General features: G+C 69.9%; 42 protein-coding genes and 3 pseudogenes (1 of these 45 only partly in view). 26 read left to right on the top strand and 19 right to left on the bottom strand.

Going from position 1 to position 57,671, the window contains the following annotated elements; translation table 11 throughout:
* Window positions 1-830: 830 nt before the first annotated feature.
* The 7 genes and pseudogenes from ACFC1X_RS16240 to ACFC1X_RS16210 all read left to right on the top strand — a co-directional run.
* Complete coding sequence (locus ACFC1X_RS16240; protein ID WP_376353760.1) at window positions 831-1,526, top strand: hypothetical protein; 696 nt, start codon at window positions 831-833, stop codon at window positions 1,524-1,526.
* Window positions 1,527-1,854: 328 nt separating this feature from the next.
* A pseudogene (locus tag ACFC1X_RS16235) lies at window positions 1,855-4,182 on the top strand (AbfB domain-containing protein); the annotation flags it as partial.
* A gap of 18 nt (window positions 4,183-4,200) precedes the next feature.
* Window positions 4,201-4,680, top strand: coding sequence for an AbfB domain-containing protein (locus ACFC1X_RS16230; RefSeq protein ID WP_376353817.1), 480 nt, complete (start codon window positions 4,201-4,203; stop codon window positions 4,678-4,680).
* A 120-nt stretch (window positions 4,681-4,800) separates the two neighbouring features.
* Window positions 4,801-5,373: pseudogene (locus ACFC1X_RS16225) on the top strand (transcriptional regulator); the annotation flags it as partial.
* Window positions 5,374-5,915: 542 nt separating this feature from the next.
* Window positions 5,916-10,151 carry a glycoside hydrolase family 6 protein gene (locus ACFC1X_RS16220; RefSeq protein WP_376353757.1) on the top strand — a complete coding sequence of 1,412 codons (4,236 nt, stop codon included), beginning with the start codon at window positions 5,916-5,918 and terminating at the stop codon, window positions 10,149-10,151.
* Window positions 10,152-10,304: 153 nt separating this feature from the next.
* Window positions 10,305-12,539 (top strand): CBM35 domain-containing protein, encoded by a 2,235-nt coding sequence (locus ACFC1X_RS16215; RefSeq protein ID WP_376353754.1) that lies wholly within the window; start codon window positions 10,305-10,307, stop codon window positions 12,537-12,539.
* A gap of 101 nt (window positions 12,540-12,640) precedes the next feature.
* Window positions 12,641-13,258, top strand: a pseudogene (locus tag ACFC1X_RS16210) (leucine zipper domain-containing protein); the annotation flags it as partial.
* Window positions 13,259-13,385: 127 nt separating this feature from the next.
* On the opposite strand, the gene ACFC1X_RS16205 reads toward ACFC1X_RS16210, so the two are convergent.
* The 5 genes from ACFC1X_RS16205 to ACFC1X_RS16185 all read right to left on the bottom strand — a co-directional run bounded on the left by ACFC1X_RS16205 (window position 13,386) and on the right by ACFC1X_RS16185 (window position 19,618).
* Window positions 13,386-14,441: a LacI family DNA-binding transcriptional regulator gene (locus ACFC1X_RS16205; RefSeq protein WP_376353814.1), complete on the bottom strand. Its 1,056-nt coding sequence runs from the start codon at window positions 14,439-14,441 to the stop codon at window positions 13,386-13,388.
* Between the two features lie 86 nt (window positions 14,442-14,527).
* A complete protein-coding gene (locus tag ACFC1X_RS16200; protein ID WP_376353751.1) occupies window positions 14,528-16,264 on the bottom strand; it encodes a glycoside hydrolase family 43 protein in 1,737 nt (578 codons plus the stop codon).
* A 23-nt stretch (window positions 16,265-16,287) separates the two neighbouring features.
* A complete protein-coding gene (locus tag ACFC1X_RS16195) occupies window positions 16,288-17,199 on the bottom strand; it encodes a carbohydrate ABC transporter permease (RefSeq protein WP_376353749.1) in 912 nt (303 codons plus the stop codon).
* A gap of 40 nt (window positions 17,200-17,239) precedes the next feature.
* On the bottom strand, window positions 17,240-18,190 hold the full coding sequence (locus ACFC1X_RS16190) for a carbohydrate ABC transporter permease (protein WP_376353746.1): 951 nt from the start codon (window positions 18,188-18,190) through the stop codon (window positions 17,240-17,242).
* Between the two features lie 147 nt (window positions 18,191-18,337).
* The gene (locus tag ACFC1X_RS16185; protein ID WP_376353744.1) at window positions 18,338-19,618 is read right to left on the bottom strand and encodes an ABC transporter substrate-binding protein; all 1,281 of its coding nucleotides are present in this window, start codon (window positions 19,616-19,618) and stop codon (window positions 18,338-18,340) included.
* Between the two features lie 371 nt (window positions 19,619-19,989).
* Here ACFC1X_RS16185 and ACFC1X_RS16180 point away from each other — a divergent pair, with 371 nt between their 5' ends.
* Together ACFC1X_RS16180 and ACFC1X_RS16175 are read left to right on the top strand one after the other, a co-directional pair.
* On the top strand, window positions 19,990-21,600 hold the full coding sequence (locus ACFC1X_RS16180; protein WP_376353741.1) for an endo-1,3-beta-xylanase: 1,611 nt from the start codon (window positions 19,990-19,992) through the stop codon (window positions 21,598-21,600).
* Window positions 21,601-21,673: 73 nt separating this feature from the next.
* The gene (locus ACFC1X_RS16175) at window positions 21,674-22,942 is read left to right on the top strand and encodes a hypothetical protein (RefSeq protein WP_376353739.1); all 1,269 of its coding nucleotides are present in this window, start codon (window positions 21,674-21,676) and stop codon (window positions 22,940-22,942) included.
* Between the two features lie 54 nt (window positions 22,943-22,996).
* Here ACFC1X_RS16175 and ACFC1X_RS16170 read toward each other — a convergent pair whose 3' ends face one another.
* From ACFC1X_RS16170 to ACFC1X_RS16140, 7 genes are all read right to left on the bottom strand, one after another.
* Window positions 22,997-23,992, bottom strand: a complete 996-nt coding sequence (locus ACFC1X_RS16170; protein ID WP_376353738.1) for an amidohydrolase family protein — start codon at window positions 23,990-23,992, stop codon at window positions 22,997-22,999.
* Window positions 23,993-24,012: 20 nt separating this feature from the next.
* Window positions 24,013-25,128 carry an amidohydrolase family protein gene (locus ACFC1X_RS16165; RefSeq protein ID WP_376353735.1) on the bottom strand — a complete coding sequence of 372 codons (1,116 nt, stop codon included), beginning with the start codon at window positions 25,126-25,128 and terminating at the stop codon, window positions 24,013-24,015.
* A gap of 193 nt (window positions 25,129-25,321) precedes the next feature.
* On the bottom strand, window positions 25,322-25,975 hold the full coding sequence (locus tag ACFC1X_RS16160; RefSeq protein WP_376353732.1) for a CoA transferase subunit B: 654 nt from the start codon (window positions 25,973-25,975) through the stop codon (window positions 25,322-25,324).
* Complete coding sequence (locus ACFC1X_RS16155; protein ID WP_376353730.1) at window positions 25,975-26,730, bottom strand: CoA transferase subunit A; 756 nt, start codon at window positions 26,728-26,730, stop codon at window positions 25,975-25,977. Before ACFC1X_RS16155 ends, ACFC1X_RS16160 begins: the two co-directional genes overlap by 1 nt.
* Window positions 26,731-26,913: 183 nt before the next feature.
* On the bottom strand, window positions 26,914-28,548 hold the full coding sequence (locus ACFC1X_RS16150; protein WP_376353727.1) for a bifunctional 3-(3-hydroxy-phenyl)propionate/3-hydroxycinnamic acid hydroxylase: 1,635 nt from the start codon (window positions 28,546-28,548) through the stop codon (window positions 26,914-26,916).
* A gap of 4 nt (window positions 28,549-28,552) precedes the next feature.
* Window positions 28,553-29,479 (bottom strand): VOC family protein, encoded by a 927-nt coding sequence (locus ACFC1X_RS16145; protein WP_376353724.1) that lies wholly within the window; start codon window positions 29,477-29,479, stop codon window positions 28,553-28,555.
* A 40-nt stretch (window positions 29,480-29,519) separates the two neighbouring features.
* The gene (locus ACFC1X_RS16140) at window positions 29,520-30,362 is read right to left on the bottom strand and encodes a fumarylacetoacetate hydrolase family protein (RefSeq protein WP_376353722.1); all 843 of its coding nucleotides are present in this window, start codon (window positions 30,360-30,362) and stop codon (window positions 29,520-29,522) included.
* A 240-nt stretch (window positions 30,363-30,602) separates the two neighbouring features.
* Between ACFC1X_RS16140 and ACFC1X_RS16135 the strand changes: the two genes are divergently transcribed.
* From ACFC1X_RS16135 to ACFC1X_RS16125, 3 genes are all read left to right on the top strand, one after another.
* A complete protein-coding gene (locus ACFC1X_RS16135; RefSeq protein ID WP_376353720.1) occupies window positions 30,603-31,451 on the top strand; it encodes a FadR/GntR family transcriptional regulator in 849 nt (282 codons plus the stop codon).
* Window positions 31,452-31,881: 430 nt separating this feature from the next.
* Entirely contained in the window at window positions 31,882-33,171 is a 1,290-nt protein-coding gene (locus ACFC1X_RS16130; RefSeq protein WP_376353718.1) for an MFS transporter, read from the top strand.
* 46 nt (window positions 33,172-33,217) lie between these two features.
* A complete protein-coding gene (locus ACFC1X_RS16125) occupies window positions 33,218-33,802 on the top strand; it encodes a hypothetical protein (RefSeq protein ID WP_376353715.1) in 585 nt (194 codons plus the stop codon).
* A 28-nt stretch (window positions 33,803-33,830) separates the two neighbouring features.
* Here the strand turns inward: ACFC1X_RS16125 and ACFC1X_RS16120 are convergent, their stop codons facing one another.
* Window positions 33,831-33,998 carry a hypothetical protein gene (locus ACFC1X_RS16120; RefSeq protein WP_376353713.1) on the bottom strand — a complete coding sequence of 56 codons (168 nt, stop codon included), beginning with the start codon at window positions 33,996-33,998 and terminating at the stop codon, window positions 33,831-33,833.
* 117 nt (window positions 33,999-34,115) lie between these two features.
* Between ACFC1X_RS16120 and ACFC1X_RS16115 the strand changes: the two genes are divergently transcribed.
* Both ACFC1X_RS16115 and ACFC1X_RS16110 read left to right on the top strand, forming a co-directional pair.
* On the top strand, window positions 34,116-34,784 hold the full coding sequence (locus ACFC1X_RS16115) for a TetR family transcriptional regulator (protein ID WP_376353710.1): 669 nt from the start codon (window positions 34,116-34,118) through the stop codon (window positions 34,782-34,784).
* Window positions 34,785-34,942: 158 nt separating this feature from the next.
* Window positions 34,943-35,467, top strand: a complete 525-nt coding sequence (locus ACFC1X_RS16110) for a copper chaperone PCu(A)C (protein ID WP_376353708.1) — start codon at window positions 34,943-34,945, stop codon at window positions 35,465-35,467.
* A 3-nt stretch (window positions 35,468-35,470) separates the two neighbouring features.
* On the opposite strand, the gene ACFC1X_RS16105 is transcribed toward ACFC1X_RS16110, so the two are convergent.
* Window positions 35,471-36,481 (bottom strand): SDR family oxidoreductase, encoded by a 1,011-nt coding sequence (locus ACFC1X_RS16105; RefSeq protein WP_376353706.1) that lies wholly within the window; start codon window positions 36,479-36,481, stop codon window positions 35,471-35,473.
* A 257-nt stretch (window positions 36,482-36,738) separates the two neighbouring features.
* Here ACFC1X_RS16105 and ACFC1X_RS16100 point away from each other — a divergent pair, with 257 nt between their 5' ends.
* Window positions 36,739-38,316: a Re/Si-specific NAD(P)(+) transhydrogenase subunit alpha gene (locus ACFC1X_RS16100; RefSeq protein ID WP_376353703.1), complete on the top strand. Its 1,578-nt coding sequence runs from the start codon at window positions 36,739-36,741 to the stop codon at window positions 38,314-38,316.
* Complete coding sequence (gene pntB / locus ACFC1X_RS16095) at window positions 38,313-39,758, top strand: Re/Si-specific NAD(P)(+) transhydrogenase subunit beta (protein ID WP_376353700.1); 1,446 nt, start codon at window positions 38,313-38,315, stop codon at window positions 39,756-39,758. Before ACFC1X_RS16100 ends, pntB begins: the two co-directional genes overlap by 4 nt.
* A gap of 101 nt (window positions 39,759-39,859) precedes the next feature.
* Here pntB and ACFC1X_RS16090 read toward each other — a convergent pair whose 3' ends face one another.
* Both ACFC1X_RS16090 and ACFC1X_RS16085 read right to left on the bottom strand, forming a co-directional pair.
* On the bottom strand, window positions 39,860-40,249 hold the full coding sequence (locus ACFC1X_RS16090) for a hypothetical protein (RefSeq protein ID WP_376353697.1): 390 nt from the start codon (window positions 40,247-40,249) through the stop codon (window positions 39,860-39,862).
* A 40-nt stretch (window positions 40,250-40,289) separates the two neighbouring features.
* Window positions 40,290-40,703: a winged helix-turn-helix transcriptional regulator gene (locus tag ACFC1X_RS16085; protein WP_376353694.1), complete on the bottom strand. Its 414-nt coding sequence runs from the start codon at window positions 40,701-40,703 to the stop codon at window positions 40,290-40,292.
* A 103-nt stretch (window positions 40,704-40,806) separates the two neighbouring features.
* Here ACFC1X_RS16085 and ACFC1X_RS16080 point away from each other — a divergent pair, with 103 nt between their 5' ends.
* Entirely contained in the window at window positions 40,807-41,640 is an 834-nt protein-coding gene (locus ACFC1X_RS16080) for an alpha/beta fold hydrolase (protein ID WP_376353691.1), read from the top strand.
* A 50-nt stretch (window positions 41,641-41,690) separates the two neighbouring features.
* Here ACFC1X_RS16080 and ACFC1X_RS16075 read toward each other — a convergent pair whose 3' ends face one another.
* A complete protein-coding gene (locus ACFC1X_RS16075) occupies window positions 41,691-42,113 on the bottom strand; it encodes a MarR family winged helix-turn-helix transcriptional regulator (RefSeq protein WP_376353689.1) in 423 nt (140 codons plus the stop codon).
* Between the two features lie 200 nt (window positions 42,114-42,313).
* On the opposite strand from ACFC1X_RS16075, the gene eno reads away from it, so the two are divergent.
* A complete protein-coding gene (eno, locus tag ACFC1X_RS16070) occupies window positions 42,314-43,621 on the top strand; it encodes a phosphopyruvate hydratase (RefSeq protein WP_376353687.1) in 1,308 nt (435 codons plus the stop codon).
* A 6-nt stretch (window positions 43,622-43,627) separates the two neighbouring features.
* Here eno and ACFC1X_RS16065 read toward each other — a convergent pair whose 3' ends face one another.
* Both ACFC1X_RS16065 and ACFC1X_RS16060 read right to left on the bottom strand, forming a co-directional pair.
* Window positions 43,628-44,212 carry a dihydrofolate reductase family protein gene (locus ACFC1X_RS16065; RefSeq protein ID WP_376353684.1) on the bottom strand — a complete coding sequence of 195 codons (585 nt, stop codon included), beginning with the start codon at window positions 44,210-44,212 and terminating at the stop codon, window positions 43,628-43,630.
* 48 nt (window positions 44,213-44,260) lie between these two features.
* Window positions 44,261-45,280 (bottom strand): hypothetical protein, encoded by a 1,020-nt coding sequence (locus ACFC1X_RS16060; RefSeq protein WP_376353811.1) that lies wholly within the window; start codon window positions 45,278-45,280, stop codon window positions 44,261-44,263.
* A gap of 117 nt (window positions 45,281-45,397) precedes the next feature.
* Here ACFC1X_RS16060 and ACFC1X_RS16055 point away from each other — a divergent pair, with 117 nt between their 5' ends.
* The 8 genes from ACFC1X_RS16055 to ACFC1X_RS16020 form a co-directional block, all read left to right on the top strand.
* Window positions 45,398-46,042: a TetR/AcrR family transcriptional regulator gene (locus ACFC1X_RS16055; protein ID WP_376353682.1), complete on the top strand. Its 645-nt coding sequence runs from the start codon at window positions 45,398-45,400 to the stop codon at window positions 46,040-46,042.
* A gap of 686 nt (window positions 46,043-46,728) precedes the next feature.
* Complete coding sequence (locus ACFC1X_RS16050) at window positions 46,729-48,222, top strand: sugar transferase (protein ID WP_376353679.1); 1,494 nt, start codon at window positions 46,729-46,731, stop codon at window positions 48,220-48,222.
* Between the two features lie 73 nt (window positions 48,223-48,295).
* Complete coding sequence (locus ACFC1X_RS16045; RefSeq protein WP_376353676.1) at window positions 48,296-49,615, top strand: nucleotide sugar dehydrogenase; 1,320 nt, start codon at window positions 48,296-48,298, stop codon at window positions 49,613-49,615.
* On the top strand, window positions 49,605-50,891 hold the full coding sequence (locus tag ACFC1X_RS16040) for a glycosyltransferase family 4 protein (RefSeq protein WP_376353673.1): 1,287 nt from the start codon (window positions 49,605-49,607) through the stop codon (window positions 50,889-50,891). Before ACFC1X_RS16045 ends, ACFC1X_RS16040 begins: the two co-directional genes overlap by 11 nt.
* Entirely contained in the window at window positions 50,881-52,248 is a 1,368-nt protein-coding gene (locus ACFC1X_RS16035) for a Wzz/FepE/Etk N-terminal domain-containing protein (RefSeq protein ID WP_376353670.1), read from the top strand. Before ACFC1X_RS16040 ends, ACFC1X_RS16035 begins: the two co-directional genes overlap by 11 nt.
* The gene (locus ACFC1X_RS16030) at window positions 52,245-53,795 is read left to right on the top strand and encodes a Wzz/FepE/Etk N-terminal domain-containing protein (protein ID WP_376353667.1); all 1,551 of its coding nucleotides are present in this window, start codon (window positions 52,245-52,247) and stop codon (window positions 53,793-53,795) included. The genes ACFC1X_RS16035 and ACFC1X_RS16030 overlap by 4 nt, the downstream gene beginning before the upstream one ends.
* Window positions 53,796-53,798: 3 nt before the next feature.
* Window positions 53,799-55,733 carry an asparagine synthase (glutamine-hydrolyzing) gene (asnB, locus tag ACFC1X_RS16025; protein ID WP_376353664.1) on the top strand — a complete coding sequence of 645 codons (1,935 nt, stop codon included), beginning with the start codon at window positions 53,799-53,801 and terminating at the stop codon, window positions 55,731-55,733.
* A gap of 16 nt (window positions 55,734-55,749) precedes the next feature.
* Window positions 55,750-57,671, top strand: partial view of a bi-domain-containing oxidoreductase gene (locus tag ACFC1X_RS16020; protein WP_376353661.1) — the 5' portion only. 265 nt of this gene lie beyond the right edge of the window; 1,922 of the gene's 2,187 nt are visible here — the first part of the coding sequence; its start codon is at window positions 55,750-55,752; the stop codon falls past the right edge of the window.

Below are 57,671 nucleotides of genomic sequence, written 5' to 3'. Positions count from 1 at the left end.
CGATTCACCCCCGCCCAGGTCAGCCTGGCGATCAGGAACCTCCGTCTGAATTTGCCCTGCCCAACCGGTGTACCCGAACCCAGCCGACCCGGCACCGGCAAGCCGCCCGGCTCGAAGAACCGTCACCCGCCACCTGTTACGACGTCGGCAGCTCCACAGACGACCCGGAACGATCACCGAGTGGAACAACTGCATCCAGCAGCGTTACCAGTGCCCTCGCCCACAGCCACAAGCTGCGAATGGTCGTGCCAGGCGTTTACTCGGCCCCTGGCACGCTCATCCAGCCTGGAAGGAGGGGCGGGCAGTAGACTCCTGGCCCGCTGCCGTCACGGCGCGCTGCGGCCCACAATGATGGACGATCACAGGCATCTCGGAGAGCAGGTGCAGGCCTGCGATGTCCATGAGGTAGCGCCAGGCGCGTCGGGCTGTACGCGCGCGGCACGGCTCGAAACCACTCCCCACGCCTACCGGTAATTCACTCGGGAATCGGCTCTTCGGCGCATGGGGCTTCCAGCTTGGCGCCGGACGTGCGAGGTTCCCCATCAGGAGCGCTCCACTTCAGGTCTCAGGAGCAGCGGAAGCTGCTCGCGACGAAGAAGTGAGGGCATGAGATGGTCCCCGCAGCGGAACTGGACGTACACCGATCTAAGCAGGGAAGAGGTGCGTCCGTCCGACGCAACTGCCTGTGCCATTCTCTGGCCGTCGCGGCAGCAGCTCTCGTGTTGACCGCTCCGCGGGAAGCCGGTCACGCATCGGAGGGTCCCGTACTCACCTCGGCCGCCGTCCACGAACGAGTCGCCGGTGTCACCGTACAGAGCCCCGTGCCTCAGATGATCGTGGACCACTACCAGCTGGACACACGCTGGTATGCGAAGTACGTGCAGGGGCCCACAGACCAAGCAAGCGGCCTGTCCATCGCCGTGCTGGGCTCCGCCTCGGTCGATGACACGACCTTGCTCAAAGCAGCACGTCAGCTGGAGACGCTTACTCGCACCTACCCCTACTTTCCGGTGAACGAGCTCCGCAGACGGAACGTTCGGGTCGTACTGACCGCGCGCCCCGAGAGGATGAGTTCGATCCCTGAGGTCAGGGCCAGGTACGGGACCGCACTCGACGATCGGTACTGGGCCGGTATGGGGGCCACGGACAGCCTGCCACTGTCAGTGGGCACGGAGGCGAACCTCATGGACAACCAGGGTCGGGAGAACAACTTCGTGCACGAGGTCGGCCATTCGGTGGCGGACATGGCTCTGCGCCACATCGACAGTGCTTTCGTCGGCGACCTTCAGCGGGCCTACGACCAGGCAAGGGCATCGGGCCGCTGGGACAAGACCTATGCGATCACCAACATCTCGGAATACTGGGCTGAAGGCGTACAGAGCTACTTCGGCGTCAACTACGAGGGACGACCGGGCGGAGACGGCGTTCACAACAACATCAACACCCGGCCGGAACTACGGCAATACGACGCCCCGCTGTTCAGTCTCCTGGACCGCGTGTATCGCGGGGCAGTCCTTCCTTCGTGAGAGACAGCTTCGATACCAACGCTGTGCGTGCACGACCCGTGCACACCCGCCCCTGCTCCAGACGCGGACCTGAAGCATGGCTGGCGACCAAGTCGGGGAATCATGACGGTTGTTGATTGTTCCTGAGTGATTCCGTTGAACTCTGTTTCATGCTACGTTCCCCGCACCTCGGCCCTGGCCCCTTGGCCAGGGCCACGGCGTGGGGCTCTCTCACCCGCGTCTGCACCACTCGCTCGCTCGCCACGCACGGATTCCCGCACACGCTGCACCAGCCGTCGGCCCTGCGGCGCGCGGGACTCCTCGCACCGTCCTGCCCTGGAGGAGTTTGATGCGTCGCATCATCGCCTGTCTGGCGGTCCTGTTGGCGATGGCCGGAGGCCTACTCGTCACCGGTGCCGCCTCCGCCGCCGTCACACCCAAGACACCACCACTGACCACTCCGTGGACCGACCAGGTGTCCACCACCAACCCCCTGCCCGAGTACCCAAGACCGCAGATGAAGCGGGGTGACTGGCAGTCGCTCAACGGCGAGTGGCAGTTCCTCAACCCGCCGGCCGACGGCTCGGGCAACGTCAACCGCAACGCGGCACCGCCGATCGGCCAGACCCTGCCCGAGCGCATCCTCGTGCCGTACCCGGTGGAGTCGGCGCTGTCCGGCATCATGCGCAACGACGACCGGGACCTGATGTTCTACAAGCGCACCTTCACCGTGCCACAGAGCTGGAACGGCCAGCGGGTGCAACTGCACTTCGGCGCCGTGGACTACGAGGCCACGGTCTGGGTCAACGGCACCCAGGTCACCACGCACAAGGGCGGCTACGACCGCTTCGAGGTCGACATCACACCGCAGCTCAACGGCGGTACGAACGAGCTGATCGTGCGTGTCTACGACCCGACCGACGGGCGAGGCGAGAAGCAGCCGGTCGGCAAGCAGGTGAACAACCCCAGCGGCATCTTCTACACACCATCGTCCGGCATCTGGCAGACCGTGTGGATGGAGCCCACCCCCGCGTCCTCGATCTACTCCGTCGACATCAGGCCGGACCTGTCGACCAACACCGCCCGGGTCCGCGTCTTCACCCGGGGCAACGTCAGCGGCCACACCGTACTGGCCGAGGCGATGTCCGGCAGCCAGGTGGTAGGCCGCGCCAGCGGCGGCTTCACCGAATTCTCCGTCCCGGTGCCCGACGCCCGCCGCTGGTCGCCCGACGACCCGTTCCTGTACGACATGAGGGTCACCCTCCGCAACGCTTCCGGCGCCGCCGTCGACGGCGTCACGAGCTACTTCGGCATGCGCGAGGTCGGCAAGAAGATGCTCAACGGGGTCATGCGCCCCACCCTGAACGGAGAGTTCGTCTTCCAGATCGGCACCCTCGACCAGGGCTTCTGGCCGGACGGCCTCTACACCGCACCCACCGACGCGGCCCTCGCCTTCGACCTGCAGAAGCACAAGGACCTCGGCTTCAACATGGTGCGCAAGCACATCAAGGTCGAACCGGCACGCTGGTACTACCACGCCGACCGGCTCGGACTGCTGGTCTGGCAGGACATACCTTCCACCCCGGCGTTCGACCACAACCGCACCCCTCAGCAGATCGCGCAGCTGGAGACCGAGGCCCGAGAGATCATCGACGAACACCGGTTCTCCCCGGCCGTCGTCACCTACGTACCGTTCAACGAGGGCTGGGGCGAGTGGGACCTCGCCGCCACCCGGCGCATCACAACGGAGCTCGAGAACTACGACCCGGCCCGCCTGATGAACCCGCACAGCGGATACAACTGCTGCGACTCCCGAGGTGACCCGGGCACCGGCGACATGATCGACTGGCACGTCTACACCGGCCCCGACGCCCCACGCCCCTCGGACACCCGCATCTCCGTCCTGGGCGAGTTCGGCGGCATCGGCCTGCGCACACCCGGTCACGAGTACAGCCCGAGCGGCCAGTTCTTCGCCTACGAGCAGGTGAACAGCCGCGAGCAGCTCAACGACCGCTACACCGGCATGGTCCGGGACGTGCAACAGCTCATGACCACCAAGGGCCTGTCCGCCTACGTCTACACCGAGATCACCGATGTGGAGGGCGAGTACAACGGGCTTCTCACCTACGACCGGCGGGTACAGAAGGTCGACACCGGCCAGCTGCGCAGGGCACACGGCGGGCTCATCGCCGCGTCGCGCAATCTCAACACCGCCTCGGGCCTCAGCCTCGGGCACGTCCGGTCGTTCAAGGTGACCTCCGCCGGCCACACCGACCGCTATCTTCGGCACGCCGACTCGATGGCCCGCACCGACGTGCTGAGCAGCGCCTCCGGCGACGGCGCCCGTCAGGACGCCTCGTTCCGCACCGTGACCGGGCTGGCCGACCCTCGCTGCTACTCGTTCGAGTCGGTCAACTCCCCCGGCCGCTATCTTCGCCACGCCGACAGCCGGGTGCGCATCGACGCGGACACCGGCGGCTCGTTCGCTGCGGACGCCACCTGGTGCAGCCGCCCGGGCCTCGCCGCCGGCGGCACATCATTCGAATCGCTCAACTATCCAGGCAACTACCTGCGTCACTACGCGGACAGCGTGTACCTGGCCCGTAGCGGCGGCCCGAACGCGTGGGACACAGCCACTTCCTTCGCCGCGGACGCCACCTGGAACACCGGCGAGCCGGCTCTGTGGCGCAGTTCCGTGCTGCTGCCCACCGATGTGCGGCGGTCGTTGCGGGTGACCACCTGGGGTCACACCAACCGGTACCTGCGGCACGCCGACAGCCTCGCCCGCACCGAGATCGTCGACGCGGGGAGCAGCGCGTTGCTCAAGCAGGACGCGACGTACACCGTGCGGCGCGGGCTCGCCGACTCGTCCTGCTACTCGTTCGAGTCGGTGAACTACCCGGGGCAGTTCCTGCGGCACGCCGACAGCCGGGTGCGCAACTCACCCGACGACGGCTCGGCGCTCTTCCGCCAGGACGCCACGTTCTGCGCCCGCCCGGGAGTCGGCGGCACGGGTGTCACCTTCGAGTCGATCAACGTCCCCGGCTCGTTCCTGCGGCATCACGCCTCACAGGTGTACATCGCCTCCGGCAGCGGCAGCGGTGACGTCTTCGACCGTCCGCAGACCCTCACCGCCGACAGCAGTTGGGTCCTGGAGGCACCCTGGGCGCCCTGATTCCTCAAGGAGTCGGCCGTGCCTGTCCCCGGCCAGGGCAGGCACGGCGGCCTGTTGTCAGGAGCCCCGTTCGTCCGTCGACAGCGATGTGACCAGCTCACGCAGGGTGTCGATGACCAGCTCGGGATCTTGCAAAGGCACCACATGGCCGCTGCGCGATGCCTCCAGCATGCGACCGTTCGGCACGGTGGGCAGCCAGGTCTCACCCTGCTCGGGAAGTCACCGGCACACCGCGGCCCGGCGGCGAGCTTCGTGTATCGCTGGTTCACCGACCCGCAGGCTCGCGAGATCTACCCGCCCGAGGACCACCCGCACCACTCCCGGGTGTTCGCGGCCGACCTCCAAGCAGTGGCCGCCCGGCGCGGCCAGGACGCGGAGGTCACGAAGATGGTCGCCGTGCTACGCCACCGCAGCCAGGAGTTCGCAGCCCTCTGGGACACCCACGACGTCGCGGTGCCCCGCATGGACCACAAGAGGATCGTCCACCCCATGCTCGGCGTCATCGAACTCGACTGCTACAACCTCCTCAGCGAGGACGGACGGCAACACCTGCTGTGGTTCACCGCCCCGCCCGGAAGCCGGGGGGCCGAGCAACTGGAACTGCTGTCAGTCGTAGGGACCCAGGAGCTGCGCGTCACGGAGGGCATGGAACCGGAGAGGTTGTCCGCAGCGGACACGAGATCGGAGCGCTGACCCGCACCGTCAAGAGAGGACGCCTTCCCGGCAAGGCGTGGCGGCCCCTACCCCCTCAGAGATTAAAGCCAGGCGGGGGGCTGGCGCCGACGTTTCGACCTGGGTACGGCACGCTGCGGGCCTGCGGCCTGTGAGGCACAGTCGCCGGCAAAGTTCGCAGGTAGGCCGGCTGATGCCACCTCCGCCGCACGGCGGGCCACCGACGTGCTGCCCAGCCAGGTGGGATCCCGTCGCCGCGTCAGCATTCCCCGCCGCACGGCTGGGCAAGATCACCACCAGCCGACCCAGCCCGTGACCCACCAGGGCGCGAAGAGGGTCGGCCGGGTTCCCAGCGGCGGGCGCGTCGACGGCTGCTCTCGGCGGGCCTGCACAGCGGCAAGGCGGCGCCGGGTGTCTCGAAACACCCGCATCCGCTTAGCGGTAGTCGCATCGGTATTCGACGGTTTCAGACGCACGCCTTCCGCCGCACAGCTTGTCGTGTCACCGTCTCGTGGGAGCGCTCCCAAACCTCCGCCCTCTGGAAGGCACAGGAAGGCACCCCCGTGAGATTCCACAGAAGACGCCGGACCCCAGGAGCCGCCCTCGCGGCCGCCCTTGCCACGGCCACCGCCACCGCGGCGGTACTCACCGCCTCTGTCGAGCCACCGGCCACCACGCCGACAGCCACGGCCGCCGAGGCCCACGTCGGCAATCCCTTCGCCGGCGCGAGCGCCTACGTCAATCCCGACTACGCGGAGATGGTCGACGGCTCCATCTCCCGTACCGACGATGCGTCCCTCAAGGCGAGGATGGAGACGGTCAAGTCGTATCCCACCGCGGTGTGGATGGACCGGATCGCGGCCATCCACGGCGGCGAGGCGAACGCGGGCCGCAAGAGTCTGCGCGACCATCTCGACCTCGCCCTGGGGCAGAAGAAGCCGGGGCAGCCCATCACCGCGACGGTCGTGGTCTACGACCTGCCCGGCCGGGACTGCGCGGCGTTGGCCTCCAACGGCGAACTGCCGCTGACCGAGGAGGGTCTGGAGCGCTACAAGAGTGACTACATCGACGCCATCACGGACGTGTTCGCCGACCCGAAGTACGCGGACATCCGTATCACCACCGTGATAGAGCCGGACGGGCTGCCCAACCTGGTGACCAACGTCGCGAGTGACCCCGAGTGCCAGGCGGCGAAGGCCAGCGGCATCCAGGTGGACGCCGTACGGTACGCACTCGACGAACTGCACGCGATACCGAACGTCTACACCTACATGGACTTCGCCCACTCGGGCTGGCTCGGGTGGGACGACAACCTCACCGAGACCGTGCAGTTGTACACGGACGTGGTGAAGGGTACGGAGAAGGGTCTGGCGAGCGTCGACGGGCTCATCACCAACGTCTCCAACTACACGCCCGTCGCAGAGCCCTACCTGCCTGACCCGGCCAAGACCGTCGGCGGTCAGCCGGTGAAGGGCGGCAAGTACTACGAGTGGAACGCCAAGTTCGACGAGTCCGACTTCACCGCGTCGGTCCATGACGCACTCGTGGACCAGGGCTGGCCCGCCTCCACGGGCATGCTGGTCGACACCTCCCGCAATGGGTGGGGAGGAGGCGACCGTCCCGGGTCGGAGTCCACGAGCCCCGTGCTCGACACCTACGTCAACGAGTCGAAGGTCGACCGAAGGGCTCACCGGGGACTGTGGTGCAACACCTCGGGGGCGGGCATCGGCGCGCCGCCGCAGGCCGCGCCGCAGGGCTATCCGGACTCGCACATCGACGCGTTCGTCTGGGTCAAGCCGCCCGGTGAGTCCGACGGTGCCAGTGAGGACATCCCGAACGACGAGGGCAAGCGCCAGGACCCGATGTGCGACCCGGCGTACACGGCGCCCAACGCCGGCGGCAACAAGACCGGCGCGCTCCCGGACGCCCCGCTGGCCGGACACTGGTTCGACGCGCAGTTCGAGATGCTGGTCAGGAACGCCTACCCCGCCATCCCGGAAAGCGGAGCCGGTGACCGTGAGGCGCCCACCGCGCCGACCGGGCTGAAGAGCACCGGCAACACCTCCGACGGCGTTTCCCTGTCCTGGAGCGCGGCCACCGACAACATCGCCGTGACGGGCTACGACGTCTACCGGGGAACCACAAAGGTAAACTCCACTCCCGTCACCGGCACCGTCTACACCGACTCCGGTCTCAACGCGTCGACCGCGTACACGTACACCGTCAGAGCACGGGACGCGGCCGGCAACACCTCGGGCCCGTCCGGCGCGTTTAGGGTCACCACCGACGGCACGTCGGGCGGCGACGACACGCGCGCGCCCACGGCCCCCGGCGCGGTGCGGGCCACCGCCACGACGACCACATCGGTGTCCCTGTCCTGGTCGGCTTCGTCCGACGACATCGGGGTTACCAGCTACGACGTGTACCGGGGCAACACCAAGATCAATAGCGCTCCTGTCACCGGCACCACGTACACCGACACCGGCCTGAGCGCCGACACCGCCTACACCTTCACCGTCAGAGCCCGGGACGCCGCGGGCAACTCCTCCCCCGCCTCCTCGGCCGTCCCGGCCCGCACCAAGGCGACCGCGGCCGGCACCGGGAAGGACTGGCTGCACACCGAGGGCAACCAGATCGTCGACGAGGACGGCAACAGGGTCTGGCTGACCGGCACCAACTGGTTCGGGTTCAACGCGACCGAGCGGGTCTTCCACGGCCTGTGGTCGGGCAACGTCACCGAGATCACCAAGGCCATGGCCGACCGTGGCATCAACATCGTCCGGGTGCCCATCTCCACGCAGTTGCTGCTGGAGTGGAAGAACGGCCAGGCGACGGTTCCCAGCGGCGTCAATACCTACGCCAACCCGGAGCTCAAGGATCTCACCACCCTGGAGGTCTTCGACTACTGGCTGGACCTGTGCGAGCAGTACGGCATCAAGGTGATGCTGGACGTGCACAGCGCCGAGGCGGACAACTCCGGCCACATCTACCCGGTGTGGTGGAAGGGCGCGATCACCACCGAGCAGTTCTACACCGCCTGGGAGTGGGTCACCGCCCGCTACAAGGACAACGACACGCTCGTCGCGATGGACATCAAGAACGAGCCGCACGGCAAGCACACCGAGAGTCCGCGCGCCAAGTGGGACGGCTCGACCGACCAGGACAACTTCAAGTACGCCTGTGAGACCGCCGGCAAGCGCATCCTGGCCGTCAACCCCCATGTCCTGGTGCTGTGCGAGGGCATCGAGATCTACCCCAAGGCCGGCAAGTCCTGGTCGTCCAAGACCGAGGCGGACTACCACTTCAACTGGTGGGGCGGCAACCTCCGCGGCGCCAAGGAACATCCGGTGGACCTGGGTGAGAACAGCGACCAGCTCGTCTACTCCCCGCACGACTACGGCCCGTTGGTCTACCAGCAGCCCTGGTTCCAGGGCGACTGGAACCGCACCACGCTCGAACGCGACGTCTGGGACCCCAACTGGCTCTACCTGCACAAGGAGAACATCTCGCCGCTGCTCATCGGGGAGTGGGGCGGCTTCCTCGACAACGGTCCCAACGAGAAGTGGATGACCGCGCTGCGCGACCTCATCGCCGAGAACGGCCTCCACCAGACCTTCTGGTGCCTCAACCCCAACTCCGGTGACACGGGGGGCCTCCTCCTCAACGACTGGAAGACCTGGGACGAGGCGAAGTACGCACTGTTGAAGCCGACCCTGTGGCAGAGCGGCGGCAAGTTCGTCAGCCTCGACCACCAGGTCAGGCTCGGCGGTGCCGACAGCACCACCGGCATCAGCTTGGCGGATCTCTACGGCGGCGAGCCCCCGGCCGACGACGAGCAGGCCCCCTCCATACCGACGGGCCTCAAGTCGACCGCCAAGTCCTCCACCAGCGTCACCCTTGCCTGGAACGCGGCCACCGACAACGTCGGCGTATCCGGCTACGACGTCTACCGCGGCTCGACCAACGTGGGCACCGCCGCCACCCCCACCTTCACCGACACCGGGCTGACGCCGGGAACGGCGTACTCCTACACCGTCCGCGCCAAGGACGCGGCGGGCAATACCTCGGCCGCCTCGGCCGCGGTCGCGGTAACCACGCAGACCGAGGCCGGGGACACCACAGTGCCCAGCGTACCGTCGGGACTCACCAGTACCGGGAAGACCGCGACCTCCGCCGCCCTCAAGTGGAACGCCTCCACCGACAACAGCGGGGGCAGCGGCCTCGCCGGATACACCGTCCTGAGGGACGGAGTCCAGGTAGCCACCGTGACGGGAACCTCGCACAACGACACGGGCCTCACCGCCTCGACGGCCTACAGCTACACCGTCAAGGCGCGCGACAAGGCCGGCAACACCTCCGCCGCCTCCACGCCTCTCACCGTGACCACCTCCCCCAACGGAAGCGACGGCACCCTCCTGTCCCAGGGCAAGCGCGCCTGGGCGTCGTCCAGCGAGAACGGCAGCAACTCGCCGGACAAGGCGGTCGACGGAGACGGCTCCACGCGCTGGAGCAGTACGTTCCAGGACAACCAGTGGATCAACGTCGACCTGGGCGCGGAGAAGACGATCTCCAGAATCGTCCTCGACTGGGAGGCCGCCTACGCCAGGGGGTACCGGGTGCAGGTCTCCGGCGACCCAGAGTTCCGCACCTGGACCGACCTGCACCAGACCGCCACCGGTGACGGAGGCACCGACACCCTGAACGTGAACGGCAGCGGTCGCTACGTCCGGATCCTCGGACAGACACGCGCGACCCCGTACGGCATCTCTCTGTACGAGCTGCGGGTCTACGGCAGCTGACCCGTGCACACGACGGGCTCCGGTGCGCGAACGTGCACTGGAGCCCGTCGCAATCCGCCCAGGGGCCTTTCCCGGCCCCCCTCCGACCGTGCCGCTGTCACCGCCGGGAGCGCTCCCACCCACTGTCCCTCCACCCTCACGAAGGGAACTCACATGCCCCTTGGACAGGCCGCCCGCACCACGACCGTACTCGCCACCGCGGCCTTGGTGGCCGCCCTGCTGGTGCCCTGGCACCCGGACACGGCGGGCGGAGACCTCAGCCCGGCGGCCGCGGCGGCCGAGCCGGAAGTCATCACCGTCGACACGGGACGCCGGTCGGGCCCCCTGTCGAAGGCCGGGCTCGGCACCCTGTTCGGCGTGACCACCACTCCGGACACCCCGGTCGGTCTCACCGACGGCTCCCAGGTGCTGCTCGCGCAGCACCAGAGCCGGGACGGCGACACCTCCTACCCGAGTTCCACCGAGTCCGTCGCGGCCAAGCTCCGCGGGACCGGTGTCAAGATGGTCGGCCGGTACAACGATTTGATGGGCGGCTGGCCGTATGTCTGGAAGGGCATCGACGACTGGATGGGCAAGGTCGACAGTGCCACCCGCTCGATCCAGAAGTACAAGGACGTCCTGCACTCGGTGGCGCCCCTCAACGAGCCCGACAACAAGCTCGGTCCACACGCCGGCAGCCCTTTCATGACCGACCCACGGGTTCCGGGCGCCACCTATGACGCCAAGGTCAACTGGCTCTGGACCGAGACGGTGCGGAGAATCCGCATGATCGACCCGACGGTCAAGGTGATGGGACCGAACTACGAGCACTACAACCCCTGGGAATCACCCGACCGCCAGCCCCGGATGCGCGACTTCCTCATCAACGCGAAGAACACCGGCACCCTGCCCGACATCATCGGCTGGCACAGTCTGGGCCCCAGCCCCGGCGACGTCCCCGAAGCCCTCACCCGCTACTACCGCCCTCTGGAGAGGGAGCTGAACATCTCCCCCAGGCCCGTCATGATCGAGGAGTACGGTCCCGGCAACGGCGAGTTCGAGGGCGTGCCGGGCACCATGGTCAAGCACTGGGCCGAGTTCGCCCGCTACGGAGTCGACTCCGCCGCGATGGGCATCTACACCAACCCTGGACTGCTCGGCAACACCCTGCGCCGCACCTCCGCCGGGCTCAGACCAAACGGCGGCTGGCACTTCATGAACTGGTTCCGGCAGCTGCGCGGCGAACAGCTGGCCGTCAGCCGCTGGGACACACGGCACTACCAGGCATCCGACGGCGTGGCATCCTGGGACGCGGACGCCCGCACCGTGACGGTTCTCGCCGGCGGCGATGACGGCGACATCGACGTCCGGCTGCTGGGCCTGGCCGCCAGAGGACTTGGCCCCCAGGTCCGCGTGCGCGTCGACTACGCGCTGTGGACCACCGACCCGCTGGCCACCGACCAGCGGCCGGACCGCGCGGGGGACCCGCAGACGGGCGCGTACAACGTGTACGACAAGGTGCTCCCGCTCGACGCGGGCGGGAACCTTGCCGTTCCGATCCGGAGGATGGAACGGCTCAACGGATACCGCGTCACCGTCCAGCCCGCCGGCCCCGCTGCCGCCTACCCGAGCAAGTACGAGGCGGAGGATGCCCGGCAGAACGCCACCGTGCTTCACCTCGGCAGCGACACCGCCCTCACCTCGGGCCGGGGGTACGTGGGAGGCATCGACGGCGCCTCGAGCTCCGTCGCCTTCACCGTCCACGCGGAGCGCGCCGGCATCCACACGATGACCGTCCGCTACGCCAACGGCACCACCAGTGCGGCCACTCACTCTGTGCGGGTCGGCGACACACCACAACGCCCTGTCACCTATCCGAGCACCGGTGCCTGGGCCAACGCCACCCTGTCCACCGCGACGACGCGCGTAGCCTTGGAGGCGGGAGCCAACACGGTCACCCTCGGAAAGGGCGTCGGCTACGCCGAGCTGGACCACATAGACGTACGACCGGACACACACCGCTACGAGGCCGAGTCGGCCGACGTGAACGACGCGACGATCCGCCACTACCGCTGGAACGAGTTCCCCGACTACGTCGGCGGCATCGACCGGCCCTCCAGCTCGGTCGAGTTCACCGTGGACGCCCCGCGTGCGGGCTCATACCTGGTCGACGTCGGCTACGCCAACGGACTGGCCCAGGAGGCGGATCACTCGGTCTCCGTCGACGGGACCGCCGTGGGTACGGTGCACTATCCGTCGACCGGAGCCTGGCTGAGTACACCGAAGCAGGACGCCGTCCTGGGCACGGCCACCGTCCGGCTCACTTTGCGGGCCGGCGCCAACCGCGTTCGTCTGGCGAAGGGCCAGGGATATGCCGAGGTCGACTGGCTGGCCCTGCGCACCGGCTAGGTGTATCGATCACGAGCGTTGTTGACACCCACCGGGCTTGATCATGGCGAAGACCTCCGGTGTGGTGGAGCTGTCTAGGACTGCACCGCACGGAGGTCTTCGTGTCCCACCGTAATGCCCGGCTGACCGTTCACGGCAGGCGGCTGCTCATCGAGCGTGTCCGCACGGGCCGTCCCATCGCGCATGTCGCAGCCGAGATGGGCATCTCGCGCGTCACGGCCCACAAGTGGGTCCGCCGCTGGCGGGCCGAAGGCGAGCAAGGACTGCACGACCGCTCCAGCCGCCCTCGCACAACACCGCACCGCACCCCGGCGACGACCGAGGCCCAGGTGTGCCGCCTGCGACAGGACCGACAACTCGGTCCCGCCCGCATCGGCCCGGTCCTGGGACTGCCCGCCTCGACCACCCACCGGATCCTGGTCCGCCACGGCCTGAACCGCCTGGCCTTCCTAAATCGGCCCACCGGACAGATCATCCGCCGCTACGAACGCGACCGGCCCGGCGAACTCGTCCACGTCGACGTCAAGAGACTCGGCCGTATCCCCGACGGCGGCGGACACAAGGTCCTGGGCCGCCAGGCCGGCCGCGTCACCCGCAGTGGCATGGGGTTCGACTACATTCACTCCGCCGTCGCCTGCGGCAAGGTCCACGGCGATGAGAAGGCGTCCACCTGCGCCGGCTTCCTCCGCCGGGCCGCAGCCTTCTTCACCGCACACGGCTCCCTCGGTTTCTGGCCGGAGACAGCGGACGGTTGGCACTTCCGCGCCGCGCCGACCGTTGCCTGGGCTCCGTGGGGTGGCCCGAACGGGCGGACATGAAGGTTGCAGCGCGCCTGAGAACGGAAGATCACGCATGATGCCGGCCGACGCGCGCGTGCGGCGCCGTACTGCCCCGGACGATCAACTGCGTCGCCAATTCGAGGCGTAGGTGCTCGGCTGGTTCGCCGTCGATGATGCGGAGAAGGGTGTTCGCGGCCATGGCCGCCATGTCGAGAAGCGGCTGTCGGACAGTGGTGAGAGGGGGGTGGGTCCATCGTGCGACCGGCAGGTCGTCGAAGCCGACAACGCTGACCTCCTCCGGAATGGCGTAGCCACGTGCGCGCAGGACCTCGAAGGCGCCCAGGGCCTGGAGGTCGCTGGCGGCGAAGACGGCGCTGGGCGGCTGCTGTCCCTGCTGGTGCGCCAGGTCGAGGAGTCTGGTCATCTCCCTTCTCCCAGAGTCGTCGTTGAAGTCCCCGTTGGGTGTCCAGCCCTCCGGCACGGGCAGTTCCGCCTGTTCCATCGTCGCCCAGAAGCCGTCGGCGCGGGCTCTGCTGCACAGCACCTGGCGCGGTCCCGCCAGGTGCGCGATGCGGGTGTGGCCCAGTTCGATGAGGTGCTCGGTGGCGCTGACCGCGCCGGCCCAGTTGGTCGCTCCCACGGTGGGGACGAGCGCGTCGACGTTTCCGACGGGGTCCACGAGAACGAAGGGAACGTCCATGGCGGTCAGTCGCCGCCGCTGCTGGGGGGTGAGGTCGGAGACGACCAGAATGGCTCCGTTGCTGCGACGCGCCGCCATCTGGTCGATCCACTCGCGGGTGTCCGAGCTGCGTCCGTGCACCGCGGACAGGACCATGCCGGCACCCGCGGCGTGCAGCGCCTCGTCGACCCCACGGATGATCTCGATCGACCAGAGGCTGTCGAGTTCGTTGAGGACCAGGTCGATGACGGCGCCGCGGCGCCGTGCCGGGCGGCGCCGGTATCCGAGGCGGTCCATGACCGACTCGACACGGTCCTTGGTGTCCGTGGACACGTCGGAGCGTCCGTTGAGGACCTTGGAGACGGTGGAGACGGAGACACCGGCCGCGGACGCGATCGTACTCAGGGTGACTCTCCCGGTGTCCTCCGGGTTCTCCGCCGTCATCCGTGTCGTCCGTTCGGTCGAGTCGTGGGTGCTGTGCCTCATCGGGAAGACCAACGGCCGGTCGCCGTGTGCCCCGCCCCCCGCGCTCACGGCCGTTCACCGGGATCGGGCGCCGTTTCCCGGTACTCGGCCCAGTCGAAGTCGGCCGTCATGCCGGCGCCGGTGAGGTCCTGGGCGCACAGTCCGGCGAAGGCTCCGGTGAAGCCCCAAGACGTGAAGTGGCCGGTCGCCGGATCGCCCTTCGTGGCGCTCTCGTCGGAGAGGCGGGTGACGTCGAGGTCCGGGCCGATCCGCTGCCACGCTGCGGCATGCGTGGCGCGCCAGAAGAAGTTGCCCTGGGCCTCCCGGACCGCGAGCCGCAGTTCGAGTGGGCCGGTGGGGACGGGGACCGGCGAGGCCGGTTCGAAGTACTCGCCGTGCGCGCAGACGCCGACTCTCAATACTCGGCCCAGGCCCTCGTCCCACGTCAAGTGCAGGTAGTGCCACAGGCCGGAGTTGTAGTAATGGACGATGCCAGCCATCTGGAGCGGTGATCGCGCCTCGCCGTCGAGGTGTGCGGCGAAGTCGAAGCGCAGCGACTGCTGCCTGCGGGCCACGAGGCTCTGTCCGTGTGTGGAGCCCAGGGACTGGCCTCCGCGCAGCCGCAGGTGTCCCGGTCGCTCGCCGAGAGTGATCCAGGAGGGGTCCGGATGCCGGCGCAGGGTCGACCATGGCGTGGTGAGGGCCGGCTGGTCGAAGTCGTCGCGGGCGGGTGGGCGGACGATCGGGGCGGGTGGAAGGCGGGGGCCGGAAACGGTGGTTCTCGGCACGGCGTTGTCCTGGTCCCCGGTGGGCCGCTCTCCCTCGAGCCTGGGCCAGTCGTCCGGGGTCCACTCGACGCGCTGGAGTGCGGTTTCCCTGCCCAGTACGCAAGGGCCGAGGGGGCTGAGGGGGCGGGCCATGAGGTGGGCGAGGTACCACTCGCCGGCCGGCGTCTCCACCAGGCTGCCGTGGCCGGCCTTCTGCAGGGGCAGTCTCTCGTGACCCGCTGAGGTGAGGAGCGGGCCGGCCGGGTCCGCCTCGTAGGGCCCGGTGATCCTTCTGGAGCGCGCGACGGTGACGGCGTGTCCCCAGGAGGTGCCGCCTTCCGCCGTCACCAGGTAGTACCAGCCGCTGCGCCGGTAGACGTGAGGGCCTTCCGTGTGCGCGAGGCGGGTGCCCCCGAATATCGGGTGGGCCGGGCCGGTGACGCGCCGCTCGTTGCGGTCCCATTCCTGGAGCAGGATCCCGGCGAAGGGGTGCCGGCCGGGCCGGTGGTCCCACTGCATCCACAGGGCCCAGCTGCGTCCGTCGCCGTCCGGCCCGTCGTCGTGGAAGAGGGACGGGTCGAACCCGTGGGAGGGGAAGGGGGCGGGATCGGACCAGGGTCCGTCCAGCGCGGGCGCGGTGGTGACCCTGTTGGCTACGTCCTTGAAGGCTCCGGAGAGGTTGGTGACATCGCTGTAGACCAGGTGGAACAGTCCGTCGGTGTACGACAGACAGGGTGCCCAGACGCCTCCCGAGTCGGGTCGGCCGCCGAGCTCGATGAGGCGTTGCTCGCGCAGCACGCCGCCGAGCGGCTTCCAGTGGACGAGGTCGCGTGAGTGGTGGACGGAGACGCCCGGAAGCCATTCGAAGGTGGAGGTGGCGATGTAGTAGTCGTCGCCGACGCGCAGGATGGAGGGGTCCGGGTGGAATCCGGGCAGCACCGGGTTGACGATGGTCGCCGCGTGCGTCGTGTCGGTGGACGCGGGCTTTCGGCGGCCGGGGCGGTCCTGGTCGTGGACGGAGGGCAGGGTGGTCATGGGACTCCGTAACGTGGGGGCGGTCAGCCCTTGACGGCGCCGGCCATCACACCGGAGACGATCCGGCGGGCCAGGACGGTGAAGACGACGAGCACGGGCAGCACCGACACCACGACGCCCGCGAGCATGAGGGTGTAGTCGGTGTAGTAGCCGGCGGCGAGCTGGTTGAGGGCGATCTGCACGGTGCCGTTCTCCGGCGGCAGGGCGATCAGCGGCCAGAAGTAGTCGTTCCAGGCGAACATGAAGGTGAACATGCCGAGCACGGTCGCTGTGGTGCGCACACCGGGTACGACAACGTGCCAGTAGGTGCGCAGCAGCCCGGCTCCGTCCATGCGGGCGGCCTCGATGAGTTCGTCGGGAATGTTCTCCTCGACGGCCTGCCGCATCCAGAACACCCCGATCGCGGAGACCAGCGCGGGCACGATCAGCGCCGAGAGTTTGCCGTACATGCCCATGTCCGTCACCAGCATGTAGAGCGGGATGATGCCGAGCTGGGTGGGCACCATCACCGTGATCACGACGCAGACGAGCAGCGGGTTGCGCCCGCGGAAGCGGAGTTTGGCGAAGGCGAAACCCGCGAGCGAGGACAGCAGCACGTTGGACACCGCGGTGGTGGAGGCCACGATCAGTGAGTTTCCGAGGGCCTGCCAGAAGGCGGAGAGTTCGAAGACGCGCTGGATGTTCTCGATCAGGTGGCCGCCGGGGACCAGTGGCGGTGTGGAGCCGGCGAGGACGGAGTTGTCGTCGTGCGAGGCGACGACGAAACTCCAGTACAGGGGGAAGACGGACGCGGCGGTGATCGCCGCGAGCAGGGCGTAGGCCAAGGGGCCCGCCTTGTCGAGCCTTCCGGGTCCGCGGCGCGGGACGGTACGCGGCTTGAAGCGCCCGCGGTTCTCGCGAGCGGCGGGAGGCCGGGTGGGTGCGGTGACGGCCATGTCGGTTCCTCTGTGGGCGAAGGGAGGCGTCGGTCGGGTGTCAGCGGCGCTCGGCACGGCGTGCGAGCAGGAAGTTCACCGCCGCGACGACCGCGATGACCAGGAAGAGCACCCAGGAGACGGCTGACGCGTAGCCGGCGTCGTTGTTGATGAAGCCGTACTTGTAGAGAATCAGCGTGAGCGTCTGGAACTGGTGCTCGGCCCCGCCCTCCGCGTTGCCCTGCTGGTCGAACAGGAAGGGCTCGGCGAAGAGCTGGAGGCCGCCGATGGTCGAGATCACCACGGTGAAGACGATGGTCGGCCGGATCGCCGGGAGGGTGACCTTGCGGAACGTGAGGAAACGGGAGGCACCGTCGATCTGGGCGGACTCGTACAGGTCGCGTGGCACCGCCTGCATGGCGGCCAGGAAGATGAGCGCGTTGTAGCCGGTCCACCGCCACATCACCATGAAGCTGATGGCGAGATGCGAACTCCATGTGTCCGCGGTCCAGTCGACCGGGTCGTCGATGACTCCGATGCCCTCCAGGGCCCAGTTGACGATGCCGAAGTCCCGGCCGAAGAGCTGAGAGAAGACGAGGGCGACGGCGACCACCGAGACGTACTGGGGCACGAGAACCAGCGCCCGCCACACGCTGCGTGCCCGCAGATGCCGGTCGAGCAGCCAGGCGAGCCCCAGAGCCGCCAGCAGCTGCGGAACCGTGGACAGCACGAAGATGCTGAGGGTGTTGAACGTGGCCGTGTAGAAGTCGGAGTCGTCCAGCAGGCGGGTGAAGTTGTCGAAGCCCACCCACTGCCCCTGCCCGGCGAGGCGGTCCCAGTCGTGCAGGGAGACCCAGAAGGTCTGCAGCAGGGGGTAGAGGCCGAAGACTCCGAAGACGACGAAGAAGGGCGCGATGAAGAGGTAGGGCAGCAGATGCCGTTCCGGGCGCAGCCACGACGGACGACGTTCGCGGCGTACACGGCCGGGCAACGGGCGGGTCTGAACCGCCATGCTGGTTCTCCGTTGGGTGTAGAGGGCGGAAGAAAGGGGCCGGCCGGGCCTGGGCCGGAGGGACGCCGGGCGGCGACCGGGGCGTGGGAGGCTGGGCCGCCGCCCGGCTCGGTCGGCCGGGACCTGCCCGAGCCGACCGGCTCGACGTCAGCGAAGGTTCTTCTCCGCTTCGTCGAGAGCCTTGTCCCACGCCTCCCGCGGGTCCGCCTTGCCCTGCTCGACCAGCTGAAGGGCGTTGCCGAACGGAATGCGGACCTGCTGGTCCTTGGTGCCGCGGTAGTTGGGCTTCAGGGACTTCGCGGACGCCGCGTAGAGCTTTCCGGTCGGTGCGTCGTTGAAGTACTCCTGCTTCGTGCCCTGGACCTCAGGGTCGTCGAGGACCGGCACGAGGGAGGGCAGCGCTCCCACGGGCCCGGTGAAGATCTTCTTCTGCGAGGCGGCCGAGGTGAGGAAGTCGGCCAGTTCGGCGGCTTCCTTGACGTGCTTGCTCTGCTTGGGAACGGTGAGGAACGAGCCGCCCCAGTTCCCGCCCCCGCCCGGGACCGCGGCGATGTCCCACTTGCCGGCGTTGGCCTCCCCCGCGGCCGTCTTGATCTGGCCGGTCATCCACGCGGGGCAGGTCATGGTGGCCATGCGGCCGAGCTTGATGCCCGCGTTCCACTGCTGGCTGAAGGGCTGCAGGTTGGCGGACTGCTGGCCGTCGGTGGCCTTCGCCGTCGCCGTGAAGAACTCACGGACCTTCGGGTTGCTGTCCCCGATGTACTGGTCCTGAGCGTCGAAGAACCCGTACTCGGTCTGGTTCATCATCGCGGTGAAGATGTTGCCCGAACTGTCGAACCACGCCTTGTCCTTCACCTTGGACTGGAACTTCTCGCCCGTGGCGAAGTAGTCCTCCCAGGTGGGCCACAGTTCGCCGACCTCCGTGCGGTCGGTGGGCAGGCCGGCCTTCGCGAACAAGTCCTTGCGGTAGCAGATGGCGAGGCTGCCGACGTCGGTACCGTACCCCATGACGAAGTCGGAGGTGCCGAGCGTCCCCTGCTCCCACTTCCAGCCCAGGTACTCGCCCTTCCGGTCCATGGCGCCGTGGTCGGCGAGGTTGGTGAACTTGTCCTTCACCGCACGGAACTTCGGAAGGTAGCCCTCCTCGATCGCGACCACGTCCGCGGCCCCGCTGCCGGAGGCGATCTGGGTGGACAACTGGTTGTGGTGCTGGTCGAACTGGGAGATGCGCTCCTTGATGACGATGTCGGGGTGGGTGCGCTGGTACTCCTCGATCAGGGGCTTGTAACCGAAGTCGCTGAAGGTCGCGACCGTCAGGGTGATCTTCCCGTCTGCCGCGTCGGAGCCTGAACCGCAGGCGGGAAGGGCGATGAGCGACGTGGCGGCGGCGAGCGCGACGGTGATTCTGCGGGCACGCGTACGGCCCATGGTGATCCTCCGGGAGAGGGGCGGGATGGGGTGGCACAAAGGTCGCCGTCCGCGAAAAGCATGTCAAGAGTTTCGCGAAAACTGACGCGGGATCGGCAGCCTCGTCCCGGAGAGAGCTACTCACTCGACGGGACAAGTCCGTCAGGAGAGCCTGTGAACAGCGGAGATGGCCACCTCGCCCCTCTCCCCCAAGCAAGTCGCTCACGCCTCGCCCGGCGGGGTTTCGTAGCGGCAACGCGCTGACCTGTAGAGACTTACGAAACTTTCGCATCGCCTTGACCGGCCATGTCCAGGACAGCAGCATGCGACCGCCGCATACACAGCGCCCGGTGGCCCCACTTCGCCCGGCCGCCCGAATCGGAGGCACCCGCATGTCCTTCCTACGACCGCACAGATCCGTCCCACGGACGGTGGGAGCGGGGGCCGTCGCCCTCGCCGCCCTGCTCGCCCTCGCCGGCGTCTCCTCCACGGCCAAGGCCGCCGCCCCCGCCGACCGGGGCGTCCCCGCCGACGGCAAGGTCATGCTGGTGATGGGCCAGGACAGCGACACCCTGTCCGACTACCGCACGGACGTGCTGGACAAGGCCTCACTGAACGCACCCGCACCCGGTGGCGTGACCCTGTACACGAACCTCGTCCTCGGGGGCTCGCCCGAACCGCTGGCCGGCATGACCGGACCGGCGAACTGGGGCGCGGGAACCGTCGACTTCGCCCGGACGATGCGGGAGTACCCCGGCGCCACGGTCGCCGTCGGTCTCTATCTCTCCGACGCCACCTCCGGCTGCAACAACCAGCCGCTGCGCGCCATCATCGGCCGGAACGACGCTGACGTCACCGCCGGGAACCCGAGCCTGATCACCCGTTACCGGGCCAAGGTCGACGAGATGGTCAACCGGTTCAAAGGCTACGACCGGGACATCCTGCTGCGCATCGGCTACGAGTTCGACGGTCCCTGGAACTGCTACAACTCGGACTACTACAAGGAGGCTTTCCGCTACATCAAGGGTCGCATCGACGCCCTCGGCGCCACCCGCGTCGCCACCGTCTGGCAGAGCGCCGCATGGCCGGTGAACACCCATCCCGACCACCCCGAGTGGAACTACGTCGTCACCGACCCGGGCCACCTGAACGACTGGTATCCGGGTGACCAGTACGTGGACTGGGTGGGCCTGTCCTCCTTCTACAACTCCCGTTCTGTGCCGACCCAGTGGGGCTGCGGCTCCTACGACACCGATCCGGTCGGTCTGCAGAACCGGATCCTCGACTTCGCCCGCTCCCACGGCAAGCCGGCCATGGTCTCCGAGGCCGCGCCGCAAGGAGCCCGCACTGGAGCGAAGACCAGCAGCTGCATCTTCCGCAACAACCCGGCTCCGTCGAGCGGTCAGGCCATCTGGGACGGCTGGCACGCGGGCTACTTCGACTGGGTGACTCGCAACAAGGACGTCATCCGCGCGGCCGCGTACATCAACACCAACTGGGACGCCCAGACCCAGTGGCAGTGCGCACCCGGCGCGCAGGCGGGTGCCCCCGGCTGCGCGAACGGCAACTGGGGCGACTCCCGCGTCCAGGCCGATCCCACGGTGCAGGCCAACTTCCTGGCAGAGATCAAGAAGCCCATGTGGACGAACGGCACTTCGGGCCCCGCGCCCACGCCGACTCCGACGCCTACACCCACGCCTACGCCGACTCCGACCGACGAGCCCGGGAACACCGCCGAGTTCAACCATGGTGTCAGCGGCAGTGGGAATACCGCGATCTGGTTCGCTCCCAAGGGATACGACCTGACGTTCGTCACCGTGCAGTACCGCGTCAACGGCGGCTCACCACAGAACCACTTCCTCGTCCGTGACGAAGCCGACGACCGCTGGGAACTTCCCGTGTCCGTGCCGACCGGCGCCAAGCTCACATACTCCTTCAACTACCAGCCCACCACGCAGACGAGTCAGATCACCACGCCGACCTACACCTGGACCGCTTCCTGACCAGTGGTCCACAACCGACGGGTGACCCGGGCCCTCCCGGGTCACCCCGCCGTACCCCGGCAGAGGAGACACCGTGCCGAACCTCCGACACCTGACCACCACACTGCGCGCCCTCGCCGCCGCAGCCGCCGCCGCGCTGCTGTTGACCGGCACCGCCAACGCCCAACAGGGCCCATCGCCTGCTCAACCCGCCACCGCGGACGCGCGCACCGCGGGCGCGACGGCAGCCGGCGCTCCCGAACTGCTGCTGGGGCAGTCCACCCGAGGCGCCTGGGACGACTTCCACACCTTCGGGCAGAACGCCGACGGCGGTTCCGTCTACTACGAACTGCGCTCGGGCGACTGGGTGGGCTCCGGCCACCGCGACTACGCCGAGTTCCTCGCCTCCCGGGAAAAGACCGTCCAGATCGGCATCAGCTGGAAGGACAACCCGCCGGGCTTCGAAGGCGGCGACGAGAACGCGAAGGCCGCTCGCTCGCGCGCCGTCACGGCCGAGATCGCCGGCGGCGGCCACACCGCCTCCCTGAACAGGCTGCTGGCCTTCACCAACGCGCACCCCACGGCCCGCTTCAAACTCCGGCTCGACTACGAGGTCAGCAGCCACTACCACTGCGCCGACACCGCCTGCTCCTCGTACAAGAACGCCTTCAACCGCCTCGCTTCCTACCTCGACAACCGCTCCACCGCACACAACCTCGACTTCGTCTTCCATCCGGTGCGCGGTGAGTTCGAGGCCATGTACCCGGGCGACGCCGCGGTCGACTGGATGGGTGTCTCCGTATTCGCCCACGAGCTGTGCATGCCGATCCACGACCGCGGTTACCTCTACAACGGAACTCCGCCCCAGAACTACGACGTCGGCGCGCTCCAGTGCCGTAACGCCTATATCGGAACCGACGCACACGGGAACCCGGCTGCCGTGTGGCGCAACTTCGACCACGACGGCAACGTGCTCAAGCTGGTGAAGTTCGCCAAGGACCATGGCAAGCCGGTCGTGCTGTCCGAAGCGGGCATGATGAACTTCACCGCCGACGCGGGCAGCACGGACGGCCTGGAGCAGCAGCGTGGCGCCGAATGGACACGCCGGCTGTTCTCCCTGATGAACTACCAGGGGCCCATTCCCAACCTGCCTGGCACCCACGACCTGCGCGGAGTCATCCGTTCCGTGGTCTACATCAACCTCGACTTCCGGTACGGCTGGGACGGCGTGAACGACGGCAGCTTCGACTTCCCGCCGGACACGACCTGGTTCGTGGACGGCCGTCTGTCCCGCTACGGAGCGGCGCAGACGTCCTTCTGCCAGGGACTCGCCTCGTCCGGTTTCACCGCGCGATGCCGCTGACGACCTCGACGGCGCGGGCTCGGCCCGACGTTCCTTTCAGGGCGCACCGCCTGGTCATCCGCCGACGTGCGACTCACTCCGAAGGAGTCGGGGGAAGAGGCGTCCGGCATTGCGTGTGGTCAGCGCACGCCAGGTGTCCGCTTCGGGCTGAGACGCCGCATCGACCGAGTCGACTTGCCCGGTCACTCCCGACGCGGGTGTGAAGCAGTAGTCGCTTCCGTAGAGAAGGCGTTCTGTGCCGCATGACACGGCCAGGGCGGGGATCTGATGGGGGAAGGGAGTGCCTGCGCAGTCGAACCACAGGCGGCTGATCTGTTCGGGAGCGGGCGTGTCGGACCGGTTCGTGCTCGTGGTGCTGGAGGCGAAGACGCTGCGGAACAGTTCCATGCGTTGGGCGAGCAGGGGGAGGGCTCCCCCACCATGTGTGAAGACCCATGGAATGTTCGGATACTGCTGAAGTCGGTCGTTGAAGACCAGGTCGCTCACGGTGCGGGTGGCGTCGAAGATGAACTCGAGCATCGGCCGCGGCCGGCCCAGGGAGACCACCTCGTGGTTCGGAGGCGAGGTGGGGTGGACGAACACGGGAGTGCGGCGGCGGTCGAGTTCGGCGAGCAGCGGCACGTAGCGAGGGTCGCCGAGGTAGGTGCCGTGCGCGTTGGTCTTGAAGGTGACGCCGTCGCTGCCGAGTTCGTCCATGGCGTAGGCGAGTTCGTCGAGGGCGGCGTCGGTGTCGGGCAGGGGCAGGGAGGCGAAGTGCCCGAACCGGTCGGGGTTGTCGCGCTTGACGTCGGCGCCGGCCTCGTTGACGTGCCGGGTGAGCGCGCGGGCGGCTTTGTCGTCGCCGAAGTGGGTGCCGGGTGAGGAGATGGAGAGCAGGGAGGTGGCGATGCGGTGCTGGTCCATGAGTTCGAGGTGGCGGGCCTTGTCCCAGGTGGGCCAGGCACCCATGCCGTCGGGTCGAAGGTGGCCGGCGTTCTTGGCCTGCTCCACGTAGTGGGGAGTGAGGAAGTGGGCGTGCACGTCAACGAGTGGTGCGCGAGAGGCGTCCATGGAGGTTCCTTCTCCGAGTTTCAGGCCGACGCCGCGGTGTGGGCGCGGCCGGCGCACCAGACGTGGCGGATGTTGCGGGTGGCGCTGATGTCGGCGAGCGGGTCGCCGTCGACGAGGAGCAGGTCGGCCCGGAGCCCCGGGGCGATGGCACCGCGGTCACGCAGACCGAAGTGGAGGGCCGGAGCGGCGGTGGCCGCGCGCAGAACCTCGGCCGGCGTCAGACCGGCGGCGACCAGAAGCTCCAGCTCGTGATGGAGACTGCGGCCGTGCGGGATCTGGGCGGGCACACCCGGCTGGGTGTTGGCATCGGTACCGGCGAGGACCGGCACGCCCGCTCGGTGCAGGGCCGTCACGTTCCGCTGAGCGGTGTCATAGGCCGGTGCAGCGGTCCTGGCCGCCGCGACTGCCTCCATCATGGTCAGGGTGGGAACGGCGACGCGTCCCGCCGCGGCCATCCGAGCGATGTCGTGATGAGTGAGGGCCCGGTCCAACGGGACGTGGGTGACAACGTCGGCCCCCGCGTCGAGCGCCATGGTGTACGCGCCGGCGGTGGCGGCATGGGCGACGGTGAGTCTGCCGTGTGTGCGCGCCGCGGCCACCAGCGCGTTCATCGTCTCCTGGTCCGGTCCTCCCGCGCCCGGCGCCTCAGCGACGATCTTGATGTAGTCGACGCCGGCGGAGACCTGTGCGGCAACGAATTCGCCGGCCTGCTGGGGTGAGCGGACGATGGCGTCGGCGGCCATGCCAGGGATCTTGGAGTGAGGGCCGCCGCTGCCGATGGCAGGCGTTCCCGCGCTGCGGATGTCGGTCAGACCCGTCACCCGGCGCAGGGAGGCGAGGAGTTGCGGCGGCCAGGTGGCCATGTCCAGTGCGGTGGTGACACCGTACGAGCACAGTCGCTCGAGGGTGTCACGGCCGTGGAGGTGGACATGGGCGTCGATGAGTCCCGGGAGAAGGGTCATCCCTTCGCCATCGAGGATCTGTGCCCTGGACGTACTGGTGTCCGCAGAGAGGACGCCGCCCTCGAAGACCACCGTTCGCGGCTCGGTGAGCCGTCGGCCGTCGAAGACTCGAACGCGGACGAGGGCCGTCCTTTCCAGCTGCTTCTCGAGGCCGGAGGGCGAGGGGTGGTTCACCGGGTCTCTCCTGTGGGTGGTACGGCGTCGGCCGTTCGGCGGCTGTCGCCGCGCAGGGACGAGTGACCGTCCCGGCCGCGAGGCAGGGCAGCCTCGGACAGGACGCGGCCGGGACGGGGTCTGTGGCGGCGGACGCCTTTCGTGATTCCGCCGGTCCGGTGGCTGTCCGGGATCACCGGACCGGCGGAAGAACCTACGCCGGCGGGGCGGCCGGCTCGGGGACGGCCACTGGTGCCGCGGTGACCTCCAGGATGTGCTGGGGGGTCACACCGGGAGCCGTCTCCACCAGGACGAGCCCCTTGTCGGTGACGTCCAGGACGGCGAGGTCGGTGATGATGCGGTGCACGCACGCGCGGCCGGTCAGGGGGAGTGTGCAGGTAGGGACGATCTTGGGGCTGCCGTCCTTGGCGGTGTGTTCCATGAGGACGATGACCCGGCGAGCACCGTGGACCAGGTCCATCGCCCCGCCCATCCCCTTGACCATCTTGCCGGGGATCATCCAGTTGGCGAGGTCGCCCTCGGCGGAGACCTGCATGGCACCAAGGATCGCGGTGTCGACATGCCCACCGCGGATCATGCCGAAGGACAGGGCGGAGTCGAAGAACGCGGCGCCCGGCAGCACCGTGACGGTCTCCTTGCCCGCGTTGATCAGGTCCGGATCGACCGCGTCGTCAGCCGGATAGGGGCCGGTGCCGAGGATGCCGTTCTCCGACTGGAGGACCACATGCACGCCCTCCAGCACGAAGCCGGGTACGAGCGTGGGCAGGCCGATGCCGAGATTGACGTAGTCGCCGTCACTCAGCTCGGCCGCGGCTCGGGCGGCCATCTCGTTGCGGGTCCAGGCCATCAGAGGGCCACCGTCCTCTTCTCGATCTGCTTGTCGGCCGCCTGCTCCGGGGTGAGGGCCACGACGCGCTGGACGAACACGCCCGGCAGGTGAATGTCGTCCGGGCTCAGGACTCCCGGTTCGACCAGTTCCTCGACCTCGGCGATGGTCACGCGGCCCGCCATGGCGGCCAGGGGGTTGAAGTTGCGGGCGGACTTCTCGAAGACGAGATTGCCGTGCCGGTCCCCGCGCGCCGCGCGTACCAGAGCGAAGTCGCAGGTGATGGCCTCCTCCAGGACGTACTCCTGGTCGTGGAAGGTACGGGTCTCCTTGGCCGGCGAGGCGACAGCGACGCCGCCGTCCGCCTGGTGACGCCAGGGAATGCCGCCATCGGCGAGGGGGGTGCCTACCCCGGCGGGGGTGTAGAAAGCGGGGATGCCGCAGCCACCCGCCCGCATGCGTTCCGCGAGGGTGCCCTGGGGGACCAGCTCGACCTCCAGCTCGCCGGTGAGGTACTGGCGGGCGAACTCCTTGTTCTCACCGACGTAGGAGCCGGTGACCCGGGCGATACGGCCGGCACCGAGCAGGACACCGAGGCCGTGGTCGTCGGTCCCGCAGTTGTTGGAGACCACTCGCAGGCCGGCGGCTCCCTGTATGTGGAGGGCGGTGATGAGAGTGCTCGGGATGCCACACAGGCCGAAGCCGCCGACGGCGAGGGAGGCGCCGTCGCCGATGTCGGCCACGGCGGCGACAGGGGAGGCGGATGTCTTGTCCATGTACGTCCTTCTTGGGTCTGTGCGGGGCGCGGGGAGGCGTCCGGGCCATGCGGCAGCGGTGGCAGGGCCCGGACGCCTCGGCGGTGCTCACGGCTCGTGGCGAGCCGGGAGCACGACGGCGGTCGGACCGTGCGGTGGTCCGTACGCCGCGGTGTGTGGTCGCACCCCGTGTGGTGCGGGCGCCTACTGGCCGGTGACGGACGTGAGGGGAGCCGGCGCGGGAGTGCGGCCGGCGGTGGCCGCGGGCTGCTGGAGCTGTTCGCGCAACTGCCCGACGAGGTCGCGCAGTCCCGGTCCGTCGGTGGCGGCGCCGAACAGGTAGAAGTCGGGCCGCACCACGGCAGCGGCATGACCGTGTTCCCGCATGTGGGGCAGGTAGCCGCCAGTGGCGTCGAGATAGCCGTCCACGGGGGCGTCGTGCTCGTACAGGGCGACGAGACTCGCACCGATGCCGCTCAGGAAGGCCCGGTCCGTGGCGTCCAGGGCGTCGAGCGGCGTCACGCTGTCGGTCAGGATCGCGAAGCCGCCGCCGATGAGGTCGTCCAGCAGGGCGGTACGGCCTTGGTGGGTGACCTGGTACTGCGGGGTCAGGTGGCCGACGTTCGGGGCACGCCTGCCGTCGGGACCGCGTTGCAGGATTCCGTCGCCCAGGACCGGTGGCGGTGTGGGCGGCAACGCGGTCCGGGGGTCCGCGCCGGCGGCGATCATCCGCTTGTCGCGGGCCGCCGCGTCGTCGGGGTCGAGGACGCAGATGACCTGTCCCAGGGCCATCGACATGCCGATGGCGTGCTGGACGTGCTCATTGCGCTCGGAGGTGTAGGTGTCCAGCAGGTCGGGGGCGGCCCGGCCGTCGAGGACGAGGCCGAGCTTCCAGGCGAGGTTGATCGCGTCGCGCATCCCGGAGCACATGCCCTGTCCGGCGAACGGCGGCATCTGGTGCGCCGCGTCGCCGGCGAGGAGAAGGCGGCCCTCGCGCCAGCGGTCGACCCAGCGGGCCTGGAAGGTGTAGACGGTGTGCCGCTCGATGGTCGTGTTCTCCGGCGTGCGGCCCCAGGGCTCCAGCAGATGCCAGGCCGCCTCGAGGGTGTTGAGTTCCTCGATGCTCTCGTGCGGCAGGCGCAGGAACTCCCAGCGGCGTCGGCCCGGGCCGCCGGACACGATCGTGGTGGGCCGCTCCGGATCGCACAGCTGCCAGTTCATCGGCGACCACTCGGCCTGCTCGTGCGGCTGGGTGTCGACGATCAGCCAGTCGTAGAAGAAGCCGAGGTCGGTGACGGTGGTGGCCATGCCGGAACGGACGAAGCTGTTGGCGCCGTCGGCGCCGATGACATAGCGGGCACGGACCTCACCGGCACCGTCGGTGCCGCTGGTGGTCAACCGGACGTTATCGTCGCCGAGTTGCAGGTCGGTGACCTCACAGCCGCGGCGCACGGTGACCGTCGGCTGACTCTCGGCGGCCTTCGCCAGGACCGCTTCGAGCTGCGGCTGACAGAAGAAGCTGGCGGTGGGCCAGCCCGAGGGGCCGTTGCCCGACCAGTCGATGCGCACCAGCGACTCACCGGCCGCGTTCCGCCACTCGTAGTGGTCGGGCACCGGGTCGGTCACCGCGCGCACCTCCTCCGCCACGCCCGCGGCCTGGAAGATGCGGCCGATCTCGTGGTCGAAGTGCACGGCGCGGGGCAGGTCGTAGGGGCTGGGCCAGCGCTCCAGCACGACGACGTCGTGTCCGGCCCGGCCCAGCAGCAGGGACAGCATCTGGCCAACAGGTCCGAATCCGACGATCGCGACGTCGTACACCTTCGAAGCGCTTCTGTTCACGGCTCTACCTCGACTCACTGTGCGTGCCGGTCATGAGGGCGGCGAGATCCTCGGGCGCGAGGAAGGACGGCGGGGGCGGCGGCCCCCAGTTGAACAGGCCCTTGGCGCCCTCCAGGACCTCCGGCGTCCACAACTGGTCGTCGACGATGCAGTCCATGTCGGAGTAGTACTCGCTGAAGTTGCCGGCCGGGTCCTTCAGGTACCAGAAGAAGTTGGAGCCCGCGTGGTGGCGGCCCAGGCCCCAGATGTGCCGCTCGGGGTTGTCCTCCAGCATCGCGGTGGCGCCGCGTCCGACCTCGTCGATGTCGTCGACCTGCCAGGAGGAGTGGTGCAGGAAGGCGACCGGCGCGGCCAGGACCAGGATGTTGTGGTGGTCGGTGGAGCAGCGCAGGAACGCCCCGTGGTCCTTGATGTAGTCGGACGCCTTGAAGCCGAGGCCGTCGCGGAAGAACCCCGCGGTCGCTTCGAGGTCGGTCGTGCCGATGACGGCGTGGCCGAGTTTGCGGGGCCGTACCGGGTCGGTGCGCAGAATGCCCGGAGCGCGCCCGCCGACCCGATCGAAGCGGCCGGGACCGTTGTAGATGGTGGCCGGGACCGGATCCTGGACCAGGCGGGGGGTGACCTCCAGGACGGCGCGTACGGCGGTGGCCTTGTCGTACGCGGTGAGCGTGCCGCTTTCGACGACGCTCTCGGTGCCTATCCGCTTCAGTCGGGAGGCGGCGGCCGCGAGGTCGTCGGGCGTGTCGACGCCGATGCGGACCTCCACCAGACGGCGGGTCGGCGCGTGGACGATCCGCAGCTGGCGTCCGCCGTCCTGGGTGGTGAACCAGCCGTCGGTGTCCGGGGCGAGACCGAAGTCGGTGTAGTAGGCGGCGGTCTCGGCGACGTTGGGGACCCCCATGGTGATGGAGGTAAGACGGTGCAGTGCCATGAGGGGCTCCTTGACTCCTTTGTCCGTCGGACCCTGCGGCTCAGGCGACGAAGGTCTGACGCAGCTCGCCGATGCCCTCGACGGTGGTGACGAGTTCGTCACCGGCGACGAGGAAGCGCTGCGGGTCGCGGCCGAGGCCGACGCCGGCCGGGGTGCCGGTGAAGATGACGTCGCCGGGCAGCAGGGGCAGCACGGCGGAGAGCCCGGCGATCAGCGCCGGCACGGAGAAGATCAGGTCACGGGTGCGGCCCTTCTGGACCTCCTCGCCGTTGATCGCGCAGCTCAGTTCGAGGTCGTCGGGGTTGTCGAACTCGTCCGGCGTCACGAGCCAGGGCCCGATCGGGGCGAAGCCGGGGTAGGACTTGCCCAGGCTGAACTGCGGCGCGGGACCGGCCAGCTGCACCACACGCTCGGAGATGTCCTGGCCCACGGCCAGACCGGCGACGTGCTTCCAGGCGTCCGCCTCGGACACCGCCTCGGCGCGCTGCCCGATGACGGCGACCAGCTCGACCTCCCAGTCGGTGTTGCCGTCGGCGGGCAGTTTCACCTCGGTCACCGGCCCGCTGATGCTGGTCACGAACTTGGTGAACACCGGCGGCAGCCCTTCCGGTGCCACGAAGCCGGACTCGGAGGCATGATCACGGTAGTTCAAGCCGATCGCCAGGGTCTGCCGCGGCGCGGGAACGGGCGAGCCGAGCTCGGCCGGCTCGAACGGCTTCCCGGCCGGCAGGTCGGCGCAGGAAGCCCAGATCTTGAACTCCGCCCACCGCTCGTAGACGGCCTGCGGCTCCGCGGAGAAGAGGCCGCGACTGGCATCCTCGACATCGACGGCCTTGCCGTCGACGAGGAGGGCCAGACGGCCGGAGAGGTTGGCGATACGCATGATGTGACTCCAGAAACTACGGACGGGAGCGAGTCCCCGCGGCGGCACCGGTGAAGTGCCCGCGCCGGGACGTGCTCACCAGCCGACGGGAGCGGCGGATCCGCCAGCGACAACGGACCCTTGCCCCCACCCGCTATTCAGCATGATGATTACTCTGATGTTGCGCTCACGTGAAGCACACCGTCAAGACCTATCGGCAAAATGAACATGATGAATATGGCGATCAATGAGGAGATGCTTGTGAGTGCCACCCCGTACCGTGCACGGCGCCCGGGCGCCGTGCCGGGCCCCGAGGATGCCGACAGCCGTGCCGACCTGCGTCGCAGCGCCGCGGCCGGCCCCGCCGCGCCCCGGGTCTCGGTCCGCGGCGACGGAGCAGGGCGGCAGGCGGTCTCCGGACGGGCCGAGCGCGCCGCCGACCGGGTGGCCGCGCTGATCGAGACCGTGGAACCGGGCGCACGCCTGGGCACCAAGGAGGAGCTGCGCACCTTGTGCGAGGTGTCCGTGGGCACCTTCAACGAGGCGCTGCGCCTGCTCCAGGCCCGTGGTCTGGTCACGGTCAAGCCCGGACCGGGCGGCGGCCTCTTCAGCGCCGAGCAGCCGCCCATGGTCCGCCTCGGCAACTCGGTCCTGGCCCTCGACGCACAGCAGGACGACGTCGCCAACGCCGTCCGCATCCGCGACGCCCTCGACCCCCTGCTGATCGAGGACGCCCTCTGGCACGCCTCGCCGGCCGACATCGCCGGACTGCGCCGGCACATCGGCGCCATGGAGGAGGCCGTCGACGCGGCCGATCCGGTCGCCTTCGTCCACGCCAACTGGCGGCTGCACGCGGCGATCGCCGCGATCAGCCCGAACACGCTGCTCAGCTCGCTCTACACCGGCCTGCTGGACCTGATCGAGTCGCACACCCTGTCCGTGCTGCCGACCAGTGAGCAACCGCTGGGCGAGTACATCGCGCACCGGCACGCACTGCATCGCGACCTCGTCGACGCCGTGGACCGACGTGACCGCGAGGAGGCCCTGCGGCTCATCCACGAGCACAACACCAGCCTCCAGGCCGCGGAGAACAGTCAGCGGTCCGTCTGACCGGAGTGTGCACTCAGGGTATTGACACCTGTCGCCGCACCCCTCAACATCGCAGCCAGTTCACGGCAGCGCCTGTCGGCGTCCGGTGGCCCACTGCCACCGGCCCCCGCCCTCGGGGTGGCGCCGTGGAATTCTCGCCGAAGGCGACGCTCAGCGACGCTTCACCGACGGCATGTGCCGCCCCCGCGCCGTCAGGCGCGGCCGGGGACACCAAGCCCGCGATCCCGACAGCGTCGCCCGCCACACTCCTCATCCGTGCCGGGTTGTGCGGCAGCCTCTGCGCACCAGCACAGCGTCTGCGCCGTTCCGCCCCTCGGCAGCACGTTCCCGCCGACGGCGCCTCGCCTCATCGCTTGTCGGGTCCCTTCCTCGCGGCCGCCCCGCGCACCGGCGTGCACACCACTCGTGCAGCCCCTTGAGGAGTACGGACATGAACACCACCCCGGGCACGGCCGGATCCACGGCCCGCCCCCGCACGGCCGTGGCCCTCGGCCTGGTCATCCTGTGCATCGAGGGCTATGACCTCTTCATCCTCGGTGCGGTCGGCCCCTCCCTCCTGGCCCACCCCGACTGGGACGTCACCAAGTCGACCCTGGGCCTGCTCGGCAGCCTCACCGCCCTCGGCATGCCGCTGGGGTCCATCGCCGCCGGCTGGGCGGGAGACCTCTGGGGACGCCGCCTGCCGATGGTCATCAGCCTGGCCTGGCTCTCCCTGTGGATGCTCCTGAGTGCCGCCGCCGGCAGCCTGGAGCTCTTCGCCGCGACCCGGTTCGCCACCGGCATCGGGCTCGGCGCCCTCATCCCCCTCGTCACGGCCTACGTCAGCGAGTCGGCGACCCCCGAGCGGCGCTCGCTCCAGGTGGGCACCGCGCTGACCGGCGTGGCCATCGGCGGCATCGCCACCGGCATCCTCGGCCGGGCGCTGCTGCCGGCCTGGGACTTCCGCAGCCTCTTCCTCTTCGGCGTGCTGCCGCTCGTCCTCGTCCCCCTCGTGTGGCGCCTGGTACCCGCCAAGGCCGAGGACGCCCCCGAGCCGCGAGCCGCGGCCACCGCTCCGGTGCTGTCGGACGAGGTCCGGGACGTGTCCGCCAACCGGCTGGGACAGCTGCTCACCCCGCAATATCGCAGAGCGACGCTGCTGTTCTGGGCCGCGACGTTCACCGGTCTCGTGCTCGTCTACGGTGCCGGAACCTGGCTGCCGACCCTGATGGTCAAGGCCGGTTACGACCTCAGCTCGTCCCTGGAGTTCGCCATCGCCTTCAACGCCGGAGCCGTGATCGGCACCATCGGAGCCGCGGTGATCGCCGACCGCGGCTTCCTCAAGGCCGCCACCGTGACCAGCTTCGTCCTCGCCGCCGTCGCCATGATCACCCTCAGCACGCCCCAGTCCCGGCCCGTGCTGCTGATCGCCTCGGCCGTCGCCGGTCTCGGCGCGCTCGGCACCCAGAACCTGGTCAACATCTTCGTCGCCCGCTCCTACCCCGCCCACCTGCGCGGGACAGGACTCGGTTTCAGTCTCGGCGTCGGCCGCATCGGCGCCATCGTCGGGCCCAGCTACCTGGCCGCCGTCACCGTGATGATCAGCTCCCCGAAGGCCGGCTTCTACGCCTTCGTGATCCCCGCCCTCCTCGGGGCCGCGCTCACGGCCATGTTCGCCGGCACCCGCCGCGAGCGGGCGACCGAACCCGCCGCCAAGGACCCGGCCACCGCCACCGGTTAGCCCGTCGGCTTTGTCGGGGCCGTGGGGCCGCGGATAGCGTGCGGGCATGACGATGACGAGGAAGCGGCGGGTCCTGTACCGGCAGGGCACGGGGTTCTGGCGGATGACGGCGAAGTGGGTTCTGGTGTTCGGGGCCCTGTCTCTGCTGGACGGCGGGCTGCTTCGGTCGTGGGGCGACGCGTTGGTCTGGCCGATGATCGGAATCCTGCTGTGGGTGCCGTTCGGGGTCGGCGTCGTCTGGTATCCGAAGAAGGACCAGCGCGTCGAGCTGACGGCGCGTGAGCTGCGGATACGGCGCAAGCGGCTGCCGATGGAGGAGGTGAACCTGCTGCACGTGGCGCGGCTGTGGCTGGAGGGGCGGTCCACCGCGGACGACCAGCCGGTCCTGGAGTGGATACGGTGCGACCGGGTCGTGTGGGTGCCGCTGCTGGACGGCCGGGCGTTCGGCGTGGAGTTCCGCGACCCGGCCGCCTTCGCCAAGGTCTTCGGCGCCTTCGCGGTCGAGGCGTGCGGAGGGCCGGAGATCGTCCGCGCGAAGGCCGCGGCGGCGAACTACCCGGAGCCGCGCCCGATGCGGGCCCGCTCCACCCACGACGGCTCCCCGCTGGACGTCCTGGACATCTTCGGCTGAGAGCCGGCGGCCCGCAGCGCCGTCCACGTCACACGTTCTTGAAGGGGAGTTGGAGGTACGACGCGCGCTCCCCTCCGGTGTGGATGATGTGCCGTCCGCTGTTTGCGGGGGTGTACTCGCGGATGCTGAGGATGCCGTACCTGGCGCCCGGCTCCAGCGGGTGGGAAGGCATGTAGTTCTTGCGGTCATCACTCATAGTGAGCTCCCCGCATCTCTCCGCCTGCGGGTGGCTCCGCGGACAGCGCGAGCATATGCCTGCGGGTCCATCAAATAAACACGCGTTGAGATTCTGGCTTGCAGGTAGTTTCGGAGCATGACCGCGCAGACGAATCCCGCCTCCCCCGCGCGCCGCGGACGTCGGCCGGGAACGAACATGTCCCGGCAGGCGATCCTCGACGCGGCCCGCGCCCGGTTCGCGGCCGACGGCTACACCGCGACCACGATCCGGCGGGTCGCGGCGGACGCAGGGGTGGACGCGTCGCTGGTGATGCAGTTCTTCCGCTCGAAGGACGAACTCTTCGCCGCCGTGATGGCCGTTCCCGCCGACGCGTTGCAGCGCTTCAGCGCCGCGTTCGAGGGGCCCGACGACCACCTGGGCGAACGCGTCGTCCGCGCCTTCCTCGACGTGTGGGAGGGGGACGTCCGGAGCTCCGAGCCGCTGATGGCGATGCTCCGGGGCGCCATCGTCAACGACCAGGCGAACGAGCAGCTGCGCGAGTTCCTCCAGGAGCGGCTGCTCGTGGACGCGGTCACCTCGCGGGCCGTCGCCGACGCGACGCTCCGGGCGGGGATCGTCTCGTCGATGCTCGTCGGACTCATGGTCGGACGTGGTGTCGTCGGTGTCCCAGCACTCACTGGAGCGGAGCGCGAGACGTTGATCGAACTCGTCGGGCCCGCCGTGCAGACGGTGCTGGTCCCGACATCGCCGGCCGCCGGGGACGAGGGCACCGACTGGTCACTCGGGGCGGATGCACGGGTGTAAGGCACCCCAAGGGGGCTACTCGCCGCTCAGGGGTTGAGAAGACAGCCCCGAGTTCCTCGGGGCTCCGGCCCCGGGGAACCTCGCGGACGCCATCCGCCGACCATCACCCGCGACACCGCCAGAACGGCTGAACGGCGGACTGGCAAGAGGAGCGATCCATGGTGGCCCTTTCCGCACTGCGCAGCCGGCCCATCCTCGCTGTCGCCGCGCTTGCCTTGGCCATGGCCACGAGCGGATGCGGCGGGGACGAGGAGTTCTCCCTGCCGGAGTGGGACGCGCCGGGCCAGAACGCCCGCGTCGACGACATCATGATCCGATACGCGCATGTGGCCGAGCCACGCGGCGGGCCGTGGCAGCCGGGGGACGATGTCCCCGCGTACGTGTGGCTGTACAACAAGGGTGGCGAGGACGACAGGCTCATAGGTGCCGACACCCCGAACGCCTCCGCGGTGAACATCGTGGACTCCGATGGCAAGCGGCTTCCCGACGGAGTGGATCTCCCGGCTAACGAGCTCGTCGAAATGGAGCAGGGCAAGGCCCATCTGGTCTTGCAGGACGTGCGTCAGACCATCAGGGGCGGCGACTTCATGACGTTCACCCTGCGGTTCGAGGAGGCGGGGTCGATCACCTTCAAGATCCAGTCGCAGATCCCCGTCTACGACGAAAGCGCCTCTCCGACCTGATTCCTACCGGGCTCGGCGGCGCAGAGCGGCATAGCCCGCCCCGGCGAGGCTCGCGGCGGCCACGGCCTTGCCCACGTGATGGCGGCTCGCCCATGTCTGCGGGCTGCGGGCGTACGCCTGGTCGTCGAAGACGCCGTGGGCGCCGTAGTCCTCGTCCGCGTCGGCGGGCGCCCAGAGGTTGCCGCGCCCCTCGCGCTGGGTGTGGGCGTCGGTCTGCTGGGCGTCGAAGCCCGTGTGCGCGAGGTACCGGTCGAGCAGCCCCGGTACGACCGCGTTGGCGAGCAGCGTCAGCACCGTGGAGGCGCCCACCCAGTACTCGCGCCGCTGCGGATGGTCGGCGGCGCGCAGCACGGCGCGGGCCGCGACCTCCGGCTGGTAGATCGGAGGCACCGGCTGGGCGTGCCGTGGCAGGTGGGTGCGCAGCCAGGAGAACTGGGGAGTGTTGACGGCGGGCATCTGCACCATCGTGACCTGGACGGACGACTTGTCGTGCAGCAGCTCGCAACGCAGCGATTCGGTGAAGCCCTGGATGGCGTGCTTGGCACCGCAGTACGCGCTCTGCAAGGGGATGCCGCGGTAGGCGAGCGCGGAGCCGACCTGCACGATCGCGCCGTGATCCCGCGCCAGCATGTGATCAAGCGCCGCCCGGGTGCCGTGCACGTATCCCAGGTACGTCGACCTCGTCGCCTGCAGGAACTCGTCCGGAGGAACGTCGGTGAACCTGCCGAAAGCGGCGGTGAAGGCGTTGTTCACCCATACGTCGACCGGACCCAGCTCCTCCTCCACGCGACGGGCCGCCTCCTGCACCTGGTCCCACTCCGCCATGTCGGTGACAATGGGCAGCGCCTGCCCGCCGGCCTCCCGCACGTCGGCGGCCGCCGCTTCCAGGCCCGCCTTGCCCCGGGCGAGCAGCGCCACCCGGTCACCTCGCTCGGCGAACATGCGGGCCGTCGCCCGCCCGATCCCGGCGCTGGCCCCGGTCACCACGACCGTCCGTCCCGTCGTCAAGCTCATCGTCCCTCCGTACTGGTTTCCCGTCTGTCACGGTACGAGTGACGGGCGTGCGCTGCTCCCCCGGGCGCCGCGCTCCGCTCGCCGGGACCCGGGTACCCGATGCCCGGCGATTAGGCACGAGGCAGGAGACCGGCATGCGGGACCCTCGTCCGCTCCCCCGTTTCCGATCGTGCTGGTCCGAGATCAACGATTTCGGTGCCCGGTCGCCCTCGCCTGGGTACGGAACTCCGCAACAACGCCTTGACGAGAGACTGGACATGACTGGACACCACTCCACCCATCATCCGCCTCAACGCGTCGGCGTCGTCGCCGAGTCCATACCCGGAGAGACTCGCGTCGCCGCGACGCCGGCCACGGTTCGCCTGCTGCTCGGCCTCGGCTACCAGGTCGTCGTCGAGTCGGGGGCCGGCGCCGCCTCCGGGTTCGGCGACGACGCCTACGCGGAGGCGGGGGCGAGCCTCGGCGAGGCCTGGGCCGCGGATGTCGTACTGAAGGTCAACCCGCCGTCCGGCGAGGAGATCGCCGAACTGCGTGACGGAGCCACGCTGGTGGCCCTCATCGCGCCGGCGCAGCGGCCGGAGTTGCTGGAGGCGCTCTCCACGCGTGACATCACGGTGCTCGCCCTCGACGCGGTGCCGCGGATCTCACGGGCCCAGTCGATGGACGTACTCAGTTCGATGGCGAACATCGCCGGATACCGGGCGGTGATCGAGGCCGCGCACGTCTTCGGACGCTTCTTCACCGGACAGGTCACCGCCGCGGGCAAGGTACCCCCCGCGAAGGTTCTCGTCGCCGGGGTCGGTGTCGCGGGGCTCGCCGCCATCGGGGCCGCGTCCAGTCTCGGCGCGATCGTCCGCGCCACCGACCCGCGGCCCGAAGTCGCCGATCAGGTCGGGTCCTTGGGCGGCGAGTATCTCGCGGTCGGCAGTGCCCAGGAGGAGAGTACCGACGGCTATGCCAAGGCGACCTCGGCCGACTACGACCGGGCCGCGGCCCAGCTCTACCACGAGCAGGCCAGGGACGTGGACATCGTCATCACCACCGCGCTGATCCCCGGGCGACCCGCCCCGCGCCTGTTGACCGCCGACGACGTGGCGGCGATGCGGCCCGGCAGTGTCGTCGTCGACATGGCCGCCGCGCAGGGCGGCAACGTCGAGGGCACCGTCGCGGGCCGGAGTGTCGTGACCGACAACGGGGTGACCCTCATCGGCTACACGGATCTGGCTTCCCGGCTGCCCGCCCAGGCGTCACAGTTGTTCGGCACCAACCTGGTCAATTTGCTCGCCCTGTCCACCCCCGGCAAGGACGGACGGCTCGTCATCGACTTCGACGACGTCGTGCAGCGGGCCGTGACCGTGGTCCGTGCGGGCGAGGTCACCTGGCCTCCCCCGCCGGTGGCCGTTTCGGCGGCTCCGGCCGCGACCGAGAACGCGCCGGAGACGCCGACCGCCACGCCGGTGGTCGCGAAGGCGTCCCGGTTCACCCCGGCCGGACGCTTCGCACTGATCGGCCTCGGCATGCTGGCGACCTTCTTCGCGATCGCCTTCGCGCCGGCCCAGCTGGCCGAGAATCTCACGGTGTTCGCGCTGGCGGTGGTCATCGGCTACTACGTCATCGGCAAGGTGCACCACTCCCTGCACACACCGCTGATGTCGGTGACCAACGCCATTTCGGGGATCGTGGTGATCGGTGCCCTGTTGCAGGTCGGGCACGAGAGCGCGCTCGTCACCGTGCTGTCCTTCGTGGCGATCCTGCTGACGAGTGTGAACATCTTCGGAGGTTTCGCCGTCACCCGCCGCATGCTGTCCATGTTCTCGAGAGGCGAGTCCCGATGACGTCCATGACCGCCTCCCGTGCGGCCGACCTGGTGGCGGCCCTGCTGTTCGTCCTCAGCCTGGCCGGCCTGTCCCAGCACCGCACCTCACGCGCCGGCGTCGTCTACGGCATCGCGGGGATGGCGCTCGCCCTGACCGCCACCGTCGTCGTCTCGGCGCAGAGCGTCTCCGCCGGTCCGATCGTGCTGATTCTGCTCGCCACGGTGATCGGCGCCGCGATCGGCCTGTGGCAGGCGCGGCGCGTGGAGATGACGCAGATGCCGGAGCTGATCGCGGTACTGCACAGCTTCGTCGGTCTCGCGGCCGTGCTGGTCGGCTGGAACAGCTACCTGGAGGTCGAGGCCCACGGCTCGCAGACCCGGATCGCCGCCGATCTGATCCGCATCCACCACGCCGAGGTGTTCATCGGCGTCTTCATCGGCGCGGTCACCTTCACCGGCTCGGTCGTCGCGTACCTGAAGCTGTCCGCCCGGATCAAGTCCCGGCCCCTGACGCTGCCCGGCAAGAACGCCCTCAACCTGGGCGCGCTGGCCCTGTTCGCCGTGCTCACGGTCTGGTTCACCGTCAGTCCGAGCCTGCCTCTGATGGTGGCGGTCACGGTCCTGGCGCTCGCCCTGGGCTGGCACCTGGTGGCCTCCATCGGCGGCGGCGACATGCCCGTCGTAGTCTCCATGCTCAACAGCTACTCCGGGTGGGCCGCGGCGGCCGCCGGGTTCCTGCTCGACAACAACCTGCTCATCGTCACCGGGGCCCTGGTCGGGTCCTCCGGTGCGTATCTGAGCTACATCATGTGTCAGGCGATGAACCGTTCCTTCCTCTCCGTCATCGCGGGCGGCTTCGGCATGGAAGCTCCGCCGAGCGGGGACGAGGAGCAGGGTGAGCACCGCGAGATTCGGGCGCACGAGGCGGCCGGGCTGCTCGCGGGGGCGCGCTCGGTGGTGATCACTCCCGGCTACGGCATGGCCGTGGCGCAGGCCCAGCATCCGGTCGCGGAGCTGACGCGGCGGCTGCGCGAGCGCGGCATCGAGGTCCGGTTCGGCGTCCACCCCGTCGCGGGGCGTTTGCCCGGGCACATGAACGTGCTCCTTGCCGAGGCGAAGGTGCCGTACGACATCGTCCTGGAGATGGACGAGATCAACGACGACTTCGCGGACACGTCGGTCGTGCTGGTCATCGGCGCGAACGACACGGTCAACCCCTCGGCGACCGAGGACCCGTCGAGCCCCATCGCGGGCATGCCCGTGCTGCGGGTCTGGGAGGCGGAGAACGTCATCGTCTTCAAGCGCTCGATGGCCTCCGGCTACGCGGGCGTGCAGAACCCGCTGTTCTTCCGGGAGAACAGCGGCATGCTCTTCGGCGACGCCAAGCAGAGCGTCGAGGAGATACTGCGGGCTCTCGGCTCCGAGGAGAGGGTCGGCGAACGGGTTCGCGGGGCCGTCTGACGGTGCCGAAGGGAGCGGGTGCCCCGGCCGGTCGGGCACCCGCTGACCGGCGGGGCGGGCGGCGGACGAAGCCACAGCAAGACGGTCAGGAGGGCGGGCGGTCAGGCGTCAGGGTCGACTTCGGGGTGCGTGAACCGCACGGGCTTGCCCAGCGACCGGGCGTAGGCGATCTCGGCTCGGGTGCTGTCTCCGACGTAGTCGCCGACGACGAGCACCTCATCGGCGAGCCGGATCTTCGCCCGGTGCAGAGCGTCGAGTCGAACCTTCAGCGCCTCGGCCTCGACCGGATCGGACCAGAGTTCGTGCGGCGACTTCATGTCACAGCCCGGTTTGACGACGATCCTTCCGGCTTTGGTCTCCCGCAGCTCGGCCTCGTTCATCTCGGTCATGAAGCGGGTGGAGCCGCAGATCACGACGATACGCGGGATGCTCAACAGCCTCTTCGCGTCGGCGAGCTTCTCCTCGGGAGTGCGCAGTTGGGGGTATGACACCGGTTCCTCCTGGTGGTGTGGTCCAAGGGGTGCCTGCGATCTAGCCGGGGGACGACTCGTAGGCGAGCTGGTTGCTGCGGTCGATCTCCGGCATGTGTGTCTCGGCCCAGACCCGCAGGGCGGAAAGCGGTCTTTCGAGGGACAGGCCGAGTTCGGTGAGCCGGTAGTGGACGGCGGGCGGGACGGTGGGTTCCACTCGGCGCGCGACCAGCCCGTCGCGGACCAGGCTCCGCAGGGTGACGGACAGCATCTTCTGTGAGATGCCGGGGATACGGCGCCGCAGTTCCGCGAAACGGAGCTCGTCCGGAGCCTCCTCGGCCAGCACCTTGACCACCATCGACGTCCACTTGGTGCCGATACGGTCGAGCAACTGGCGGGCCGGGCAGCGCGGATCCAGCACATCACCCCGCTCACCGGGCCGCCGGCCGGGTTCGCCGGGCCTCGATGTGGTCACTCAGGGCTCACCTCCTGAAGGGAAAGTGCCGTCTTGGACGGACCAGGATAGTTCCCTAGCGTGACCTGGTCACCATTCCTCACCACACACCTGGAGCCTCTCCATGCCCGAACTGCGGCGCGTCCCCGTCAACGGTGTCGAACTGAACGTCGCTCTCGCCGGATCGGGCCCGGCCGTACTGCTGCTGCACGGCTTCCCGCACACCTGGGAGCTGTGGACGGACGTGATGGCCGACCTGTCCGGCAGCTATCGCGTCATCGCGCCGGACCTGCGCGGGTTCGGCGCGAGCAGCCGGGCCGCCTCCGGGTACGACGCTGGCACCCTGGCCGAGGACGCCGCGGCGCTTCTCACCACGCTCGGCGTGTCCTCGGCCGCGGTGGTGGGCATCGACGCGGGTACCCCGCCGGCCTTCCTCCTCGCCCTGCGTCGCCCCGGTCTCGTCCGGCGCCTGGTCGTCATGGAGTCCCTGCTGGGCACGCTGCCTGGCGCCGAGGACTTCCTCGCCGACGGGCCGCCGTGGTGGTTCGGCTTCCATTCCGCCGCGCCCGGCCTCGCCGAGACCGTGCTGGAGGGCCACGAGGCCGCCTACGTCGACTGGTTTCTGCGCGCCGGCACGCTCGGCGACGGGGTGCGCCCCGCCTTCCGGGACGCCTTCGTCCGCGCATACACCGGCCGCCAGGCGTTGAGCCGCGCCTTCTCGTACTACCGGGCGCTGCCCGAGAGCGCGGTACAGATCGAGCAGGCGGTCGCCACCACCCGCCTGACGGTGCCGACGATGGCGGTGGGCGCCCGGCCCGTCGGCGCCGCGCTGGAGCGCCAGCTCCGCCCGGTCACCGACGATCTCACCGGACACGTCATCGAGGACTGCGGCCACATCATTCCGCTGCACCGCCCGCGCGAACTGCTCACGCTGCTGCGTCCATTCCCTGGCCGGTGAGCACGCGAAAGCAGCCTGACCAGGGCCGGGGCCGACTCTCGATGCACGCCCTAGTAGTCCGCGAGCCGCTCCAGCAGCGCGGTGCTCCGGGCCAGCAGCGCCCGTTCCTCGTCATCGAGGCCGGCGTCGATGGCCTGTGCGAGCCAGCCGGCCCTGCGGTTGCGTTCCGCTTCGAGCGCGGCCCGGCCCGCATCCGACAGCTCCACCAGCGTCTTGCGGCCGTCGGTGGGGTGCGCGCGGCGGGTGACGAGGTCCTTCTCCATGAGCAGACCCACCGCCCGGGCCATCGACTGGGGGCGGACGCGTTGGTCCGCGGCGAGATCGCTGGTGGTCATGGCACCGGCGCGGTCGAGTGCGCCGAGCACGGCGATCTGACCCAGCGGAATGCGGTCCTCGTGCCTGACGCGTCTGGTCAGCTTCCCCATCGCGGTGCGCAGTTCGGCGGCGATGGCGGCGGCTTCCGAGGTGGGCATACGGCACTTTATCCCGCTGACCAGCATTGCTGTGCACCTGACCTGCACAGCAGTACTGCACAGCGAGAGTGCACAGCTATGCTGCACAGCAGAACTGAGCAGCAGAACTGTTCAGCATTGCTGTAGTGTCCGTGCTGTCGGGCTCAGCGCCAGCGTCGTCGCAGCCGGGCCGCGGCACACGACAACGGGAAGGACCTCCCATGTCCGCACAGGCAGCCGAAGACGTCGCCGCCGTCATCGAGACCGTCACCGCCCGCCGGATCATCGACAGCCGAGGCAATCCCACCGTCGAGTTCGACGTCGTCCTGACGGACGGGTCGTTGGGGCGCGCGGCTGTCCCCTCCGGGGCCTCGACAGGTGCCCGGGAGGCCGTGGAGCTGCGCGACGGAGACTCCGCGCGCTGGCACGGCAAGGGCGTCGACCGCGCCGTGGCCCACGTCAACGGCGACATCGCGGCAGCCGTGCGCGGCCGGGACGCGGCGGACCAGGCGGGCCTCGACGGCGCGCTGGTCGCCCTCGACGGGACGGCCACGAAGTCCCGGCTCGGGGCCAACGCGATCCTCGGTGTCTCCCTCGCCGCCGCCAAGGCCGCCGCGGCAGCCCGCCGCCAGCCCCTCTACCGCTACCTGGGCGGAGCCGACGCGCACCTCCTGCCGCTGCCCATGATGAACATCGTCAACGGCGGCGCCCACGCCGACAATCCGCTGGACTTCCAGGAGTTCATGATCGCGCCGGTGGGCGCGGACACCTTCGCCGAGGCCGTCCGCATGGGGAGCGAGGTCTTCCACACCCTGCGCCGCGATCTGCTGACCGCAGGGCACTCCACGGGCGTCGGCGACGAGGGCGGCTTCGCACCGGCTCTGCGTACGGCCGAGGAGGCGCTCGACTTCGTGATGACCGCCATCGAACGCACCGGCTACCGCCCCGGCACGGACATCGGCCTGGTCATGGACCCGGCGTCGTCGGAGTTCTTCCACGACGGGGTGTACGACTACGCGGGCGAGGGAGTGCGGCGCACCCCCACGGAGCAGGCCGACTACCTGGCCAAGCTCATCGACGCCTACCCGGTCGTCTCCATGGAGGACCCGATGGCGGAGAACGACCTGGACGGGTGGCGCGAGCTGACCGCCCGCGTCGGCGACCGCTGCCAGCTCACCGGCGACGACGTGTTCTGCACCAACGAGACGCTGCTGCGCGAGGGGATCCGTACCGGCGTCGGCAACTCCGTCCTGGTCAAGGTCAACCAGATCGGGACGCTGACGGAGGCTCTTGCCGCGGTGGACACGGCACACCAGGCGGGCTGGACGGCCGTCATGTCGCACCGCTCGGGCGAGACGGAGGACACCACGATCGCGGATCTCGCGGTGGCGACCGGCTGCGGTCAGATCAAGACCGGATCGCTGTCCCGTTCCGACCGCACGGCGAAGTACAACCAACTGATCCGAATCGAAGAGGAACTGGGCGCCTCGGCGCACTTCGCGGGCCGCTCCGCACTGCGGGCGGCGTAAGCGTCCTCATGCGGCCGCCTCGGGGTGGCGCACCCGGTAGCGAAGGTGCGTGACGTCTCGATCCTCCAGCCGCCGGACGAGGTCGAGTTCGATGTGATCACCACCCAGGTGGTCGAACAGCCTGCGGCCCTCCCCGAGGAGGACCGGAACCAGGTGGATCTCCATCTCGTCCAGTTGCCCGGCCCGGAGGAGCGCTTGGGCCGCCCCCGCCCCATGGACCATGACGGGCCGGTCCCCGGCGGCGGCCCGAGCCTGGCGGGCGCAGTCCTCGACATCGGTGACGAAACGCGCATGGCCGGGCGGTACGTCCCCGTCGTCCACCTGATGGGTGAGGACGAGGATCGGTACGCCGTCGTGGTGGTCGCCCTGCCAGCGCCCGGCGAGCTCGAAGGTCCGGCGGCCGGAGATCAGCGCGCCGGTCGCCAGCGCTTCGCGGAAGACCTGGCCGCTCGGACCGTCGGACTCCCGGTCGTCGAGCCAGTTGAACAGCCGACCACCGTTTCGTCCGAGCTCCTGCCCCGGCCGGTCGTCCGGGCCGGCGATGTAGCCGTCGAGCGACATCGACATGTACAGCCGAATCGGATTGGACATCTTGGCCTCCATCTCTCCCGCAAGGAAGACCTCAGGCAACCGGCGAACTCATCGGTCCGATCCGCGATAGCGCTCTGCCACTGCCGCGAAGGCGGCCTTGGGTTCCCACTCCATGTCGGGGTAGGTGTGCCCCCGGCGCCCTTCGAGGAGTTTGACGATGCCCAGGCCGGCCCGGTCCAGGTCGTCCCTGGGGTCGCCGTCCGGGCGGTGCGGATAGCCGGTCAGGGCGAACAGGAACACGAACGCGCTGTCCACGCCCTCGGTCTCGAAGATCTCCAGCAGTTCGCTCAGATACGCGGCCTGACCGGCCTCGTCCCGCTCGTAGACACCGTTCAGCCGGACAGGGGCCTTGGTCTCCGGGTCGTGCTCGACCACCTCCAGCACCCGCCCGCCGCGGTCTCCCGCGCCGCGGTAGGCCGCGGTGCCGAAGCCGGTGAGGGCGAGCGGCTTCGGGCCCTGGGTGAGGGTGCGCACCGCGTCCCGGAACCCGTCGGCGACCTCGGCGGAGCGGATCAGCTCGAACGTCACGATGTCGAAGGGGGTCCAGTCGACCTGTTCGAACTGGATGGAGGCGTAGGTGAGCCTGCCCCGGAAGCGTGCGCGGACCGTGGACACGGCGTCGCGGAGGAACGCGTTGACGCGCAGGCCGAGTTCGCGCATCGCTTCGGCCCTGTCCTCGGGTCGGCCGAGCAGCTGCCCGACCCGCTCCTCGGGGCTCCGCCCGGGCAGGAAGCCGCGGTTCATCACGCTCAGCTCGACCCCTGCGACGAACACGACTGTCGCCCCCTGCCGACGGAGCCGTTCCGCTCGGTCGGCACAGTCGCGGAAGAGCGTGAGGATCTGCTCGGGCTCCAGCTCCAGCGGATAGGGCGAGAACCAGACCTCCAGGCCGAGTTCGACGGCGACACCGGCTGCCAGCTCAAGACGGTCCGGGTCGCCCCCGATGATCTGGACCGCGTTGCAGAGCAGGTCGTCGCGGATGATGGCCAGCTCGCGCCGGACGACCGCGGGGTCCAGCTGCTCGCGGGACGGCCGGCCTCGCACCACGAATCCGGTGTCGTAGGTCATTCCTCTTGCTCGCACGGTGCCGTCCTCTCCGTCGGTCCGGGGTGGATCGAGACTGACAGCAAAAGTGCGTGCACGCAATTTTGCGTGCACGCATCCTTGTATGGAAGGCTTGGCTCCGTGACGACACCACCAGCAGGGCTGCGGGAGCGGAAGAAGCAGGCCACGCGCGAGGCGCTGCGTGAGGCGGCCCTGCGTCTGGCCCTGGAGCGCGGACCGGACCGGCTGCGGGTCGAGGACATCGCCGAGGCGGCCGGGGTCTCCCCGCGCACCTACAACAACTACTTCGGCAGCCGCGAGCAGGCGATCGTCTCCGCCGTCACCGCGGACCGGGAGGCACGGATCGCGGCGACGGTCGCGACCCGGCCCGCGGGAGTACGCCTGGCCGACGCGGTCACCGAAGCTGTGGTGGAGCAGTACACGGACACCGGTGAGCGCGACCCCCGGGCGCTGCTGCTCATCACCACCCGGACCGCACTGCGCGACGCGTTCCTCGATGCCACCGCCGACATCGAACCCCCGCTCGCCGCGGTGATCGCCGAACGCATCGGTGACACCGGGGAGCACACGGCCCGCGTTCTCGCGGCGAGCGTGGCCGCGGCGGTACGCATCGCCCTGGAAGGCTGGCTCCGCCCGGCCGGGGCCGAGGGGGCCGCCGGGGATCTCAGCCCCGGAGGACTGGTCGTCCCCTCCGGCTCGCTGCCCGACCAACTCCGCGCCGCGCTGGCCCCGCTCGCTCCCGCGTTCGACGCGGCTGAGCGATAGCCCGGTACGGGCAGCAGGTCGAGGCCCTCGACGTGCAGCGTCTCGCACGCCGCATTCAAGCCGATGTTGGTACTCACGCCCTGTTCGCGAGGGGCGCCCGTTCGCCGTCGGGGGCGACGCTCTTCGCGGCACGGCCAAGCCGGATCGAGCAACCCGGTGCGAAGTCGCCGGCGACACGCGCCGACGGTCGCCGCACGGAAGCCCCAGCTCAGCGCCTATTCCGTGCCTTCCGGCCAGGGAGTACGAGTCGATGGGCATCGCAAATTTGCGCAAGCTCGCCGCCAGCGGCCGGGCGGCGCCGAAGGCCCCGCAAAGCGTGACCGATTAATGAAGGCAACCTCAAAGGTTGAACACAAATTACACACATCCCCTCTTCACACCGAGCCCCGATGGTCTACATTGACCGTGCTTCGACACGAGGCGACCAGTAATGATCTATAGGTCCGGCACTTCGGCAGGTCAGCGTTGCGGCCCTGCGGCATGGGTGCCGGACATGGGGATGATCAATTTCTGGAGCCCGAAAGGGCGCTTGGGTGAGGGGAGCACCCAAGGTTTCGGTGGGTACCGGCACGCCTCGAATTCAAGTAGCTCTGCATTGCCGAATCGGCGCGGAAGGCGGGGGCCTCCCGGCGGAGCAAAACAGTGTTGGGCGAACACGTCGAATCACTGTGGACCTGGGGGGTTCTGTGCGGCAAGGGGGAATAGTCAGCCCTTTTCCGGCTGCGGGCGGACGTCTGGCGAACGGGGCAGTCGGCCGGCCCGCGGCCGACTGGGAGCAGCGGTATCGGCGTACCGTGATCACCACCGATACGGTGGCGACCGCCGTCGTGGTGGCGGCGATCGGCAACTTCTTCGGGGCCCGGGACGCGGCCAACTGGCACGAGAAGTGGGGAATTCTCGCCTTCGGCACCGAACTGCTGGTGCTGGGCGCGCTCGCGGTGAGCCGGTCGTGGGCCCCGGGCGTGCTCGGCCAGGGTGCCGAGGAATTCCGCCGGCTCGGACGCTCACTGTTCATGGCGACCGTCGTACTGGCGCTCGGCGGGATCGCCCTCACCTCGCGCAACATCAAACTCTGGATCTTCGTCGCCATTCCCGCGATCGCGCTCGTCACCATGACCGCGCGGTACGTGCTGCGGCTGTGGCTGCACCGACAGCGCAAGGACGGGCGGTGCCTGATACCGGTGCTCGCCGCCGGGAGTCCGGCCACCGTGCGCGACCTGATCACGCGGACCCGAAGATTCCCGCACATCGGCTGGCGGGTGGACGCGGTGTGCACGACGGACGGCCTGGGGACGGACGGCCTGGGGCACGACGGTGACCAACTGGACGGAGTACCGGTCGTCGGCCGGCTCTCGGACGTCGCGGGCCACGTCCACCGCGACGGCTACCGCGTCGTCGCCGTCACACCGGATCCGCACTGGTCGCCGGACCGGCTGCAGCGGCTGGCCTGGAACCTCGAAGGCAGCGACACCGAGATGGTCGTGGCGCCCGTACTGATGGAGGTGGCCGGACCCCGGCTGCACATCGACGCGGTGCTCGGGATCCCGTTACTGCGGGTCAGCATGCCGACCTTCACCGGGGGCCGCCGCGCGGTCAAGGGGATCGTCGACCGGACGGGCGCGGCGATCCTGCTCGTGCTGTTCGCGCCGCTGATGGTGTTCGTGGGGCTGCTCGTGCTGGTCGACAGCCGGGGCGGGGCCTTCTACCGTCAGCGCAGGGTCGGCAAGGACGGCCGCGAGTTCACCATTCTCAAGTTCCGCACCATGGTCGCCGGGGCGGACCGGGCGCGTGCCGCGCTGGCCGACCGCAACGAGGGCGCCGGCCTGCTGTTCAAGCTCCGCCGGGACCCGCGGGTGACCCGGGTGGGTGCGGTGCTGCGCCGGTACTCGCTCGACGAACTCCCGCAGCTTTTCAACGTGTTGGCGGGATCGATGTCACTCGTCGGCCCGCGGCCCCCGTTACCCGAGGAGTCCGCCGCGTACGGCCCGGACATCCGGCGGCGGCTGCTGGTCAAGCCCGGACTCACCGGCCTGTGGCAGATCAGCGGACGCAGCGACCTGTCGTGGGACGAAGCGGTCCGGCTGGACCTGCGGTACGTGGAGGACTGGTCGCTCGCCCTGGACACAGTGATCTTGTGGAAGACGCTGCGTGCGGTGTTCTACGGCCAGGGGGCCTACTGATGCGCCGGAGCCGAGGCCCGGCCGGCGCACGGACCGCAGGCCCGGTGGGCCTGCCTGGGGGGAGGAACGCGTCATGAGAGTCAGCGTTTTCGGGCTCGGCTACGTGGGCTGTGTGTCGGCCGCGTGCCTGGCCAGCATCGGGCACGAGGTCATCGGGGTGGACGTGAACCAGGTGAAGGTCGACCTGGTCAACGACGGCAAGGCCCCGGTGGTCGAGGAGCGGATCGGCGAGCTGATCGCCGAGGTCACGCGGAGCGGCGCGTTACGCGCCACCGTCGACGTCCACGAGGCGGTCATGAACAGCGAGGTGTCGCTGGTCTGCGTGGGCACCCCGTCGGAGCCCAACGGCAGCCTGTGCACCACGTACTTGGAGCGGGTCACCGAGCAGATCGGCGCCGCGCTCGCCGAACGGGGCGGACGGCACACCGTCGTGTTCCGCAGCACCATGCTCCCCGGCACCTGCCTCAACCTGCTGGTGCCGATCCTGGAGAAGGCCGTCGGCGGCACGGCCGGCGTGGACATCGGGGTCGCGGTCAACCCGGAGTTCCTGCGCGAGGGCACGAGCGTGCGGGACTTCTTCGACCCGCCGAAGACCGTCATCGGCGAGCTCGATCCCGCCAGCGGCGAGGCGGTGATGGAGCTGTACTACGGCCTGCCCGGCGAGGTGTTCCGGGTGCCGATCCCGACGGCGGAGGCGATCAAGTACGCCGACAACGCGTTCCACGGCCTCAAGATCGGCTTCGCGAACGAGCTGGGCGCGGTGTGCCAGGCGCTGGGCGTGGACTCGCACCAGGTGATGGACGTGTTCCTGGCCGACCGCAAGCTGAACATCAGCCCCGCCTATCTGCGGCCCGGTTTCGCCTTCGGTGGCTCCTGCCTGCCCAAGGACCTGCGCAGCCTGGTCCACGCGGCGCAGCGGGCCGACGTCTCGGTGCCCATCCTCTCCCACGTGCTGCCCTCTAACTCCGACCATCTGCAGCGCGCGGTGGAGCTGGTCGAGCGCACCGGCAAACGCCGGGCGGGCCTGCTCGGGCTGTCCTTCAAGCCCGGCACCGACGACCTCCGCGAGAGCCCGCTGGTCGAGCTGGCGGAGCGGCTCTTCGGCAAGGGGTACGACCTGCGGATCTACGACGCCAACGTGAGCCTGTCCCGGCTGCTCGGCGCGAACCGCGAGTACATCGAGACGCGGCTGCCGCACCTCGCGCAGCTGCTCGCGGACTCCGTCGAGGAGGTGCTCGACCACGCGGAGGTGTGCCTGGTCGGGACCAGGGACCCGGCCGTGCTGTCGGCGCTGCCCCGTGGTGCCGGCGGCCCCGTGATCGTCGATCTCGTCCACCTTCCCGACGCCGAGGCGCGCCGGGCCGAACCGGGGTACATGGGCCTTGCTTGGTGACACGGCGTCGAATGACGCGACGGGCGGCGCCCGGCCGGAACGGCGCGCGCTGATCCTGGTGGAGAACCTGTCGGTCCCGTTCGACCGGCGGGTATGGCAGGAGTGCACGACGCTGCGCGACGCGGGCTGGACGGTGCACGTCATCTGTCCCCGGGGAACCAAGCGGGACACGGAGCCGGAGGCGGAGATCGACGGGGTGCGGATCCACCGCTACCCGTTGCGCGCGGCCACCGGAGGACCGGCCGGCTATCTGCGGGAGTACGGCACGGCGTTGTGGCACACGGTCCGGCTGGCCCGGAAGGTCGGCCCGGTCCACGTGGTCCACGCCTGCAACCCGCCCGACCTGCTGTTCCTGCCGGCCCTGTGGATGAAGCGGCGCGGCGCGCGGTTCGTCTTCGACCAGCACGACCTGGTTCCCGAGCTGTACCTGTCCCGGTTCGGCCGCGGCGAGGACCTGCTCTACCGCGGTGTGCGCGCGCTGGAGCGGCTCACCTACCGGGCCGCGGACGTCGTGATCGCCACGAACGAGAGCTACCGGGACGTCGCGGTGCGCCGTGGTGGCCGGCGTCCGGCGGACGTCTTCGTGGTCCGCAGCGCTCCCGACGTCGACCGGTTCCACCCGGTGCCGCCCGAGCCGGAGTTGAAGCACGGCAAGCCTCATCTGCTCTGCTACCTCGGCGTCATGGGCCCGCAGGACGGCGTCGACTACGCCTTGCGGGCCCTCGCGAAGCTCCGCGACGACCTCGGCCGGACCGACTGGCACGCGGTGTTCGTCGGCGCCGGTGACACCTTCGAGGAGATGGTGGAGCTGTCCCGGCGGCTCGGGCTCGCGGAGCAGGTGCAGTTCACCGGGCGCATTCCGGACGCCGACCTGGCGCGCTACCTGTCCACCGCGGACGTGTGCCTCTCCCCCGACCCGCGCAATCCGCTCAACGACGTGTCGACCATGAACAAGGTCCTGGAATACATGGTGATGGGCCGGCCGATCGTCTCGTTCGACCTCCGGGAGGCGAGAGTCTCCGCGGGCGACGCCGCCGTCTACGCGCCCGCCAACGACGAGGCCGAGTTCGCCGGGCTCATCGCGCTGCTCCTCGACGACCCGGAGCGGCGGGAGCGGATGGGCAAGCTCGGCCAGGAACGGATCGGTGGGCAGCTCTCCTGGCGGAACTCCCAGCGCTCGCTGCTCGCCGCCTACGCCGCCGCCTGCGACGGCCGCACTCCGGTGCCGTCGGACGGCACGTCAGTACGGGTCGGGGGCCGCACCGTTGAGCGATGACACCATACGTCTGGTCACGATCGGGCGGATGCTGCGCCGGCGTCGGCGGCTCTTCGCCGTCCTCGCCGTGGTGGGCGCACTCGTCGGCTACGGCGCCTCCTTGCTGTTCCCGCCGAGATACACGACGTCGGCATCCGTCCTCCTGCCCGGGCAGTGGGAGCAGCGTGAGCTGCTGACCCAGGCGGAGATCGCGACCAGTTCGGAGGTGGTCGACCGCGCGGCCGCCGCGCTCCACTGGAGCGGCGTGGACGGCATCGACCTGCGGGACCAGGTGGGCGCCAAGGCCACCGACGGGAACATCATCAAGATCTCGGGTACGGCCGACACCCCTGGGCGCGCGCAGCGGCTCTCCGACGAGGTGGCCCAGCAGTTCGTCTCCTTCGCGGCGCGGATCGCGGGCGACAACACCGGTGCCGACGCGGCCACGGAGTCCGAGGCACTGCGGCAGCAGGTCGTGCGGACCAACCGCCGCATCACCGATCTGGCCGACTCGGCCGACCCCGGACAGACCGTGGAGAGCGTGCAGGCCCGCACCGAACTGGCGAAGCTGCGTACCACGCTGGCGGACGCCATGAACAAGCTGGAGCAGGCCGACGGGGCGACGGGCAAGGCCAACCTGGTCGTCATGGGGCCGGCCGCCCGGCCGACCGGCGAGGCCCCGCCGACGCGGGTGCACCTCGTCGTCGGCGGGGCGCTGCTGTTCCTGCTGCTCGCGGTCATCGGCCATCTCGTCACCGCACGGATGAATCGCCGGCCGCGCACCGGCCAGGAGATCGCCGGGGCGCTCGGCTCGGAGTTGCTGGGTACCGTCGACGTACCCGGTGAGCGGCCCGCGCCCCGACCGGAAGGCCGTGGCCGAGGGGCCCGGATCAGCGGCCTGCTGGGCATCGACACGCCGTGGGACACACAGGCCCCGCAGGCGTCCGGCGACGAGGACGGCAGGCGGATCCGCTACCGGCGGGTGTGCGCTCGCCTCCGGGACCGGCTACCGGCCCCTCGACGGCTGCTGGTGGTCGTACCGGACGGCGACGAGACCGCCTGTCGGGCCGCCGGGCAACTCGCCGCGGAAGCCGGGAGCGATGCGCTGCTGCGGGTGGCGGAAGTCTCGGTGGACCGGCCGATGGTGCCTGATCGCGACGCCGAGTCCGGTGCCCTGGTCGTGCTCGCCGCGGGCAGTCGGACCACGGGCGAGCTGGCCGGCATCGCCGAAGCCTGTGCGGACGCCGGGCATGAGGTCGTCGGCGTCGTCGTCGCCGGCACCGTCCTGGCCCCCCGGGCCCGCGCCGCCGCGCGCCCTCCGCGTCACGCGGCGTCGGCGATCGCGGTCGGCGACGACGCGAGGGGAGGCACGGCGTGACGACGGACAGGACCGCGGACTCTCCGGCCGCCGCTCCGCTGCTGGACCTGCAGCCGCTGGTGGTGGCGGTGCGCAGGCGCCGCCGCCTCTGGTGCTCCCTGGCCATGCTGGGGCTGATGGCCGGCGGGGCGCTCGCGGTCCTGCTGCCGCCACCGCCGACCGCGGTGACGAAAGTGCTGGTCGCCCATAAGGAGGACCAGCCGAACGACACCGGAACGCTGATCCGCACCGACGTCGAGCTGCTGAGGACGACGCGGATCGCCGAGGCGGCCCTGCACGCCCTCAAGTCCCCCGAGAAGGCGGAGGACTTCATGCAGGACTACCGGGGCACCGGGCTCACCAACAACCTGCTCGAGATCACCGTGTCGGGCGACAGCGACGCTCGAGCCGTGGCCCGGGCCAAGGCGCTGGCCGACGCGTTCGTCGCGGACCATGTCCGTCGGATGCGCGAGACCGCGGACGCCGAGTCCAAAGCCCTGCTCGAGCAGCGCGAGCGCACGCGGGACGAACTCGCCGAGGTCAACAAGGCGATCGGAGACCGGTCACCGGAGAGCGACCCGAAGGCGTCGGCGAGCCTCGAATCGCTCTTCGCCCGCCGGGCCGAACTCAGCTCACGCGTCGCCGACTTCGACCAGCGGGCAGCCGAGGCGCGTACCGGCACGCCCGGGGTCGTCGCCGGCACACAGATCGTGGACGCCCCCCGCGCGGTGCGGCACTCCCTGCCCAGGGCCGCTGTCACCAACGCCGGGATCGGACTCGTCCTCGGGCTGGTCCTCGGGCTCGTGGTGGCGGCGGTCGGCGCCGTGGTGGCGGACCGCCCCGTGCTGCGCCGGGAGATCGCGGCGCACCTCGGGGCCTCGGTCATCGCGGAGCTGCCCCGCCGCGGGTCGCCCAGGCTCTGGCGGCGCCGACGGATCCGGGCGGCGCGCTCACGGCTCACCACGTCCCTGGCCCGCACCGTGCGCGGTTCCGCGGAACCGGTGTCGCTGCTGGAACTGGGGTGTGCGCGCAGCACGGGCGTGATCGCCCTCGACCTCGCGGCGGCACTGGCGGCGCGGGAAGGACAGGCGCAGGAAGGACAGGAGTCGGTGGTCGTCGTCGACGCCCTGCCCGGCCTCCCGCTCGCCCGGCGCCGCCCGAAGCCGGGAGACCCGACCGTGATCGGCGGCGAAGGCACCGCCGCGGCCGTGTCGGAGCAGGAGCGCCGGCTCTGCGTCGGCTCGGTGGCGCCCGGCACGGCGTGGACCGATCTGCCGCACCTCGGCAGCCGTACCGTGCTCGTCGTCCGTGCCGGGCACGGCAGTGCCGCCTGGCTGCACACCGTGGCACGGCACCTCGCCGACCAGCGCGTCACGGTGATCGGTGTGGTGCTGATCGACCCGGATCCACGGGACCGGACCGACGGCACGCTGTGGGACGGGCAGGCCCACGCGTTGCGCGGCCGGAGCGAGCGGCCGGCCCGGCGGAACGGGACCGAACGGCCGTGGACGGAGCGGTTGCCGATGCGGGCGGCGCGGGTCCCGGACAGCGACCAGGAGGGGCGATAGGACATGTGTGGCATCGCAGGCACCTACCGATGGCCGGACGGGAAGGCCGTGGCCGACCGGCTCACCGATGTCCTCGCCCACCGCGGCCCGGACGGGGCGGGCCGCTACAGCCACTCCGTCGGTGAGGGCGAAGTGCACCTCGGGCACCGTCGGCTGGCCATCATCGACCTGACCGAGACGGGCGCCCAGCCGATGGTCTCGGGGGGCCTCGTCCTGACGTACAACGGCGAGCTGTACAACGCGCCCGAGCTGCGTGCCGAGCTGGCGGCCGCCGGGGTGCGCTTCCGGGGTACGTCCGACACCGAGGTGCTGCTGGAGGCGTGGCGGCGCTGGGGCACCGACTGCCTGCCCCGGCTGCGCGGCATGTTCGCGTTCGGGATCTTCGACGAGCGGACCGGTGACCTGGTCCTCGCCCGCGACCAGCTCGGCGTCAAGCCGCTGTTCCTGCTCCGGCGCGGCGAGGGCCTGGTGTTCGCCTCCGAGCTGAAGGCGCTCGCCGCCGTGACCGGCGGGTCGCTGGAGGTGGACCACGGGGCGCTGGTCGCCTCGCTGCTGTACTACTGGGTGCCGGACTCGCGCTGCGCGTTGCGCGGGGCGGAGAAGCTGCCGCCGGGGAGCTGGCTGCGGTGCCGGGCCGACGGCCGGGTGGAGCGCGGCCGGTACTGGAACCTGAAGGACGTCGCCGCCGAGGGGCAGGAGCGGGCGCTGAGCGGCGAACGGCCGGATGTCGCCGCCGTCGTCGAGGAGTCGACCCGGCGGCACCTGCTCTCCGACGTGCCCGTGGCGACCTTCCTCTCCGGCGGGCTGGACTCCAGCTACCTGACCGCGCTGGCGGCCCGCGACCGGCCCGGGATCTCCGCGTACACGATCGGATTTCGCGCCGAGGACGCCAGGTTCGAGGCGATGCCCGACGACCTGCGTCACGCCCGGCGGGTGGCCGAGCGGTTCGGCGTCGACCTGCACGAGATCGAGATCGCCCCCAACGTGCTCGACCTGCTGCCCCGGATGACGTACCACCTGGACGAGCCGATCGGCGACCCCGCGGCGATCAACACGTTCCTGATCTGCGAGGCCGCCCGGGAGGCCGGGGTCAAGGTGATGCTCTCGGGGATGGGCGCCGACGAACTGTTCGCCGGGTACCGCAAGCATCTGGCCAACCTGCTCGCGCTGCGCTACCAGCGCGTCCCGCGTCCCCTGCGGCGCGGCGTGTCCGCGGCCGTGGACCGGCTGCCCGTCGCCACGGCCCGTCGCGGGTACCGGTCGGTGCGCTTCGCGAAGCGGTTCCTCTCCTTCGCCGAACTGCCCGAGGAGACCGCGTTCCGGCGCAGCTACACCATGTACGACCGGGACGAGCTGCTCGCCCTGGTCGATCCCGACCTGGCCGGGACGGTGGAGGACGTGCTGACCGAGCACGCCGACGTCTACCAGGACAACGACCTCGACGACTTCGTCAACCGGATGTGCCTGGGTGACGCCCGGATGTTCCTGCCGGGTCTGAACCTCGCGTACACGGACCGGTCGAGCATGGCCGCGTCGACCGAGGTGCGGGTGCCGTACGTGGACGTCGAGGTGGTCAAGGCGGCCTTCGCGGTGCCCGGTGACCGCAAGATCGCCGGACGCCAGGGCAAGGCGGTCCTCAAGGAGGCGGCCGCCTCGATCCTGCCCCGGGAGATCGTGTACCGGCCCAAGGGCCTGTTCAGCGCTCCGCTGCGGGCCTGGATGAGCCGGGATCTGGCACCGCTGGTCCGCGAGGTGGTGCACGACGGCGAGCTGGTCCGTTCCGGGTTGCTGCGCCGCGACGCGCTGGCCCGGCTGGTCGCCGAGGACGCCGCCGGGCACCGGGACTACTCCAAGCATCTGTGGCACGTGCTGACCCTCGAGTACTGGTATCGCGGCGCGCTCTCCGGGGCCGGCCAGAACTCTCCCTCGACGGCGTAGAGACAAGAGGACTTCGGTGAAACAGGTTGTGCAGAACTACAAGAGCGGCGAGCTGGCGCTGCTTGACGTCCCGGTGCCGGGGTGCAAGCCGGGCGGTGTGCTGGTGCGGAGCGCCTACTCGCTGATCTCCACCGGGACCGAGCTGATGAAGGTGTCCGAGGCCGGCATGTCGATGGTCGGCAAGGCCCGCTCCCGGCCGGACCAGGTCGCCAAGGTGGTGCAGAGCGTGGCCACCAACGGAGTGCCCGCCACCTACCGCAAGGTGATGGGCAAGCTGGACTCCTACACGCCGCTCGGCTACTCGCTGTGCGGGGTGGTCGAGCAGGTCGGCGCCGGGATCGACGACGTGTCCGTGGGGGACGTCGTGGCGTGCGCCGGCAACGAGCACGCGCTGCACGCCGAGGTGAACTGGGTCCCGAAGAACCTCTACACCCGGGTGCCGGACGGCCTCGCGCCCCGGCACGCCGCGTTCGGCACCGTCGGGTCGATCGCGCTGCAGGGCGTACGCCGCGGGGAGCCCCAGCTCGGCGAGGTGGCGCTGGTCATCGGCCTCGGGCTGATCGGTCAGCTGGTGGTGCAGTTGCTGGCCGCTTCGGGGGTGCGCGTGGTCGGGGCCGACCCCGACCCGGTGCGCTGCGAACTGGCCGAGCGTCTGGGCGCGGCGGCCTGCGGCGATCCCTCCTCACCGGCCGTGGAGAACGCCGTCGCCGAACTCACCGGTGGTCACGGTGTGGACCAGGTGTACCTGGCCGCGGGCGGCGGCAGCAACGAGCCCGTCGAGCTGGCCGCCCGGCTGAGCCGGGACCGCGGCCGGGTCGTCGACATCGGCAAGTGCAGCCTGGACCTGCCCTGGAACGCGTACTACGAGAAGGAGCTCGACGTCCGGTTCTCCCGCTCGTACGGTCCCGGCCGCTACGACCCGGAGTACGAGCTGGAGGGGCGCGACTACCCGATCGGCTATGTGCGCTGGACCGAGCGTCGCAACCTGGCGTGCTTCCTCGATCTCGTCGCCCGCGGTCGCGTCGACGTGGAGCCCCTGGTCTCCCACACGGCCGACTTCGACGACGCCGTCGAGACGTACCGGCAGCTGAAGGACGGCGGTCTCAAGGCGGTGGCCGTGTTGTTCCGGTACCCCGCACACGCGGAGGAGACGGTGGCCCCGGAGCTGATCGTGCCCGCGGTGCGACGCGGTGGCGGGGCCCCCGCACCGGCCCGGTCCGGCAGGGCGTCGGTGCGGCTGGCGTTCGTCGGCGCCGGGAACTACGCGACGTCGATGCTGCTGCCGCACCTGGCGGGGCGCGAGGGCGTCGAGTTGTCGACGGTCGTCACCACGACGGCACTGTCCGGGGCCAACGCGCAGCGCAAGTTCGGCTTCGCCGAGGCGACCACGGAACTCGACGCGGTGCTCGACGACCCGTCCATCGACGCGGTGTTCGTGGTCACCCGGCACAGCTCGCACGCCGAGCTGACCCGGAGGGCGCTGCTGGCCGGCAAGGCGGTGTTCGTGGAGAAGCCGTTGGCGCTGACCGAGGACGAGCTGGCCGGTGTGCTCGCGGCGGTGGAGGAGTCGGGCAACGACCGTCTGCAGGTGGGCTTCAACCGCCGGTTCGCACCGCTGCTCCAGGAGGCCCGGGAGCGGTTCGGCGCGCGGACCGGTCCGGCGAGCCTGCGCTACCTGGTCAACGCGGGCCGGCTGGAGCAGGGCAGCTGGTACCTCCAACAGGGCACCCAGGGCTCGCGGTTCGCGGGTGAGGGCGGGCACTTCATCGACACGGCGAGCCGGCTGCTCGACGCCGACCCGGTGTCGGTGTACGCGATGGCGACGCCCGGCAACGAGGACCTCCAGGTGGTGCTGGGCTACCCGGGCGGCTCGACCGCCACCATCAGCTACCTCACCACCGGCCCGGCCGGCTTCCCCAAGGAGACGCTGGACCTGGT

The organism is Streptomyces sp. NPDC056128 (assembly GCF_042263835.1).
Taxonomy (GTDB): domain Bacteria; phylum Actinomycetota; class Actinomycetes; order Streptomycetales; family Streptomycetaceae; genus Streptomyces.
This window is presented reverse-complemented; position numbering and strand designations above follow the sequence as displayed.

Excerpts from the sequence above, each read along its gene's own strand:
- ACFC1X_RS16240 (WP_376353760.1), top strand. The coding sequence starts at position 831 with ATGATCGTGGACCACTACCAGCTGGACACACGCTGGTATGCGAAGTAC.
- ACFC1X_RS16215 (WP_376353754.1), top strand. The coding sequence starts at position 10,305 with ATGCCCCTTGGACAGGCCGCCCGCACCACGACCGTACTCGCCACCGCG.
- ACFC1X_RS16205 (WP_376353814.1), bottom strand. The coding sequence starts at position 14,441 with ATGACGGCGGAGAACCCGGAGGACACCGGGAGAGTCACCCTGAGTACG.
- ACFC1X_RS16200 (WP_376353751.1), bottom strand. The coding sequence starts at position 16,264 with ATGACCACCCTGCCCTCCGTCCACGACCAGGACCGCCCCGGCCGCCGA.
- ACFC1X_RS16195 (WP_376353749.1), bottom strand. The coding sequence starts at position 17,199 with ATGGCCGTCACCGCACCCACCCGGCCTCCCGCCGCTCGCGAGAACCGC.
- ACFC1X_RS16190 (WP_376353746.1), bottom strand. The coding sequence starts at position 18,190 with ATGGCGGTTCAGACCCGCCCGTTGCCCGGCCGTGTACGCCGCGAACGT.
- ACFC1X_RS16185 (WP_376353744.1), bottom strand. The coding sequence starts at position 19,618 with ATGGGCCGTACGCGTGCCCGCAGAATCACCGTCGCGCTCGCCGCCGCC.
- ACFC1X_RS16180 (WP_376353741.1), top strand. The coding sequence starts at position 19,990 with ATGTCCTTCCTACGACCGCACAGATCCGTCCCACGGACGGTGGGAGCG.
- ACFC1X_RS16170 (WP_376353738.1), bottom strand. The coding sequence starts at position 23,992 with ATGGACGCCTCTCGCGCACCACTCGTTGACGTGCACGCCCACTTCCTC.
- ACFC1X_RS16160 (WP_376353732.1), bottom strand. The coding sequence starts at position 25,975 with ATGGCCTGGACCCGCAACGAGATGGCCGCCCGAGCCGCGGCCGAGCTG.
- ACFC1X_RS16155 (WP_376353730.1), bottom strand. The coding sequence starts at position 26,730 with ATGGACAAGACATCCGCCTCCCCTGTCGCCGCCGTGGCCGACATCGGC.
- ACFC1X_RS16145 (WP_376353724.1), bottom strand. The coding sequence starts at position 29,479 with ATGGCACTGCACCGTCTTACCTCCATCACCATGGGGGTCCCCAACGTC.
- ACFC1X_RS16140 (WP_376353722.1), bottom strand. The coding sequence starts at position 30,362 with ATGCGTATCGCCAACCTCTCCGGCCGTCTGGCCCTCCTCGTCGACGGC.
- ACFC1X_RS16130 (WP_376353718.1), top strand. The coding sequence starts at position 31,882 with ATGAACACCACCCCGGGCACGGCCGGATCCACGGCCCGCCCCCGCACG.
- ACFC1X_RS16125 (WP_376353715.1), top strand. The coding sequence starts at position 33,218 with ATGACGATGACGAGGAAGCGGCGGGTCCTGTACCGGCAGGGCACGGGG.
- ACFC1X_RS16120 (WP_376353713.1), bottom strand. The coding sequence starts at position 33,998 with ATGAGTGATGACCGCAAGAACTACATGCCTTCCCACCCGCTGGAGCCG.
- ACFC1X_RS16115 (WP_376353710.1), top strand. The coding sequence starts at position 34,116 with ATGACCGCGCAGACGAATCCCGCCTCCCCCGCGCGCCGCGGACGTCGG.
- ACFC1X_RS16110 (WP_376353708.1), top strand. The coding sequence starts at position 34,943 with ATGGTGGCCCTTTCCGCACTGCGCAGCCGGCCCATCCTCGCTGTCGCC.
- ACFC1X_RS16105 (WP_376353706.1), bottom strand. The coding sequence starts at position 36,481 with ATGAGCTTGACGACGGGACGGACGGTCGTGGTGACCGGGGCCAGCGCC.
- ACFC1X_RS16100 (WP_376353703.1), top strand. The coding sequence starts at position 36,739 with ATGACTGGACACCACTCCACCCATCATCCGCCTCAACGCGTCGGCGTC.
- pntB (WP_376353700.1), top strand. The coding sequence starts at position 38,313 with ATGACGTCCATGACCGCCTCCCGTGCGGCCGACCTGGTGGCGGCCCTG.
- ACFC1X_RS16080 (WP_376353691.1), top strand. The coding sequence starts at position 40,807 with ATGCCCGAACTGCGGCGCGTCCCCGTCAACGGTGTCGAACTGAACGTC.
- ACFC1X_RS16075 (WP_376353689.1), bottom strand. The coding sequence starts at position 42,113 with ATGCCCACCTCGGAAGCCGCCGCCATCGCCGCCGAACTGCGCACCGCG.
- eno (WP_376353687.1), top strand. The coding sequence starts at position 42,314 with ATGTCCGCACAGGCAGCCGAAGACGTCGCCGCCGTCATCGAGACCGTC.
- ACFC1X_RS16065 (WP_376353684.1), bottom strand. The coding sequence starts at position 44,212 with ATGTCCAATCCGATTCGGCTGTACATGTCGATGTCGCTCGACGGCTAC.
- ACFC1X_RS16060 (WP_376353811.1), bottom strand. The coding sequence starts at position 45,280 with ATGACCTACGACACCGGATTCGTGGTGCGAGGCCGGCCGTCCCGCGAG.
- ACFC1X_RS16045 (WP_376353676.1), top strand. The coding sequence starts at position 48,296 with ATGAGAGTCAGCGTTTTCGGGCTCGGCTACGTGGGCTGTGTGTCGGCC.
- asnB (WP_376353664.1), top strand. The coding sequence starts at position 53,799 with ATGTGTGGCATCGCAGGCACCTACCGATGGCCGGACGGGAAGGCCGTG.